A 52,472-nucleotide genomic window follows, 5' to 3' on the forward strand; every position below is an offset into this window, starting at 1 on the left:
CAGGAAAGGTGCTGTGCACCTTTCCTGCACCACACACTAAAAACTGTTTTGAGCACCGCAGGTGCGAAGATTCATCAGATAGACAAGATAGAGAAAGTAGATCAAAATATGTCGATAGAACCACAAACCCCTCCCATGGCACGAGAAGCCGCGCGTGCGGCAGGCTGTCCGATTGATCATCAGGCACAGGCATGGTCTCACCAGAAAACGGCGCAGCACGTCGAGCCAACCGGCATTTCTATCGAATGTGATGCGCAGGGCGTCTGGCACATCTACGGCTTCAATGAGACGCGTGCGGTATTGCGGAGCGGCGAGACGCGGCAGGCGGGCTTTGGTTCCGACACGCTCTCAGCCACCGCCTCTAAGATGACCCCGCCCATCCTCTTCCTGGATGGGAAAGAGCATCAGATACAGCGCAAGCAGACGGCGCGCTTCTTTACGCCGAAAGCCGTAGATGGCAACTATCGCCGTTTGATGGAAGATGTCGCAGACAAGTTAATTGCTGAATTGCGTCGGAGTAAGCAAGCTGATCTCAGCAAATTGAGCCGCTTCATGGCTGTTCGCGTAGCCAGTCAAGTGGTCGGCCTGACAAACAGTACTCTACCCGGTATGGATAAGCGCCTGGACGCCTTCTTTGCGGGAGACCTCTCCCAGCTCACCAAAAAACTGAGCCTGCGTGCCTTGCTGCACACCCTGAGCAATCAATTCGCGCTCAGTTCATTCTTCATGCTCGATGTCAAGCCCGCCATCAAGGCCCGCAAGTGGAAAGAGCAGGACGACGTGATCTCCCATCTTGTTGCGCAGGGGAGCAGCGACGCTGAAATCCTGACCGAATGCGTCACCTATGCTGCCGCTGGCATGGTCACCACGCGAGAATTCATCTGTGTCGCCACCTGGCATCTGCTTGAGCACGAAGGACTGCGCCAGCGCTATCTGATCGCCTCCGAGAAAGAGCGCTACGCCATCCTGGGAGAACTCCTGCGCCTGGAACCCGTCGTAGGAAACCTCTTCCGCCGCGCCAACTCCGAACTCCACATCAGTAGTGGAGAGCAGGACTATACCATCCCCAAAGACGCCCTGATCAACCTGCATCTGCACGGAGCCAACAGTGACGAAAGTGTCACCGGCGAGAAACCCTTGCTCGCCTGTCCGGGGCGTGAAATCCAGGCCAACCAGACCACCGAAGCCCTCATGAGCTTTGGGGATGGAGCGCACCGCTGTCCCGGCTCCTACATCGCCATCCAGGAAACCGACCTCTTCCTTCAGCGCCTGCTCGCCATCGACGGACTCTATATCAAGCAGGCGCCGACCGTCACCTGGAACGAACTCGTCACCGGCTACGAGATCCGCAACTTCCAGCTCGCCATCAAATAGCCCATCCACACCACGAAACAGGAGCGGGAGCGTATAGCGGGTTCTCGTGTTCCTGTCTGGTGGTAAACGCAGGAAAACAACAAATGTGCAATAATGTAGGCATCGACCTGCGCGACGCTTCGTGCGATGCCTACGTTTGCGATCATAAGATGTGAAAGGAACTTCATCGATTATTGGAGAGAGGAAATAGAACATGAAAGATAGCCATTTTGAGACGATGTCGTTGCCAGAAGAGATGCAGGTCTATGCGCCCGACGGCTCCGAGATTCGTTTATTGCTACAAATGAAAGGCGGCAGTATGTGTCACTGCACGCTTCCACCCGACCACATCTCGCTGGCCGGAATGCACCAGAACGTAGAAGAGATCTGGTATATCCTTGAAGGCCGGGGACAGGTCTGGCGCAAGAGCCCCCATGGCGAAGAAGAGACTGTCGATGTTTCCCCTGGCGTCAATCTGAGCATCCCGCCGCACACCCATTTTCAATTCCGCGCCACCGGCCCGGAGCCTTTGCGCTTCATCCTCACCACCATGCCCCCCTGGCCCGGCGAACAGGAATGGATTCAGGTCGCAGCCCACTGGCAGCCATCCGCGTAAGCGCGGCGCCTGTTGGGATCGAAAAAGATGAATGGGAGATCATTGGAACCGATGCTCTATCCCTGGAGCGGGTAGGATTACATAGATTCTACCCGCACTTATGCGCATAAATTGAAACAGGTGAAGCTTCTGTGATACTTGTGTTTCGCGCATCCCCAGGTGCCTGCTGTCCCTCAGCGGTCACTGAACCTATTCCTCATAGGGAGGCAGTTCTTCAGGTGGGGCAATTGTGTCCATTTTATCTAACCTCGTGATTCCACGTTGGATACGTTTTTGTTCTTTCTGCAATTTTTCCCGTTCTGCTCCTAGACTGTTGTTTCGATATCCTAACAAATTTCCTGACCAATTGTTGAGTGTATGGTCAATCGCATCTATTTCCTGCTGATTCTTGTTAAATTGTTCTCGCAGCTCTTGTCGTTCGTCCCCGCTCCATATCTTTTTGATGAGACCATCGATCTTATCGGCCTGGGTCCATTGTTCCGTATCCTGACGATAGGTATCTTTAACTTGATCAATACTCAGCCGTACTAACTGTGAAACATGTTGGCGAGGACTTTCTCGTGCTTCCTTTTCAAATGTCTCATTAATCTTGATCACGATGCGTTCAGCAACTTCATTTTCATTGATCGTGGGGTGATTCATTAAATAATAGTAAAGCCAGGGGGTTGCTTGTGCTTTCACCTGGTGAATTTCTCTTAGTTGTTCCGCTGTGAGCGATGGTCTGTCATTGCTGCCCGAGGGATCTGGAGCCCGATAGAACTCCCTTTGAAATTGAGAGAGGCTTTGCTGTTGATCCTCGTTGTCCATAGAGACATCGCGAGGAGGTAATATTTCCCTATTTCTTTGCATTGTTCTGTTAACCATCCTTCTTTATGCCCTGATCAAGGTGCCACCAGTCTGCGATGTTGAGATGCTACCAGAATCTGCGTCCTGCTACCAGTGGACAAGAGGCCCAGAATCCTTGTAAATTCTATCACTTTCTGTACGCAAAAAAACTTGCCGTCCCCGTATCGTTCTATTTGCAGCAAGAAAGCCGCGTTCTTCTGTCTGAAGTGCGCGGCTTTTCTTATAGAACAGGGCCGAGTTTAGCCTTTGACGGAGCCAGCCAGGATACCTCGGACGAAGTAGCGCTGGAGGGCGAAGAAGACGACGAGCGGCAGAGCCATGGAGAGGAAGGCGGCCGCGGTCAGGACGGGATAGTTTGATCCATAGGAGTCGACGAGGTTGGCGATGCTGAGCGTCATGGGGGCGCGCTGCGGATTGCCTCCCAGGAAGATCAGGGAGGTGAGCAGGTCGTTCCAGACCCACATGAATTGGAAGATGCCCAGCGAGGCCAGCGAGGGCACCGAGAGTGGGATGATGATGCTCCAGAAGATGCGCCAGTGCGATGCGCCGTCAATATGCGCGGATTCCATCAGGTCGGATGGCAGGGCGGCGAAGAAGTTGCGCAAGAGGAAGACGGCGAAGGGCAGTCCAAAGGCGGTATGCGCCAGCCAGACGGCGGCGTATTCTCCGGTCAGACCAATGTCGGTGAAGAGCTTGAGGACCGGGACCAGCGCGATCTGCGTGGGAATGACGAGCAGCGCGACGATACCCATGAAGAAGAAATCGCGCCCCGGAAATTTCATCCAGGCAAAGGCATAGGCTCCGAAGGCCGCGATGATCATGGGCAGGAAGGTGCCGGGAATCGAGATGATCAGGCTATTCACGAAGGCCTGGCCCAGTCCCTGGGCTTGCAGGACATCGATATAGTTTTGCAGAGTGAAGTTCCAGGGCGGGATCAGTCCACTCCACCAGCCAGTGGTGGTGATCAGGCTGGCCGGACGAAATGAACTGACAAAGAGTCCAAAGGTCGGTACCGACCAGATCAGCGCGAGCGCGATCACCACGACTGTGAGGAGTCCACTCCCCAGGGCGCGGCGCAACAGGCGACCCCGGGTCTCGCTATTCTTCCTGGCTTTTGGTTTGTCTGTCTTCGGCGCGCTCGTAAGCTCGCTCGAAGCCTGGCTTTCAGAGATGTTCATCGTTCAGCCTCCTGTGCTCGCAATCTACGAATATTGATATACATCACCGGCGAGATGACGATCAGTAGGAGAATCGCCAGGGCGCTTGCCAGGCCATAGTTGCTAAAGTTGAACAACTGATTATAGAATTCTACAGCTACTACGTCGGTCTTGTAATCACCACCCGTCATGATATAGATGACATCAAAGATCTTCAGGACGTTGATGACCATCGTGGTTGCCACGACGCCCAGGGTGGGCTGGACCATCGGGACTGTAATGCGCCAGAATAGCGTCAGGTTGCTGGCACCATCGATCTTGGCCGCCTCGATCACATCCTCAGGGATACCCTTGAGGGCCGCCGAGATAATCACCATACAGAAGCCGGTCCACATCCAGGTATAGACTGCGATAAGTGCGAGATTATTAAAGCTGGTATTGATCAACCAGGCCTGTGGCTGGACCTTGAAGAGTCCCAAAAACGCGTTCAGCAGACCGATCTGGTTCTCCCCATTGGGACTGTACAGATAGATAAAGCGCCAGATCACGCCCGCAGCCACAAAAGAGATCGCCATCGGGACGAAGAGGGCGGATTTCACGACGCTCTCGACCCTGACTTTATCGACCAGTACTGCGACGATCAGGCCAAGTCCGACCGTCAGTAGTGTCGCCAGCACCAACCAGAGCAAATTATTCTTGATAACTTCGAGCATAGTTGGATTGGTGAAGATAGTCACATAGTTTTTGAAGCCCACATAGCTGCTCGAATCAGCGTTCTGGAAGCTCAAAATGATCGTCTGGATCAAGGGATAGATATAAAAGATCAGTTCCAGGATCAGTGCTGGCGCAACCCACACCCAGGCCCACCAGGTTTGTCCGTGTTCTTTGCGGGCTTTATGCGCTTTGGGCACAATCGACACGGTCTGGTAATCTGTCGTTGTCATAAATGCATCCTTTTACCTCATTGGCGTTTAGATAAAATTCTCGACGAAGAGTGTAGGTGCGTGCCGAGGTCGCAACCGAGGTGCGCTTGCCCGTTCACGTACCCCCCATCTCGCTCCACCGCTCTCCCTGTCGGGATACGGAAGAGCCGACGGGCGAGCAGATCGTACGACGAAGAGTGTAGGTGCGTGCCGAGGTCGCAACCGAGGTGCGCTTACCCGTTCACGTACCCCCATCTCGCTCCACCGCTCTCCCTGTCGGGATACGGAAGAGCCGACGGGCGAGCAGATCGTACGACGAAGAGTGTAGGTGCGTGCCGAGGTCGCAACCCCGAGGTGCGCTTGCCCGTTCACGTACCCCCCATCTCGCTCCACCGCTCCCTCTGTCGGGATACGGAAGAGCCGACGGGCGAGCAGATCGTACGATGGAGAGGAAAGCGCACCTACATTTCTCCATCATGCTTCAAGTGAGCAGCAAGCGCCCGATGGTACTGGTTAGGCGGTATAGGACTGTTGTGCTGTACCTTCGATACCGCTCAGGACGCTATCCAATTGTTTGGGATCGCCGATGTAGGTCAGCAGACCTTTCCAGTAGGCATTCTCAACGGCGGCAGGCATCAGGTCATCCGCGCCGACGCTGAAGAAGCTGGCACTGGTCAACTGTTTGGCAGCCTTGCGTGCGATATCATCTGGATAGAGGCTGGGATCGACGTTCTTGTTGGCGGAAGTCGCACCACCACGTTTGACCCAGATGCTCTGTGCCTCAGCGGAGTACAGGAACTTCATGAACTGGCGTGTGCCATCATTGTCCTTCATCGCAACGACCAGGTCGGCACCACCGGTGACGGCTCCCTTGTATTGAGGATTGATGGTCGGGAACTCGAAGAAGTCATAATCTGTACCGGCCTTCAGGGTTTTGTACTGTGTGGTGATAAAGCCCTGGGTGAAATCTCCCAGATAGTACATGTAAGACTTCGGATTGGGCGCGAATGGCTGGTAGGATGCATCCTGGAAGTTGGTTGCCAGGATGGACTGGGGCGCACCATTGATATAGTGCTTGCCATTGGCGATCTGTCCGAAGGCCTGGAAGGCGGCTTTGACGCTGCTGTGGGTCCAGGGAATCTTGTGGGCGACCCATTGATTATAGAGATCTGGACCATTCTGGCTCAGGAAGATCTGGTCAACCCAGTCTGCGGCGGGCCAGCCACTGGAGGCTGCGCTCTCCACACCCATCGCCCAGGGATATTTGCCCTGTCCCGCGATCTTGTCGGATACGCTGATCAGCTCATCCCAGGTCGTAGGAATGGTGCCGCCAACGGCTTTAAAGGTGGTTGGATTATACCAGATGGTGCCTTTGCTATTCGCTTTTGGCAACACAGCATACAGGTGGCCGTCTACCGAAGAAAGATCAATCCAGGTCTGATTGTACTGGCTCTTGAAATCCGCCATGTCAAAATAGGAGTCCAGTGCGATCAGCTTCTTCTGATGGGCCAGTTGCTGGAAGGTGGACAGGCTGGGCATGCCGCAGACGTCAGGTGGATTATTACCACGGACGCGAGTTGACAGCACGGCGGGCAGGTCACGCGTGGACTCGATATTGACCTTGATACCATTCGATGTCTTCTTGGTGAAGGCATCTGTGATAGCCTTAAATGAGGCTAACTCTTCGCCGCTCCACTCGGTCAGGATGTCGATGGTGCTCACTTTCGTGCTGCCATTCGGGGTTGAGCCGCCACCGCAGGCTGCCAGCAGGGCCGAGGCCGCACTGATACTCAGGCCAGCGCCAAGCGCACGTTTCATAAATGCGCGCCGGGGCATGCTCGTGGTTGCAAACTCTTCGACGAGTTGATCCAGATCTTGACGGTTTCGACGATCAAAAATAGTCATGGATAATCGCTCCTTGTGCTTACTGATAATAATATGGGAAAGAATAGGGGTGCCGATGCAGTTTCCGAGGAAGCTGTCTCGGCAGGTGGTGCCGCCTTCCATTGCCAGCCTACGCCAACGTAAGCCAGCGGCGGCCCGCCATTTATGTACCGGCCTCCCAGATCTGCGCGGTGTGGTCCCAACTCCCGGAGGCAATTTCTTTGCCATTGGGAGACCAGACCAGTGCATCGACCAGATCGGTATGACCCTGGTAGGTTAAGAGAGGGGAGCCTGTACTGGCATCCCAGACCTGTACGGTGTGGTCCCAGCTGCCGGAGGCAATATTCTTGCCATCGGGCGACCAGGCTAACGCATCGACATCTTTCGTATGCCCACGATAGGTAAGCTCAAGCTGACCGCTCTGGGCATTCCAAACCTGTACGGTTGTATTGCTGCCCCCGGTGGCAATCTGCTTGCCATTGGGCGACCAGGCCAGGGCATCGACGGATGTACTCAAGGCATAGTTATAGGTCAGGATAGTGTGTCCTGTCTGTGCGTTCCAGAGCATAACCTTACTATCGAGCCCGCCGGAGACGATTTCCGTGTTATCAGGCGACCAGGCCAGGGTATTAACAAAATCGTGATTGCCAGCGTATGTGAGCAGATGGAGACCAGTGTGGGCCTGCCAGACCTGGACCGTATGATCCCAACTGCCCGATGCGATCTCCTGTCCATTGTGCGACCAGGCCAGCGTACTGACCTCCTCGGTATGTCCGCTGTAGGTCTCAACCGTACGACCGGTAAGCACCTCCCAGACGCGCACCGTGTGATCCCAACTGGCGGAAGCGATATAGGCTCCATCGGGCGACCAGGCCAACGCGCTCACATTTTCTGTATGGTCGGTATAGGTAGTAATCAGCGCGCCTGTTTTCGCGTTCCAGACCTGCACGGTATGATCCCAACTCCCTGTGGCAACCTCTGTGCCATCGGGCGACCAGGCCAGGGCACTCACGAAATCAGTATGTTTGAGATAGGTCAGGCGCGCGGTGCCTGAGGCGCGGCCCGTGCTTGAGAGCATGCTATAGTAGCCACCAGCCAGTCCAAAGCAGAGCAAGAGACAGGCCACGACGAGCAAAGGAATCAGCTCGCGGCTCCGTCGGCGGGACTTCATCTGCTTGTTGCCTTCCCGGCGCGTCTGCTGGTGTCGTCTGGAATTGGTAAAGGACTTCTGAAGCGGCTCATCTTCTTCATGCAAGGAGGTCGTATCGAAATCCTCCAGTAGCAAGGCAATACGTGGGAACGCCCTCATTGTTGGATCTGGCAGGGTACGCAGCGCCGCATCCAGGAAGTGATACTCCTCTTGCGCGGCCTGACAGGCGGAACATTGTCCCACATGGGCATCCAGTGCCACCTGTTCCGCAACTGAGAGATCACTCCGCTTGAGCGCCAGCTTTTCCGCCCACTGGGAGCAAGGAGGGTGATGGCTCATCGACCTTTCCTCCCGCTGGGTGCCTTGTCTTTGCCCTTTTGCAACTGATAGTAAATCTGACGTAACTCTTCTTTTCCACGACTCACGTATTTACTCACACAGTTTTCCTTTATATTGAGCCGCTCAGCAATCTGGCGCTGAGGTAAATCCTCGATTATATACAAAATAAGGCAAGCGCGATAGAGGGGAGAAACCTGAGCCAGGGCCAGTTGTAGCAATTCGGACTGCGCCACCTCGCTCTCCGGCCCCTCCACCTGCAGGTGTTCATCATCGCTATTCGACTCATCGAATGTCACCGTCTGCATCTGCATCTGGCGTTTCTGATAGTCGCGTGCACAATTGAGGGCAATGCGGTAGATCCAGCGTACAAATAATTCGGGATTGCGCAGGCCGGGAAGGGCTGACCAGGCTTTCAGAAACGTCTCTTGCGTCAACTCGCAGCCCACACCATCATTGCCCACCATGCGACTCAAATACGTCGTAATCTGATCATTGAAGCGCGCATAGAGCATCTCAAAGGCTGCTTGATCGCCATCCTGAGCCCGTTTGACGAGTATGTCCACACTGAGTGCCTGCTTACCGTCATCGTAGCGTGATGAAGAACTGCGCCCAGTCCAATATGCCATGTGTTCAGCTCCTTGTAGCAGACCCCGCTGTCTACCACCGTCTTTTTTTTTAGTCGCGACCCCGCGAGTCATCCCGCCGGGGGAGCGCCAGAAGTTGCACTCCAGGCCCCGTGATTCTGACAACCGTATGTACATAAAAGTTATCATGATGGTTCCTGCCCCGCAACCATTGCCATCTCCACCAGAGATAAAGCAGAAGGGACGTGAATGTTCTCTGGACATCCACAAGAACGTTCCTCCCTTTGCGCACACTGTGCTAGAAATATGCATTCACTAATAATGACAGAGGAAAAGACCAGAATCTGACAAATTTGACACCATCTTTTCAAAACTCGTCACCAAAGAGAGAAAATACGTTTTGATTGCCAGGAGTGCGTGGCTTTGCCGGACAGATCGATCCATCGCTATCGTGGATGCCAGTCGCATCAACCTTCCCCATTATACAACGGCTCAGGTTGTAAAATAGATGTGCTATTTGGGTTGGGGTAGAAAAGCAGGCAAACTAAGATGCGAAGATTGTCCTCTTATCCCTCTTGATAAAGGCTTGCAAAGATTCTATGATTCCTGAAATAACTTCATCGATTATAATGAATTTAAATCAGACAACACTCTTGCTTGTATAAAAAAGGAATATATCTGATGCCAAGAAAAATTGCAGACGGGGGGGATAGTGCTGTAATCGAACCCATGGTCTCTCCCCCGGATGGCCTGGCTATGGGCATGTACCAGGCAGATCGTCAGCTTCGTGGGGATGAGGGAGAGAAGGGCCGGGGCTGGGATGAGAATGGTAAAGGCGGTGAGCGTCGCACGTTACTGAAGGATCTCCTGACGGGCCGTGAGTCCAAAATGACGACCTATTCAGGTGATCGTGATACCCGTGATGCCAACCGAGGTGTTCCTGAGCTTAGGCTCTATGACCAGAAAGAGTTTACCGTTCATCATACCTTTGAAAATGGATCTACCAGACCGCAACTCATTGAATTGAAGAATCATGAGGGCGAAAGCCTGAAAGTCCTGAAATTTGGGAATAACGAACGCCAGATCCAGACAGAAGTTCTTGCGAATAATCTTTACCGAGAGCTTGGTGTTCCTGTTCTTAAGTCCCGATTGATTTATGTGCGTGAAAATGAGGGGTCAGAGGCAAAGCTGGCGCAGCTCACCGATCTGATCACGAAACCCGAAGGGGCTACGCTTGTGCCTATGAGCAGTGAATTGCACAATTCCCCGGATTTCTATCGCCATGTGGCGGCTGATATGATCTTCGCGAATTGGGATTTATTCAAAACAGATAACTGGATGGCGGTCGATAAGCGTATGGTGCGTGCTGATCTGGGTGGTGCGCTCGATATTCGTGCTCAGGGGGGAATGAAAGAAAAGTTTGACGGCAGGCAGGTCGAGGAAATTACGTCGATGAGGGCCAAGGATGGCCCCTATCATGGACTCACCGATCACGAGGTTGCGGACTCGATCAGAACGTTCTGTATCAATCTGACCCCCGACAAAATAACGCGAGCTATGGATAAGGCGCACTATCCTGAGAAACTCCAGGCAGAGATGGTAGAGACGCTGAATGCGCGCATGGACCGGGCTCTCGAATGGGCACACCAGCATTATCCAGTGAAGGAAGTAATCCTGGTAGATTATCAATCGCCCGCTACGGAAATTCGTCGTAACTCTGATTCAGGTTCGGGCTCAGATTCAGAAAAAAGCAACCCAGATTCAGAAAAAAGCAACACTGCAAGGTTGGGACGTTCGGGTCATGACGAATTGGCGACTATGAAGAAGTTGTTCACTTCTGAAATTTTCCGCAATCCTGGTGATCCCATTCGGATCCCTGGGGAGAGTAGTAGTGATGGGGATGACTCATCATCACGCAATGGGAGTGAAATCGGGCGGAATTCTGATAGAAGTGATGATGAGCAATCGCGCCCATCATCACGCAATGCTGGATTCGGATATAGTGATAAATGGAAGGATCTCTTCGCCCGTAATTTTTTCGGGACATATTCCCCGTTGGATGCCAGACAACGCCAGGAAGCGAATGCTGATAATCCACTGTGGATGCCACCGCTCGTTGGGCCGGAGGAGATTTTGAATCATCGCCAATTCGATCCTGGGATGCGCACAGCCCTCAGACGCAGCGTGCAGCGTATGAAGACGGGAGTGCTTGTGCGTCGCATGTCTGACGCTGAAAAAGAAGCCTTTACCAGTGCGGCCAAATCTCAGGATATTAACAAGATCGTAAAGTTTCTTTTCGCCGACTCTCCAAGGGGGGAGGGAATCCCAAATGGACGTGGTGAGATGGTTTTTTCTGTCAATGAGCCGTATAAGTTCGAACGAGAAAGCCAGGTAGAACAGAAAATAGCGAAAAATGAAACTTTAACTCGTCAAGAAAGGCAACAGCTTGAGAATGATAAAAAGAATTATAAATGGATCATGGAAATTCCTATTAATGACGATATGCTAGACTTTTTCGCGCAGCGAGCCTACATTAGCAGGCCGAAAGAAGGAAGCAAACTAGAGGCCTTTGCGAGCAATCCCGATGCCAAATTTGAAATGCAGGCGGACGCAAAAAAGAACAGTGACGGCATTGCAAACGTTGTGTTGAAGCCACAGGGCTTTGCCTATCTCTGGAAAAATGTAGACGTGCTCAGATTCTTTGAGAGTGATCAGCATGTCTGGAACCACCGCAGCCTCGATGCGGAGGCGCTGCAAAAGGCGAGAATAGAGCTCATGAAACGAGAGGGAGAAGCCATCGCCAGCGCCAGAAAAGCGGCGGCTGAGAATGCCCGCGCCAGAAAAGCGGCGGCAACGGAAAGTGATGATGTATTGCTCGAAGGCTTCTTCGAATAAGTCATCGTAGATAATTGAAGACGTGAGAAACGCAGGCAGTGCAGCGCAAGCTAATGCACCGTGACGCGTACGGCCAATGGATCCCAACGCTCTGTATGTTGGGGTCCCAACATATTTTCACCTGTGCCATATTTTTAAATTCGATCAATCAATCTCACCGAGAGTGGGCCAGCCCCATCTCATTCCAGGATTTACTGCTTTCTGTTCCTCCTCTTGAAATTCCCCCTCCTGTTTATGTTCAACTTGTACAGTTTCTGAATCCAGAAGAGAAGAGTACTCAGCATGCAAAATAACAAGCATATGCCCATCGCATAATGCCAGGGTGTCAGAGTGCTGAAGAAGTCAGCATTGAGTGTTACAAGGTCAGAGATCGCAGGAGGGAGAGAAGAGATCTTCGGCACTTGAGGTAGCGGCACCACAAAACTTGTGCTGTAATTGAGCTTGTGATTACCCTCGTATGCCAGGTTCAACGTGGCCGTGTATGTTCCAGGATTGAGTGCTGTATGCTGCATAAACACAGGATAGTGGATGCTCGTTTGTGGTAAGAGCGCACCCAGTTTCAGCGGCACATTTTGGAGTTGCTGTCCTGCTGCATTCGTTATCTTCAGGCTTCCAGAAGGATGGAGGAACTGCGTGCCTGTATTCGCCAGCGCAATCAGTACCCTTTGATGGCTGCTCGCCTCGTCATAGGAGACCCCTGCTGCATTCAACTTCTTCACGATGGTACCGGGAAGATTGATAAAGACACTAATTGCCTTTCGTATATGTATCTGTACAATAGCCTGAATGGCACCTTTTGAGGATGACTGTTGCTGAACTGGCGCTTCAGCAATGAGGCCACCAAGATGCTGACCAGGGCGCGCATGATCGGGTATACGCAGACTGAATGGGATATCCTGGCTCTGACCGGGATTAAGCGTTACCTGCTGGCGACTCAGCGTAATCCAGGCCCCTACATCGCGCCGTGGATCAGTACGACGGGGAAATGCCTCTCCACTCCCCTGACTGGTGATTGCGTCTACCGGATAGATATCGATGGTGCCTGGCGCCGATCCATAATTCTTCACATGGATACTATCTTGTATCACAGCACCAGAGCTACTGGCATACATAAAGTTTGCCCTGGGGCGCATATCGCGGTAAGGAACAAAGATTGGCTCTATGTCGAAATGAGCTTTTCCGTCAGTAGCATGGGTAACCCCTGCTCCCAGAGCCTCTAGCACTAAAACCGTGATGATCAACACTCCGACCAGAAGATGGAAAAATCTCCATTGGGAAGCAAAAAAAGATGGAATAGATGTTCTCACGTTGCCACGATCTCCTCATCTGGACTTGCATGCTGCTTTGGAAAAGGAGAGTGCTGTCTTACATAAGCACTCTCCTCCAGTGTATCTGACAGTGATATGCAGATTATGCTCCGGTTGCTGTATTCACCAGTGTGAGTGTTATATCACCCTGGTAGGTACCAGCAGGAGAACCCGCTGAGATGATATATGAGCCGAGGGAAGTGAATGGGTCCGAGCAGTGAAAGGCAGTGGTATTACTAGGCGTCAGGCGAACATATGTGGAAGCCGTCGCAGTTAGCGGCGTCGTTACCGTACCATCAAAAGATGGCCCGGTGTTCCCACAACTAGCGCCGCTTGCTGTGCCAGGAGTAATACCCGTAAGAGACAGAGGAATAGCGGGGCTACCAGTAGCAGGACTTACAAGCCCCGTTGATGCTGCTTGCATTTTCCACCCGCTGGCGCTGCCGCGGTCATCAAACACTGTGGTATCAAACTGGAAGAGATTAGTACCGGCAATTGAACCGTTTGTCGGCATCGTGGCATTTGCATCACTACTGAAAGCAAGCGCACCAGCAGGAAAGTAGGTGCTCAAATGCACGCTACAAGTGGTGTCGAAAGTTGTGCCGAGGCCAGCACAGGGAGCGGCGAAGGCAGATTGCCCGGCAAGAGTAGTGATTGCCATCGTCCCTACAAACAGCAAGCTTATCCCCACTTTCAGGGCACACATCTTCAAAGCATGACACTTCATTTGAAAAAACCTTTCATCTTGACATGTTTCGCGGGAAGTTTTTCAGGGAACACGCACATGCTAACCATACACTCGCAGAGGTCATGTTCGTATATACATAGCTTGCATGAACCCCTTCAGCCTCCAGAATCGCGTTTTGTTTTGTTGTACAGTTATCTCTTTCATAAAAATTGAGGCATGAACTCAAAAAGTTTGCGAGCCTCTTCCCCATATGGATAGTACTCACAACGCATTTATTATGAGGTATTCTAAAAGTAGTGGATAAGTATATAGAAACTTTAGCCTTGTGAGTGATATCATCCTGAAATGACCGCCACTGGCAAATTGATTGGCTCTTTGTGATTCGTGATTGGCTGGTTGAAAAAGGATAGATGGGCTGTTACAGTTCCTGATATACGTATGAATAAACAAAATAGAAGGATGTTTTGCTATGAATATGAAGAGCATTCTGCCAGTTGTAGCCGAACAATTTCAGATCCGTCCTGATATCACGTTTTTGAATCATGGGAGCTTTGGTGCTTGCCCGCGTCCGGTTTTTGCGACCTACCAGGAATGGCAGCGTCGCTTAGAGGCTGATCCGGTTGAGTTTTTGGGACGCCGTCTCGATGGGATGTTGAGCGAGGCGCGTGAGCCTCTGGCCGCCTCTGTGGGGACGCATTCCGATCAGATCGTCTTTGTCCTCAATGCCACGATGGGCGTGAATATTGTGGCCCGCTCGTTGCAGTTGGAGCCCGGGGATGAAGTGCTGACAACCGATCATGAATATGGCGCGGCTGATCGCACCTGGCGCTTCCTCTGTGGACAGCGTGGGGCCAAATATATCAACCAGCCGCTAGCGCAGCCGCTGGAGAGCGATGAAGAGATGATTGAGTCTCTCTGGCAGGGTGTGACGCCACGTACCAAAGTAATCTTCCTCAGCCATATCACCTCGCCCACCGCTGTGATCTTCCCCATTGAGAAGATCTGCCAGCGCGCGCGAGCCGCCGGGATCATCACTGTGATAGATGGTGCGCACGCTCCCGGGCATATCCCTTTGCAGCTCGACACGCTCGGCGCTGATTTTTATGCCGGGAACTGTCATAAATGGCTCTCCGCTCCCAAAGGTGCGGGCTTCCTCTATGCCCGGCCTGAGCGGCAGGCGCTTTTACAGCCACTCATTGTCAGTTGGGGATATGAAAGCCGCACGCCGGGCATCTCAAACTTTCAAGACTATTTCGGTTGGACCGGCACAGCTGATCCCGCCTCCTATCTCAGTGTCCCCGCCGCCATTGCCTTCCAGCGCGAGCACGACTGGGATAGTGTGCGTCTGGCCTGTCATGAGCTAGCCACATCCGCGCGTCAGCAGATCAGTGCTCTCTTCCCTGACCAACAACAACTCACCTCCGACAGCGCGCACTGGTGGGGACAAATGTGCGCCATGCCCCTACCCGCTGGGGATGCACTCGCGCTACAACAGCGTTTACGCGAGGAGTGGCACATCGAGATTCCCGTCAACATCTGGAATGATCGCCGTTTCATCCGCATCTCCCTGCAAGGATACAACAGCCCCACCGATGTCGACCGTCTCGTAACGGCCCTGAAAGCCATTTTCGAGCGCTAAGCAGTATGGGTAATCCTGGGATTTTGAAACAAAAGTTCGAGAAAATGGGAGTGCAGAGGGCGAAGCCTTCTGCCGGGGTTTGGGGTGTCCCCCAATACGGTTCACCTACCTGGAATGATGATGGAAAAACGTAGGTGCGTGCCGAGGTCGTCATTCTCGTTGTTGATGCGGTATTGACCGTAAAGGATGAGTAATAGGGATCTACGATATCTGGTTGATTGGTTTCGTTTTGCGCTGGATGGTCCACCAGAAGATGAGGGTGATGATAAGCAGGACGCCAGTGTAGGGGAGCAGCGACCAGATGCTGGTATATTGAGCCAGCGCACCGGCGAGCCAGGGGAATAGCGCGATGCCGATGATGCTCAGGCCAACAAGGAAGCCCATGGCGTTGGGGAGCATGTGTCCGGGCACCAGCGAGGGCAAGAGGCCGACGATGCCGGGATAGATGGGTCCCAGGAAGATGCCGAGCAGGATAAAGGCGGCTGCACAGGCGATATCGCCGGGGATGAGCCAGATAATTCCTATACTCAGCAGGCAGGCGACCAGGCAGCTATACATGAGACCTGACATGCTCATGTGCAGGCGTTCCGCGATAGGATTGAGCAGAAAACGTCCCAGGGTCAGGCCCAGCCAATAGCCACTCGCGATCCAACCGGCCAGCAGCTCGCTCTGATGCCGATTCTCTAGCAGCAGCGTATACCCCCAGTTTCCCATGCTGACCTCAACGCCGACATAGAAGAGCAAGAATAATGTTGCCAACCAGACTATCGGCAGCTTGAGCACCATACGTAAGCTGCTGGCCCCTTTGTCCCTCTGCTCTTCATGGGCCGGATCAGCAGAGGGATCATGGAAGAGTTTAAAGAGACCGAGGAGCAGGGGGAGCGAGATCAGGGTCCAGATGAAGAATGTGCTGTTCCAGCTCCAACTGAGCGCCAGCATCGTACTGGCAATCAATGGACCAACCAGCGCCCCGGCTCCGTAGAAGGCATGCAGATAGTTAAGGAGCCCGATACTTTTGGGGAGGGAGGTAATGAACATATTCAGCCCGGTCTCGATTATTCCTGTAGCCATGCCCTGAAACAGGAGAATCAGTAGCACAAGGAAAAAGAGCGGCTTGAATACCATCAGCAGACAGCAGAGCAGGAAGATTGTGGCCCCCAGCATAAGATAGTGGCGCTGTCCAATCTTTGAGATCAGCCAGCCGGTACTGATGGCTGAGAGAAAATAGCCGAGAGAGCTGGCGAAAAAGAACAGGCCAGCTATTGCTTTATCGATACCATAATACGCGCTGATACCAGGCAGGAGCACGCCCCATGCGCCTGATGTCACGCCGATCAAAACAAAGCCGAAGAAGGCTGTACTTACCTGGGGTCGAGAAATAGTATGTGTGGTCACAATGATTCTTTCTATCTATAAAATTAACTATAGGACTCCTGTTAATTGTTGTCCGCTACGCGGGCGGGAGGGGGGATGACCAGGGCACAGCCCTGGAACCCAGGCAGGGAAGGTTGCGACCCCATAGGTGCGAACGTAAGCGGGATTGTGAAGGATGCAACCCTTAACCTGGGGTCCGGGGCTGTGCCCCATAGGTGCGAACGTAAGCGGGATTGTTAAGGGTGCAACCCTTGACCTGGGGTCCGGGGCTGTGCCCCGGTCTCTCACCTCCCTCTCGCCGCCGCGCGCGGCGGCGAAGAAAAGAAGAAAAAGGGGTATTTGGGGACACCCCACACCCCGGCAAAGGGCTGGCCGCCCTTTGCAATCCCGCTTGAAAAGCCTTACGTTTGCATCCCGGGCAGGGCAGCTGGATAAGGGGTCAGGCCAGCGGCGCGTTCAGGATGGTATCGTAGAACATCAATTCATATTCGTGGCTGAGACGGATGGCACGTGTGATCTTGATGCGCTCGGCGGGATCACTGTAGCGTTGCAGCAGTTGTTGATCGATGGGTGCCACATTCTCCTCTAAGTCTTTATGGCCCCAGAAGAATTCAACCTGAGCTTCAGTCAAATGATAGTGCTGGATCAGCGCGGGTGCGATACGCAGACAGATCTGGATGAAGATGTCTTCGCTGGCGCTGACTGCGGCCAACCGTTCACCAGGCGTGCCATAAGCCAGCATCCAGTAGAAATAGTTCGGCAAAGCCATACAGCCAGCCAGGGGCTCAATCTGTTCAAAATCAGCACGCTGCAGGCCAACCGCCTCACCAAAGTGGATCAAAATCTCATGTCCACCCACCTTGGGCAGCAACTTCTGGATCAAAAGCACCTGGGCCTGGATATTTTCCTCACCGGCGATAGCCAGCGCATCCAGGCGATACATTTGCAGCACCACCAGAGCATCCTGTAACGCAAATAATCGCAGCCGTTCCACAGGAAGTGTCCCCTGCTCAATCGCAGTCCATAATGGATGGTAGAGCAATTTCTGACGCAAGATATCCAGATTTTCTGTCAGCAGCGCATCCGCAAAACTCATAATAGATAATTATCCTTTGCTATTGATATTATTGATATTATTGATCTTCATCTGTATACTCATCTTCGTCAGCCTGTTGCAGAAATAAGAGACGCTCCTGAAGGACGCGCACATCAGCGGGGGTCAGGCCCGCCTTATGATAGCGCTCCGCCAGCAAGTGATCATAGCGTCCATCGGGACTGGCATGGGCCGCAAGAATCTCCTCAAAAGAGCGCAAGAGCACCTCTTCATTCTGTCCCAACGTCGCATAATAGCCCGCCGCGCCGCCAGCATTGACCGCAAAACGTCGGCAAGCCGCCAGCCTGCGCACGCAACGCGCCTCATCAGCCCGTAACGCAGCCAACTCCTCATCCTCTGCCATACCCCTGGCTCCTTTCTGTTTCGTATCTGCTATACATTGATGCAAATCTCGGCCACTTTGAGCATAGCATAGCCAACGGCCCCTGGCAATCCTGCTTGATAGAACCACGGGGCCCTCCAAAGTTCATGCACAGGGCAGAACACCAGGTCCAACCAATGTGGAAGAGTGCGCAGAGCCAACGTAGCCACCACTACACAAAAGAGAAATGGAAAATCCTGGATGTGACAACAATACTGCCTGCTAGAGGAGAGTAGTACCACCGTGTTATTGATTGGCCGGTTGTTGCGTTCAAAAAAGTGAGAGATTTTGGGAAAGGTTGGGACCCTTATGAATTCATTTGAACAGTTGGCACAGGAGATTTTTCGTCAGAAGCAGGTCATGGATGCGTTGCAGCAAGAGAATACCGAGCTGCACCGGCAGATCTCGGAGCTGCTCGATGGCCGTGGCGTTTTTGTGATGATTGGTGATAAGCGGTACTCGTTGCGCTCGCTGCGCGATGGCTACAATCGTTAGCGCTATTTATCTATAATTAGCGCTATTTATCTATAAATAATACAGCGAACATGATACGTTCTCTGTAGGTGTTCTTTATGCTCGTTCTCGCATGATTGTTTCGCACCTCAGGTGCTCAAAAATGTTTATAGTGTGTATTGTAGGAAAAGAGTTTTTCGGACTTTTCCTACAATACACACTATAAAAGACGCAGGCGAGAACGAGCATCCCAGTAAAACATTTATTTACCGATTTTCTGCCGATTTTCTGCGTTTCACCTCAACCCTTGTTCACCTTTGACCCGGTTTACCAGCGGAAGCGTTTTTTTTGTTTTTAGGCGAATTTGAAGGAGTTGAGAAGCGGCTGGGCATATTTGGTATTGAAGGTTGCGAAGTCTGCTTTCGTCGCCAGAATTTCGATCATATAGACATTCTGCCCATGCTGAATTGCCAGGATGGTAGCTTCGAGAGGTCCTCGAGCCCTGTTATCAACGGTGGCACCGCTTTGCTGCCAGCTCTGACCGCCGACCGTGACCATTTTTTGCATCGAAGGATCGAGCTTATAATTGGTACCGGTAGCCTTCAAGACACTCAACGTGGCACTGGCGACCTGAGTCGTATTGATCTTTTGACCGCCGGTAGGTGTCGCAGTAACTGTGATATCTTCACTGGCTGGTGAGATGAATACGACGGAGGTTAGAGCCTTTTTTACCTGCCAGCCCTGTGGATAGCTGAGCGTGTAGCCATTGCCTTTATAGGCTGTTACGGTTGTCGCCGTGGTTGGAGTAGGGCTGGGCGCGGGTGTCGCGGTTGCCGTTGGCTTTGGTGTGCTTGCCGCTGAAGTGTTATTAGAACTTGAGCCACAGGCAGATACAAATAGGGCCAGTAAGAGCAGGCTGCCAAGCAGGGGAAGCCAGCTTTTCATGCGATTGGATGTTTTCATTCCTTAACCTCAATATCTAGATATATTTAATAGGAAGACCAAAAGTATTTATAATGTACCACTATCACGCTTCATTGACAATTGCACACGGAACACGACGGTCCTGCTGAAAAAGAGGCTCTCTATCCTTCGGGATGGTGGAAGAGGGAAGTTGCGAGGACTCTCATGCCCCCGGCATGCCTGCCATCGCGCTCCGGTCAGGGTCTGCCGCCCCTAACAACCCCGCTTTTTTCCGAACATTAAATAGCCCTGCAAGCATGCAGCGAAAATAGCGTCATCAAGCAAAAATGATATAATAAAGGGGAGGATATGAAAAACTGAGTCAGCTTGAATGGGAGGCAACCATGCAGCCAGCGATGAGCAGGATTCCCCGTGCGGTGCGCGTTGTTGAAGTTGGGCCTCGAGATGGCTTGCAGAACGAGCAGGCGGTCATTCCTACGGCGCAAAAACTTGAATTTCTCCGCTTGCTCTCTGAAGCTGGACTGCCAGTGATCGAGGCCACCTCTTTTGTTAGTCCACGCGCCATCCCGCAACTGAGCGATGCCGAGGCCGTAATGGCAGGATTGGAGCGTTTCCCGCACATCGATTATCCCGTGCTGGTGCCGAACATGAAGGGGATGCAGCGGGCACTCAAGGCAGGTGTGCGCTCAATCGCGGTCTTTACCGCCGCCAGCGAAAGCTTTACGCAGCACAACATCAACGCCACAATTGCCGAGAGCCTGGCGAATTTTCAGCCCGTGCTGGCTCTGGCGCGGCAGGAAGGCATCCCCGTACGCGGTTATATCTCGACAGTCTTTGGCTGTCCTTATGAGGGGAAGATTGCCGTGGAGAAAGTGCTGGAGGTAGCGCAGGCACTGCTTGACATGGGTGTCAGTGAACTATCGCTCGGCGATACCATCGGCGTGGCGAACCCGCAGCAGGTCTATGAGGTGCTGGATGTCTTGTTGGAGACTGGCGGCATTCCTGTCGAGCGGCTGGCGGTCCACTTCCACGATACCCGTGGGACCGCGCTGGCAAACGTCTTGCTGGCCTTACAAATGGGGATCAGCACCATTGACGCCGCCGCCGGTGGTCTGGGTGGATGCCCCTACGCGCCCGGAGCTGCCGGTAATCTCGCCACCGAAGATCTTCTCTGCATGCTCCACGGCATGAGCATCTCCACTGGCGTTGAGCTCGAAAAAGTCATTGCCGCCATTGATTGCATCGCGCCCCGGCTTACCCATCCGCCTACCAGCAAATATTACCTCTCTGCCTGCCAGACGTCAACAATTATTTCATAATACGCCAGCAAACGCTCTATAAAGCTCAAATATCCTATGGAAGAGACCATATGCAAGCAGAAGAGGCGGGGATTTCCAGAATTTAGAACGCTACCGCGAGGCGATACACGCCTATCTCGTCAAATAGGCTTTTCTTGGTAAATGACCTGAAAACTGAGCAGCTTTTGCCCTGAAAGGTAAGCACTTGCCCCGAATGTTGAGCAGTCCTGAGCCATCGTCTGAAAACATGGCTCAGGAAGTGGTTCACGGCACTCGACAACTGTAAATTCGAGGCAGAACAGGCAGGAAAATTTCCCACCCGTAAAACCTGATTTGCCTCCAACTCCTTTGCTTGGTGAGGAGTGGCAAGTATGACCAACGAACTAGAGAATGGAATCGAGCCAGGCCAGCAGGTGCTTTGCCAAGGCTACACGCGCATCTGAGAACGCATGATCCGTGGGCAAAAGGGCAGAGCGCAGCTCACGTGCGGAATGTGCTTCCAGCGCCGCCACCAGGGGCGTATGATGCAGAGGCACAGTGGCGACCGTATCGTAGCTCGCTCCAATCAGGCAGACGCGGCGCTGAGCCAGGATATCTAAATAGCGTTCCATCTCCCAGCCTTCCCCCTCGTCGAGAACCTCCTGGACAAGTTGTTCGGCAGTCGTGCCACGCAAAGCTGCCAGTTCACCGCGCCAATCCTCAATAACAGCTGCTTGGAGTGCTGCATCTTCGCGCAAGAGACGTGCCAGCAGCCCGAACTGAAAGCCCGCCAGCGAAGCCACGCCATACACAGCGGGATCAGTGGCAGCAGTCAACAGTGCCGCAAAGCCTCCCATACTATGGCCGATGAGCACGATTTTGTGCGCATCCGCCTGGTAGCGCTCCTGTGCCTCAGCTGTTCTGAGCCAGCAAAGCGCACTTGCCACATCTTCGCAGGCGTGGGTAAACGAAAACGTGTCTGGACTGCCCCATGCTCCGCGATAATGGAACAACAGCACATTCCAGCCCGCACGCCGAAAAATATGCGCCAGATCTCCATTTTGTTCGTTACCTGGAAAACCATGTAAAAGCACAATCGTCGGATGCGGCCCGGCTCCTTGAGCCACCAACATGCGTCCCAGCAACTGTTCCCCATGGCTCTCAAACGTCAGTGCAAGCAGGGTCGCAGGATATTGCTCATTGCGAGGAAAAAGATCATGATTGAGTACGTCAATAGACATGCAGGACACCTCTTTGTTTTGTTCATGTACCAGGAAAGCTGGCCTATTGCGCCCTGATTGTATCTTTCCCGGACAGATTGTACTTTATGTGATTGTGATATCTCTGTCAATGTATTTGCACATTTGGCATCAGGGCAGCAAAATGTAACAAAAAACGGCACGCTAACTCTCCGAATTTACGCGCAAGATCAAGAAACGAGGAAGGACTTTGGAGAATGACCTTTCAACTTCCAGATGAGAGCACAATTTTTGGGAAAAATGTACGGCGTCGCGTACATGAAGAATATCTTCTGTGGCTGACCACGGTGGATACGCGCGGGATGCCTCAGCCCGCACCCACCTGGTTCTGGTGGGATGAGACGGCATCCAATTTTTTGGTCTATAATCTGACGCATGCCAAACGCCTGGATTTTGTGCGCCGCAATTCCCAGGTGGCGCTGCATTTTAATGGCGACCGGACTGGCTCTGGGATCATCGTGTTTACCGGGCATGCCCAGATCAGCACCGCTGAACCTCCTGCTGATCAACACCCGTTCTATCTGGCGAAATATCGTCACTGGATGACCAGTAAGTTTGGCTCGCCGGAACAGTTTGCTGCGGAGTATTCGGTGGCGTTGCGCATCTCTCCCATCAAGGTGCGAGGCTCATCTTTCTAAGATATGCGTGCCCGAGACAGAGAATGAGCTCTCTACCTTTCTGTTCCTACTGTGGGCAAACCCCAATTTACAAAATTTCGGTGAATGAAGCCAGATGGGAAGCGGCTTTTCCAGGAAATCTTGTACCAATGCTCAAGATTGAGGGCAACTTCCCATGTTTGAGGGCCAGACCTGCTCACTTCATAGGGCATTTACCATTTCTCTATCAAAGTGTTTGATTCCCATGCTCTTCGCCATCCTGGTGCATGATTTTTCGCACCGATGGTGCTCAAAACTGTTTTTAGTGTGTGGTGCAGAAAAGGTGCATGGCACCTTTTCTGCACCACACACTAAAAAGGGTGCAGGCGCGCACGCGCCTGCCAGCAGGTGAGCCACACAATCCCGATGGTAATGGGAATCATACAAAGTGTATGATCAAACAGGGATGTCAGACCGGGTCGTGGCGCTCTGTGGCGTCCAGAGCAGGATGATTCCAGGGGTGAAGCCGAAGGAGAGGTTGTGTCGTGTAACAAAGAGTAAAGGTGTAATGACTCCAATCTCTCTAGTTGTAAAGGACGGAACCCATGTTTCAGCGCTGGTCACATGAGCATCTCTTGCTGATCGTTGCAATAGTTATTTGTATAACGCTTACGCTTGGTTATTCTATCCCTGGCCTGGATGGGTTGTATAGCGTGACTACCCAGTGTGTCTTTGCGCTGGCCGGTTCCTGTGCCCTCTTTCTTGGTTGCGTTGGCCTCTATGCGACCTGGAAACGCGGCTACTAGCAAATCATATTTCTGGAACCACTTCCCTTTTTGCTTCGTGTTGGTATGTGAACGTGTTAGACGTAGCGGTCGTTGTGGGTAGTCACTCTTCAGCGAGGCGTAGATATGAGTAAGCGTAATAGCGTTCCTGCTGTAAAAGATCAGCAATCGTCATCCACTGATCCGGTCAACCCGTCCTCATCCACTGGTATGCCTGACGTTTCAACGCAGACGCAATCGTTATTTGCTGTCTGGGGTGGGATGTTTCAGCAGGCGTGGCAGGGGACCTGGCGTTTTGATCGCTCGAAGATAACCTCGCAGCAAGCGATTCGTGGCCTGGTGGGATTTATTCTGCCGCTGGCATTGGGCGTGGCAACAGGACATGTGGTTGAGGGGGTATCGATTGCGGGTGGTGCGTCTCTGCTGGCGGCGGTGGGTCTGAACCTGTCGAATCGTGTGCGTTTGCGTACGATGGTGCTGTGCAGTATCGGTATCGCGCTGAGTGCATTTGTCGGGACCGTGACCAGCAATAATACGCTGCTGGCAATTCTGGCGACTGGCGTCTGGGGCTTTGGCGCGGGCATGCTCATCGCCGTCAGTACTCCGATGTCGGTGGTCGGCATCCAGTCGATGATTACCCTGATCGTCCTTTCCCATTTCGCGCTTGATCCCTTGCATGCTGCCTTGCAAGCTTCTTTAATGTTTGCTGGCGCGCTCTTTGAACTCATCCTCGAACTCTTCTTCACGCCCTGGCGGCGCACAGATCTTGAGCGCACCGCTCTGGCGACCGTGTATGCTGGCCTGGCAGAACTCGTCACCGTGAAAGATATCTCTAGCAATGAGAAGAACTTACAGAAACTGGATCAGCTTCGCGATGCCCTGACGCAGGCTCAATCGATGTTATTTGAAGGCAGAGATCGCAGTTTACGCGGGAGAGTCTTTTTAGCGCTCTATGGAGATGCCGAGCGCTTGCGCCTCTTTATCCTGACTCTGCACAATCTACGCTATAACCTGAATGAAGAAAAAGAGCCATTGCAGCATTGCGGTCGTGCGCTCGATCAAATCTTTCAAGCGCTCTCCGAAGAGTTTACAGCGATTGCCCGGTATCTGGAGAGCAATCAGCCGAAAGGCAAAAAACGCCTGTCGAACATTGATGCTGCGGAAGCTGAATCCTATCAAAAACTGATGTCGGCCCTGAAGGATTTAAAGCAAGTACAATCTTCCAACGCTGCTGAGGATAAAGATCTTATTGCCGGTATCCTGGCAAGCTGTTATAAGATTATCAATCAGTTACGAGTCAGCAGGAATCTGGCGCGCCACTGGCAGAGTCCCAGGAAGCAAGATCTGGCTAAAGTGCCATCGTATCCGCGTCCCCACTGGTTGCGGTTCTATGGTGTTCGGGGGACGCTCAAGGTCAATTTTACCTTTCGCTCGGCAATCTTTCGGCATGCGATACGACTGGCCGTCACGCTCATGTTTGCCACCGCCCTCTATCGCAATCCTGCTTTCCCCATTGGACGCGGCTACTGGATTGTACTGAGCGCCTTCCTGGTCTTGAAGCCGGATTTGAAGACAACTTTTACGCGGGGCATCGCTCGTACGCTTGGCACCTTGTTTGGTGCCGTCATCACCACGCTCTTAATTTCCCTGCTCAGGCCCTCGCTTGAGGTACTTGTCGTGCTCGAAATCATCTTTGCCTATCTGGCCTTTTCCGCACTCTTTTTCAACTATGCCATTTTCTCGATGTTTACCACCGTCGAAGTCGTCATTTTACTGGCCTTTGTGACACCCCAGCCCTTGATTACCGTCGCAGATCGTGCGATAGACACGCTGCTGGGCGGTGTACTGGCGCTTGTGATCTTTGCCATCTGGCCCACCTGGGAACGCTCGCAGGTCTATCCCAATCTGGCGCGGCGGCTGGACACCATTCGGCGCTACTTTGTCGCCGTGATGGAAGCATTCGTCTATCCAGGGACCTATAATTCCAATTATATCGCGCAACTGCATCGTGAGCTGCGCCTGACCCATTCTAACGCCGATGCCTCGGTTCAGCGAGCGCTCCAGGAGCCAGAGCGTTACCGTGTCAACGTTGACCTGGCGCGTGGCCTGGTGGGAGCCATGGATAATCTGAGCATGAGCATCCTGACCCTGGAGGCCTATCTGGTTGATAATGATTTTCCCACCATCACCGCCCGCTATGAACTGGCCTTGTTCACACGTGAGGTCAACCAGGCCCTCCTCTTGCTCGGTGAAACCCTGCATGAGAAACATCCACTCATCAAGCCAGCGAACGTTCAGGGGGCGTTACGGGCTCTTGAGCAGGCCGAGAAATCCATCACAGCCGGGCACTATATCGCTACCATCGCGCAACATATGATCGTCGAGGAAGCCAGGCAGATCGTCAACACCCTTGACGTCATGCTACAACTCCTCCCTGGACCACCGTCCGCCCAGGACACATCAGCGGATACAAACGTGCCGGAAGCCGTCCCGAATGCCGTCCATTCCTGAGTACCTGTTGACCTCATGCCTTAAAACAATTTAGCCGTCCATCTATCATGTCTATAGTGCATTGCATTGTTTAAACCGCTTAGAGTGTTTGATCCCCATGCTCTTTGTGATCTCTGTGCATGAGTTTTCGCACCAATGGTGCTCAAACTTCTTTTTATTGTGTGGTGTTGGAAAAGTTCGAAGAACTTTTCCAACACCACACAATAAAAAGGGCGCAGGCGCGCAGGCGCCTGCCAGCCAGGGAGCAGCAAGATCCCGCTGGTATTGGGGGGCTGACACTTTGTTAGAGCCACATCCGAGTGGATTTGCTAGAGGAAGAAAGGATAAGAGTTGTGAGATTTTCATCGTGGGTGCCTTTTGCACCCTTGCCGATCCGTATTATCGTCGGGATTATTTTCATCTTCCATGGGATAATGAAATTTATTCAGCCTGGTCAGGCAGTCAGTGTTTTTGGACATCTTGGGATACCTTTTCCGGGTCTGGCGGCCCCTGTGATAGGGCTCCTGGAGGTCATTGGTGGCCTCTGCCTCGTCATTGGCCTGCTGACACGCATCTTCTCTGTCCTGTTGATAATAGAAATGATTGTAGGAATCCTGACAGCTACATTAGCCGCTGGCCTGCTGGGTGGCTCTGATTTAGAACTGGTCGTGATTGCAGGATTGCTCTCCCTGATTCTCAGCGGCCCCGGTCCATTGTCCCTGGCGCACCGGCTACAGCCCAATCCCCTGTTAGAAGGAGAGCGCGAAACGCTGCTGGCCTGAAGATGCGGGGAAAACACGAATGACGGAATAGTAGGTGTGTGCTGAGGTCGCGACCTCAGCACACACCTACATTTTCGTCATGACTGTCATTTGGCCCATATAATAGCCAAAATTGACACATAACCTTGCCTCATGTTTGAGCACAATATGAACACGTTTCTTTTCTGTTTATGTACGTGAGGCGTTAGCTCTTTTTGACGACGAGGGTACGTGCTGCGAGATCACCCAGTCTCTGGTTGCGAGATGTTGACCAGATCAGAATGGCTCCAACGAGATAGGCGGTAGGAAGAACATCGATGATGCGTAGAATATTGCGAATCAACGAGTCGGGCCAACGAATAGGTGTGCCATCAAGCTTTACCACGCGGAGACCAAGTGCCATTTTACCGAGCGTTGCACCAGTTGTTGCCTCTAGAATGATGAAGTACAGGAAGTAAATAATCCCTCCAATACCACCTGTAAGCGCAAGTTGCTTAGACCCCAGTAGCACATTGATGATGGCATAAATGATTCCGAAGACGATACTGTCAATGAGTATGGCTACAAACCGTCTTCCCACACCGGTTCCTTTGGCTTCTAGAGCAGTTTGGGAATAATCCTGATAATCCATATGATAATCCCTCTTATTCTCGATGTACTTACCTGTGTATATACAGGTAGCTTTTAAATATTAAAACATATAAATATAGAAAGTCAATAACAGTTTTACTATAAAAGATAGATAAATAAGGATAAAATGAATGAAATTATATAAAATATAATAGAATGGTATTTTATTCATACCATATTATACTGATTGATGGTGTTTTAAATTGATGGTTCGTGATTCTCGCCACCTTCCCTCTTTATGACAAATTGGCGGCCTAAGTGGCGAAGATATGCGTCAAACTACAATGACGCTCGTTGTTTAAGCGGCGGAGTGGTGAGATTGAGCCCGTGACAGGCACGAATCTCAATCCCATCCGCCTTTGAACAGAGGTGGTCGGGGTGTATAGTAGAGCGCTGTTCAGGCATCCTGACGCTCGGGGCGCTTGATGGCATACAGGCGGAAACGTTGTCCCCATTGATCGACATCACGCACATAGTGCATGCCAATCTTTTCCGCAATATGGATTGACACGCTATTTTCGGCTGGAATCAACGAAATCAGTTGCGGGAAGCCTAATTGTTGCAGTCCATAGTCACGCAGAGCCTGTGTACCCTCAAGTGCCAGGCTATTCTGCCAGTATGGGCGAGCCAGCATATAGGCCAGTTCAACCTCCTGTTGCCCCTCAACCTCTTGATTAAGGAGGCCACAATGCCCGATGAAGCTCTGATCGCTTTTCAGAATCGTAGCAAAAAACGAGTGCCCATAGATCTGATATTCGCGAATATAGCCATTCAAAACGCGCTCAACTTCAGCGCGATTACGTGGGCCACCCAGGTAGCGCATCACCTCCGGGTCCGCATAGAGAGCGGTCATATCATCCAGATCGGAAAGCGTCAACGGTCGGAAAAGCAAATGCTCAGTCTCTAAAATATTCAATTCAATATCCTCACTCTAAATCGCCAAAAATCAACACCGATTTATTATCAGGGCTGCCACTACTATCTATTCATTATATGCCGTTCAGAAGCCGCTGACAAATCCTGGTCGTGAGAAGTTCAGCGTATGCCTGTCAACATCTCCTGTTGTCCACTTCCGCTGTTGGGCGCTTTTCATGCGTTCCAGGAGAAGCCTCTAGATTCAAAGCCAGCTTCGGGCTGGCATTCTGGGAGTGCCTGCACCTCGCAGGGGGTATTGAAGAGCATGGTGTAGCGTTGGATGCCGTCATAGCGGGGCCAGGCGGGCAGCGTGGATATGCCGGGATTACCCGTGCGGACAAATGCGCTCCAGGCGTTGTGCATTTGATCGGCCAGATGGACATCCTCTTCTTCTAGCGTGACGCTTTGCAGTTGAGGGAAGCTCTGGCGCAGGTCGCGCATGTTGTCGGGATTATCGCGGATCGTTTTCCAGACGAAGGCAAGTTCAAGGGCGTGGAAGGCTCCAAAGGGATTTTTGTTCCAGTCGAAGCGGTACATCCAGACCGGGGAGCCTTGCGCGGCCTGGGCCTGCGCGAGCTGAAGGGAGGGGATGTGATAACGGTAGGCGGTGAGGGTCTTTTCCCAGGCTGCTTTGGGCGTTGCGCTTTCCAGGCGCGCTCGCGCATAGGCGGTCTGGATGGCAAGTGCGTTTGTGCCAAAGACCCGATAGAGCAGGGTTTCATCCGGTAATTCCTGTTGCGAGCCGGTGGTGGCAAATAGATTTGACTCGTCATGATTGGTGCCGATCAATATAGGAATATAGGCGGCGTATCCCTGTTTGACAGCATCCAGGGGATAAAAGGGTAAGGACTGACCATCAACAACAGGACCAAAATCGCGCTGTGCGCCCACGCCAGCAATCATTCTGTTCTGGGCGGCACTGATCTCTTCAGTAGGTAAGGTCAACAGGCGATGCGCATCCTGGGGTTGCAGGCGTGCGTGGCGTAACAGGCGTCGGGTTACCAGCGTCGCGCTCCGCATGTCCCGCGTCGTCTGGCTGGCCCCACTCTGCATCGTAGCGCGGGCAAATAATCCCTGCGCCTCAGGCATCGTCAGTAAGGTCGCGATACTCATCGCCCCCGCCGACTCGCCCATCAGAGTCACCTGCTCGGGATCTCCCCCAAAGGCTGCGATATTCTCACGCACCCAGCGCAGGGCGGCGATAATATCAAGCAAGCCATTATTGCCAGAGGTTGTGAAATCCGCGCCCAGGAGTTGTCCCAGATACAGGAAGCCCAGTGCGCCCAGACGATAATTGAGCGTTACCACCACAATATCCCCATGGGTCGCAAAGGCGCTTCCATTGTAGAGTGACTGTGATCCTGAGCCCATCACAAAAGAGCCGCCATAGACATAGACCATCACCGCCCGCCTGGCTGCATCCGCTCGTGGTGTCCACACATTCAGATACAAGCAATCCTCAGAGCGTGGACCCCGTGGGAGGGAAGGATTATCCTCCTGGATAGGACTGGGCCCAAATGTCAGGGCAGGGCGCACGCCGCTCCAGGATGCAGGTGCCTGAGGAGCGCGAAAGCGTTGTGTGCCCACCGGCGGCTGCGCAAAAGGAATACCCTTAAAGATTTGAATCCGCCCCGCCTGTTCACCCTGAATCTTGCCCCGGGTCGTCTCCACAATGACCGTCTCCATCCAATTACCCCCTCATAGCTAGCGTTTAATTCCCATGCTCTTCATGCTCTCTGTGCGTGAGTTTTCGCACCGATGGTGCTCAAAAGAGTTTTTAGTATGTTGTGCAGAATAGGTGCGAAGCACCTATTCTGCACAACATACTAAAAAAGGCGTGGGCGCGTCAGCGCCTACCTGTGGGTGAGCCACAGAATCCCGATAGTGATTCCCAACGCCCTGAATGTTCACAAAATACTCATCAATATATCAATAATACATGGGAGTTGCGCTCTTGTCCAACAACCAGGCAAAAATACAGAGCCTGCCAATGCTCTTTTGTGCAGCCTGATTATCTTTTGGGGCTATTATGATGATCAATCGGTTCGCAGCGGAAAAGAATAAAAGGTGGATAGTCGGGGCATAACCCCCGACTATCCACATGCTTCCTATGGATCGCGAAGTGGAAATTATCGTGTGCTAGCGCACAAATGGATGTGAGAATGGATATGGTGGATATGGATGCGGGAACGGGAATGGGTATGGATGCGGGAACGGGAATGGGTATGGATGCGGGAACGGGAATGGATATGGATGCGGGAACGGGAATGGGTATGGATGCGGGAACGGGTATGGATATCCGCCATATGATCCACCATAGCCGCCGGAGCAGACATAGCTTCCATCGACAAAGACTGGATAGGAAGGATACTCACAGAAGATCTGACGTGGTGCGGCTGTGGCAGGTGCCGCATAGGCATGGCTGTTGCTTGTAGCGGCGTGAGCGGCCTGGGGTGCGAAAACTCCAGCCATACCGAGGACGAGTGCCGCTGTACCAAGCAGTTTTTTGCCTTTGCTGAGGCCAGTTCGTTTGTTTGTCATTTTTTTTCTCTCCTGATAACACTTGAACTGCAATAGTTTTTCTACTGCATCCTATCGTCCGTGTGTAGACTCACAATGCTTATGTCGTGAGTTACATTTACAGTGTACACAGACACCCAAGCAGTAATTTGGACTGTTTTGGGTTGAGCGGTGTTCGCGGTGATTACAGGTAGCGGTGCATAATGCTGCTCCTCTGAGGTGGTAAGCTGCACCGTTTACATCGTTTATTACTAGATATTTGGGGTGAGAGAGGGAAGAAATCGGGACGAAAAGGAGGGTGAAATCGAGCCGTCTGGCCGTTGAGAGAGGGCGAAAAGTCCTATGGATAGTAAATATCTTTACCCATCATCTATCATCTAACTTCTATAGAGAATAAGGATCAGTCCACTCCAAAGGATACGTCGCTTCCCCCTTTTTAGCGCTTGCTTCTTTTCTGCTATGCATAAGAAATCAAAAACATAAAATATTGCTATTTATAGTATAGAGCAGGATGAAGTATTCTTTTGCTTGACATATTGTACACCGTCTCGTATACTACCGATAGCTGATCAGAAAGCTAGCTAAGAAAGATTCGAGATGAGTACCAGACGGCGTCGAGCTCGCGAACAAACAGAGATGAAACAGAATATTCTGCTGGCGGCACGGCGGATCGCACTTGAAGAAGGATGGCAGGCGGTGACAACGCGTAAAGTCGCGGAGCGTATCGAATACAGCCAGCCTACTATTTACGAGTATTTTGCGAATAAAGAGGCGATCTTAGCTGCTCTCAGCGAGCAAGGGTCTGAGCAGATCTTGTCTGCGCTCCGTGAGGCCAGAAAGCAGCGTCGGCTACCAGTGGAGCAGTTGCAGGTGATGTCTCAGGCCTATTGGAGTTTTGCTTTTACCTGTCCTGAGCTCTATCAGGTCATGCATGGCCTGGCAGGTGTGCATTTTACGCGCAGAGCCTTACCTGAAGCCGCGCGTCAGACCATGCTCCTGGTGCGAGAAACCCTCCTGGCCTGTCCACAGCTCAAGCCAGAGATCGTCCGTCAGCCCGATGATGCCATCGATGCGTTCTGGGGGCTGTTGCATGGCTTGATCATCCTGACCATGGAAGGCCATATCACCTCCGGGGAATTGCGTGCCCGCCTGATCATGACGCGCACCCTGGATGAACTCTTCCAGAGCTGGCTCCAATAGCCCGCGTTTTTCGGTGTTACTGATCTTAGATCAGTAAAATAGCTTAGATCAAAAAGCCGTATCGTCTTCACGGATGAGAATTGGAAAGCCCTGGTTGGCTGGCAGGCTCGCTTAAGATCTTCAAGCGATAACACCACCGCCCGTCAATGTTGATGCTGCTTCCAACTCACCTGTTGAGTGACCATTTCGTGTAGTCGTCAGCTATTCTGCATCCTTGAAAGCGCTACCATCTGGTAGGATTTTGTGATGCCCTTTTCTTGCGTACGCATCAACTTCTTCTGCACGAAAATATAGATATGGTTTGATCAACCTCTCTGTAGCATCTCCTCTAGTAGTTGCTATAAATATCTCTATTCAGACGCTTTCTGGTTATTGCTCTATAGAGCATCTTTGAAGGGAAAAATGTGCCTATGTTTTTATTTCGGCTTGTTTCTGCAATGTTCAGGTATGATTGGAATGATCAGCTGTTCGTCAGGGAGGATTGTGTATGATACGAAGTGGAACTTTCTGGGAGCGCATAGGTGATTGGTGTCTGACAACATTTACCGATCCGGCAAAGTTGCGCCTGTATAACGGAATCAAATCATTCATCGCCATCATGCTGAGTGTGCTGGTGCTGGTTGCGCTGGGAATGGCTTTGAAGCTCTCCCTAGGATGTGATCGATGTCTTAAGTGAGGCATTGCACCAAAATACTGTTGATGCCCGTTTATTACGAAAGTTGCGTACGCGCGTCATCTGGCTGGACGATACTGAGCTTATGATTCAGCGCCAGCTTGATCTCCTGGAATCCCAGGCCCTCCCTGATCGCATCAATCACGAGAAGTTTAAGCGCGACCTGTTTGATATTGAGATCGCGGCTGAAGAGCTGGTGAGTGCTGGTATGGCAAGCACCTATGATGAGATGACCCCGCTGAGTTGCGTTATGCTGCTGGGCGCATTGGAAACCCTGCGTAGCGCCTTGCGCAAAGATCACCCTCTCGCGTCGTTGCAGAGCACGGTGGATGCCGCCACAAAGCTGGCTTCGGCCTTGCTCAGGCTCCGCACACAGGCAGAGATTTCTAATGTCTCACTACCCATTTCAAATCCTGATTGGGCACCTGCTCCATTATCCAATCGTCAACCAGTCCTGGCGGGAAGGGCGTCGATGCGTGATGAGCGGCCGCAGCAGCGTCTGCCCTTCTGGGAGCGCATCAGTCCGCCCGCGAAGCAAGCTTTGCAGGTACTGATCGCAGCCAGTATGGCTGCTTTTATCGGAAACCTGTTGTCCACACATCGTTTGTACTGGGCGGTTATGGCCGCGTATGTGGCGATTTCGGGTACAAACTCGCGCATAGAGTCCTTAAACAAGGGCATTCAGCGAGCCTTTGGCGCCCTGCTGGGTATTATCGTCGGCACACTGGTCGCCACGCTGGTGGGCGGCAATCCCATTATCTCAATCATCCTGATGATTGTGTGTCTCTTCATGATGATGTACTGGGCGCCGGTCAACTACAGTATCATGGTGATCTTCATCACAACCCTGCTCTCCTTGCTCTATGGCATGCTGGGCGAGTTCAGTATCCAGTTGCTTACGCTGCGGCTGGAAGAGACGGTATTAGGCGTGTTGATTGGCTCGCTGGCGGCACTCTTCATTCTCCCCGTTTATACAGGACGGACCGTGCGTGCGGGCATGCAGCAGTTTTTGACGGATCTGGAGCAGATTGTGGGCAGTGCCACCGCGCATCTTGTGCATGAGCCTATGCCAGCGTCCTCTCTGATCGCGCAAGTCCAGGGATTAAAGCCGCAACTGCAATTGTTGCGGCAGCGTGCTTTGCCTCTGACGAGTGGCTTGCTGGCCGGTGGTTCTCATGACATCCAGCGTAGCATTCTGGTATTTATGAGCTGTGAACATCATGCCCGAAGTCTGGTGCGCGCGGTGAATCAGATCAATACCATGAGCTTAAATCCTGCCATGCTGACAACCCTCGCGCAACTGGTAGAGCAGATCAGCACCAATATCGATGAGCTCAAGGCCACCCTGGATAATCATCGTCCTGCCTCCATCGAGAGCGTTGAGCGCCAGCTTGAGACGTTTGAAGATACAGTATTGCATAGCACGGATCGCTCAAATCAACAACTTCTGCAGGCTATTCATGCCTTGCGTCAGATTGATCAAGCGGTTGTCCGCCTTACCTGTGATAATCTCGGCGTACCGCGTGCCGCTGACGATCCACTCAACAAACTGGTCCGGGTATAGCTCAGGATTTTCTAATTCTCATGCGCGGGGTGCAGAGGGTTGGGTTGCGACCTCGGCTCCACTTATCGAAGGGATGACTGGCAAATACTTCTTTGACAAAATGGAGAAACAATCATCCAAAGAATCCTATGATGAGGGGATAGCTCGAAAGTTGTGGAAAGTCAGCACCCACCTCACACATGCACCACTGATGACGACACTATAATACGCTCCGCTTGCTCTTCCTCTTCTCTGTTTCTCTTTGAGGGTCTTCTCTCAATGGGAACAGAGAGAGTTGTGCCATTCCCTGATTCCTGATACTCTCCCATTGAGGCAAGGCTAAGAGAGTAGCACTTGTTTATGGTCTCTAAAAAATGCGTGAAAAACTCCTTCTTGATCTTGCGCTCCCGCCTTCTTCACCAAGCACGTCGCAAGAAACGAACGCTTTTGAGACACCTCATCAGAACTGCTCGCTCAACTTGGCCCGATGATGAGATTCTCAGGGGCTGTTTCCACCACTTCCTGTGTCACAACAGTCATAGTGTTGGCAGCTAAAATATGTTCAACTTGCATCATGAGACGATCGATCAGCCGTAGATTGCCTCTAGTGATGCGAAGAATCGCTCCAACGGCTTCCTGGTCCGTAAAAATCATCAGAAGAAGCAGACACCGAGCGTCTAGCATGGGTCAAGCCTGCCAACCCTTTTTCCCGCTAAGCCTACAGTTGTAGATGGCTCGTGAGAGTGCTTCGGCGTTTGTAATGACAGAGCCGCGCGAGAGCTTGGTGCGCACGTCGCCAGAAAGACCAGGCCAGGTGATAGGCAAAAGAGTGAGATGGAAAGCGTCCGAGACGAAAGAAAAGCCGCCGGATTTCGGCAACGCTCAGGGGAACCATGACGGGGAGATCAGAAGACTCGTGAGCTTGAACAGGATCGGTTACTGCTGGCTCTGGCATCTGAGGCATCTGCTCAGACTTTTTTTAAGCGTGTCTTCTTCCTCATTGGCGCGCAAAGCCGCTAAAAAGGCTATGGCCAGCATTGAAAGAGTTACGTGCCGGTACCAACCGTGCCAGGAACGGACTTCATACTCATCCAAACCTACTTCTGCTACCTTTCTCAAAACACTGCTCCACTGTCCAGCGCGCGCCGAAAGCCTCCACCATCTTCTCCAAAGAGGTGCCAGTGGGAGCAAAGACCAGCACATAAGCCATCTCCGCAGGTTTGACGCCTTCGTTCTGGCTTTGTCGCACCAGCAGCCAACGCTGCCACCCGCTCGTCTCTGGTGCCGCGAGTTCGATGCGCGCCCACGCGAAGAGGCGAGGTCCTTTGCTCCCCATGCCTGCACTCAGCTCCCGCCAGTCCTCCGTTGCCAAGTCACGCGCTACCTGATCCACTCGCCTGCGAGTTCCCTGCACCTCCACGTGCTCTTTGCAGGCCACAGCCAGTGCATACGTTTGTTTACGGGCCTCCAGATCGGCTCGCAGCAGTTGTGCGCTCCCATACACCGTATCCCCGGTCACCCATGCGACAGGAAGGCCGGCATCCAAGGTTCGTTGCAGCATACGCCTCGCCAATTCTGGTTTGGTGGCGAAGGTCACCTCTGCTGGCACATGAGCTTCTCGGCAGCGCTCCTCGTCGTCGGTCCAACTTTTGGGCACATACAATTCACGATCTAGCAATGTGTGTCCGCGCGAACTGGCGTAGGAGAGGAAAACGCCTATCTGACAGTTTTCGATGCGCCCGGCCGTGCTACTGTACTGTCGTTGAACCCCCACCGATTTGCGTCCTTTTTTGAGAAAGCCTGTCTCATCAATTACCAACACAGCATTGGGTTCCGCAAGCGTTTCCCAGACGTACATACACACTGCATCTCGCACCCCGTCGCAATCCCACCTGGCGCGGTCTAACAGATGTTGCATGGCATACGGCGTAGCTTCTCCTACCTCTTCAGCCACTTGCCACCCGTTTTTTCGTTCTACTGGACTCATTAATCCCCGCACATAGGCAAGCGCTTGGTGATAAGGCTCTGGCCGTACGAAACGCTGCCTGATTCGTTGGCTCAGCTCATTGAAGGCCGTTTTCCACACTTCTTCCGCCGTTGAAAGGGGATGAGTTGTAGGAGCAAAAAGGGACATAGATGGTTCTCCTTTGTTGCCAGACGACAGATAAGGCGCACAAACAGAGACGCGAATATCGGGAGAGAAGATCTGTCTCTCCCGGGGGTGAATGGATCACCCGGCTCGCATTTGCTCGCACACCTCCACTGCTGATGTTGGGAAATGGATTTAATCCTCTTGCGAGGCGAGCGCACTTCCCAACCCGGTCAGTTGTTCACTGATCTGTCGGAGTCGGCGGCGTGCAGCCGTGTCATACGCTTGAGGATGCGCGCGTGCCTCCTGCAACTGATCAAAGTATTTCCCTGTCACATTGTCTAACGTCGGCGATGTTGCCAGGTACATCACGGAACGAAGACCTTCTTCGACCGTGGTCTGAGTAAAAGGGATCGTTTCGCGCACCATTTTAGTGTTCATCAGCGAGGCAGGATGCACACAGTTGACAGTAACCTGTTCGCCTTTCAACAGGTCTGCCAGATCAAGGGTAAACATCACCAGCGCGAGCTTACTACGGCGATAGGCATCATAGCCATTGTAGCGGCGCTCCAGCATGAGATTGTCAAAATCAAGCGGAAGTTGCCCGACTGACCCCACGTGGATAATGCGAGATGGCGGGCTTACACGCAGACTGGGTAACAACAGATGTGTGAGTAGGAAAGGCGCGAGATAGTTCACTGCAAAACGAAGCTCATACCCATCTCGACTGAGTTCGCGCCTGCCTCCGAGAAGTTTTCCACTCCCCACACCGGCGTTATTAATGAGCATGTCAAGCTGAGGATGTTGGGTTTGCACATGCTCAGCCAGACTGCGGACCTCTGAAAGATCAGCCAGATCAGCCAGGTAGGTTTCCAGGTGCGCGTTTCCCGTCGCGTTTTGAATTTCTCGCTGTGTTTTCTCCAATCGTTGCTGATTCCGCCCATGAAGCAGTACTGTTGCACCCTGCCTGGCCAGGGCAAGCGCGGTCTGTTTTCCGAGTCCATCGGTTGATCCGGTCACGAGAATGACTTGTTGAGCAATTGGTTTCATACTTTCTTCTCTTTTCAGGCAGAAAGGTGGTCAGGTAAAGATTTGAGCGGAAACGCGAGGGAGCGGATACTCGACTGCATGTCATTTCAACATCTTTACCTGACTTTCCTTTCACATTTACCAGGACGATCTGATCCGTGCGCCTCCGTCACAATCAATGATCGTACTGGTCATAAAATCATTGTCGATCAGCATCGTAATAACCCTGGCTACATCCTCCGCGCGTCCCATACGCTTGGCTGGCGTGACGGCTGCGCTTTGCGCGAAGAGGGCCTCACGCATGTCATCTGGCAGGTCACCCCAAAACGGCGTATCGATTCCTCCTGGAGCAACGGCATTGACCCGCAGAGGCTGCAATTCCAGCGCCAGCGTCGGAATCATCGCTTCCAGCGCCCCGTTGACTGCGGCAAATCCGGAGGCTCCAGCGAAAGCGACGTGGGCCGTCACCGCGCTCACGATGGTCAGGGAACCATCCTTGCGTATGAAATCGAGGCTGGTCTGTGCCGCATTCAGGTGCGGCCAGAACTTGGCCTCGAAGACCTGGTGAAGCATGTCAAAATCAAGCGTGCGGAACTCGCCTGCCCCTTTGTTACTTGCGAGTGTCAGGACGAGGTGATCGAAGGGACCAATGCGACGAAAGAAGGTCTGGGCCTCCTCGCGCGAGGTCACGTCAACTACCTCGCCGGTGACCGCTCCTTCCAGGGTTGCCAGGGCTTGTTGCACTTTCTCCGGCGACCGCCCGGCTATCACGACGTTCGCCCCGGCTTCGGCCAGCACGCGAGCGGTGGCCAGCCCAATACCGGAAGATCCGCCGATAATCACGACGCGCTGATTGGTAAGATTCATCTATTTCCTCTCTCTCTTATGATGGCTGGTTTCTTTCACCAGCTTCTGGTATACTAATCGATACGTGGCGTGTCATATCTGACAGATATAAATATATACGATCCGGATCGTATATGTCAAGGGCCTTTATCGCAGTTGAAAAGAGAGAGACGGAGATGACTGAACAGGAGAAAAAGCAGGAGCCTGGCGCACCAGGTCGCCGGCGCAGCGACCAGTCTCACCAGGCAATTTTGCAAGCGGCCAGGGAGGAACTGGAGCAGGTGGGGTATCGTGCCCTGACGATTGAAGGGATTGCGGCGCGAGCCGGGGTGGGGAAAAAGACCATTTATCGCTGGTGGTCTTCCAAAGCAGCCGTGGTACTTGAAGCGCTGACCTCGAATGCCGAGGTGCAGGTGCCTTTTTCCGACACAGGTTCTCTGGCGGGGGATTTGACTGCCTACTTTGAGCTTTCGTTTCCCGGCTTGCGGGGAAAATCAGGAACGGTGTTGAGCGGGCTGGCTGCGGAAGCGCAGCTGGACCCGGACTTTGCGCGGGAATTTCAACAGACGTTCATTGTACCACGCAAGCAAGAACTGGTTGCGCTCTTGCTTGCGTGGTACAACGAGGGGAACTGGCTCCTGATACCAATCTGGAGGTCCTGGCGGACTTGATTTATGGAGCGAAATGGTACCGCTTTCTCTTGTATCCTGCACCATTGGATGAGGCGTTCGCCAGAGAAATTGTCAAGCTGATTCTCCGCTTGCGATCAGAGGTGTAACGTTCGTCTTTGCCGATGAGAAACGTTTGCCTCCGTTTGCATCTTTGCCAAAAAGGCACCAATCAGAGGAGAGGTTTTAGTTCTCAACAATATCTACAACTGTAGGAAAGCCTTCTCGCAGCGAAAATGAGCCAGGATGTTTCCCGCTAAGCCGAAAACGTGCGTTTCATTTACAGTTCTGAATGTTTCTGCTTCATTTCTCGCACATAGCGATATAATGTTGGGATCACGCGCTCACAGCGGGCGAAACATACAGTAGTCTCTGAAGGGTCTTCTCAAGATTTTTCATCTGATGTGCTCGTCGTGGCATTGGAAAGTCTTCTCTGGCAGGCTCAGTTGCTTCTTTTCTCGATTTCCACAGCAAATGTAGTAACAAGAAAAAAGTACAAGACTTTAAAGTATGTTTCGCTCGCTGTGATCTAGTGACCCCTATAGCACTCCTTCAGATCCACAATCAGTCCAGGGAAATTCGGCCGCCACTCAAGAATTGAGTCAAACAGCACGAATGGGCCTGAGATGCCAGCTACATGCTATGGACCTGACAGATCAAAAATCGTATCTGGGTTTTCTCTGCTAGCTTCTCCCATTTAGGCCCAAGCTCCGAGTCGAACGGATTCAATCATCGCCTGTCGCCGTCCGATCTGAACCGCCTCGGCCATCAAGTTGATGTCCATAAGACGGCTGCTGTTGCCGCTGAGACGTAAGAATTCCAGTCCTGGCTCAATGATTTCCAGTGATCCGCCAGCCGCTCTAATGGTGTCAAGCTCTTGAGAGAAATCTTCATACCTCTGCCGCAGGTTCGCGTTGACGCCATCGGGTGGAGTGAGGGAGACGCACGACACCACAAGAACGGAACGAGCTCCGGCAGCCAGGTCTGCGTTCAGCGAACTGCGCACGCCCCCGTCCATGTAGCGGTCTCCGTTCAGCGTCACTGGTGGAGTGACTCCTGGGACGGAGGAACTCGCTGCGAGCGCCCTTGCGAGGTCAACGTTGGAGTCCTTGGACCATACGACCGGTTGACCAGTGGTTGTGCTGACCGCTGTGGCGCGAAACGTTGGTGGCCATTCCCGTCCTGCGAGCACGGAGAACCCTGACATTGCCACGAAGGCGTCTTCACCGATGGTCGCTGCCGCCAATGCTTTGCGGCCGATTGCTGCTCGCGCCTCGTCGGGGTTCGCGGCGTGGGCGGAGTTGATCCATTCGACGAGCTGGTTTCCGAGTCCGGGGCCAGCGGACGAGTAGATGTTTAGCTCGGATTGCCGGTTCGTTTCGGCCACGAGGGCCGCGACATCCATGCCGAGAGCAAGTTGGGCACCGACAATAGAACCTGCGGAGGTTCCAACGATGAGCTCGGCACGGCCAAGGTCAACATCATGAGCGACCAGACCCGCGACCAGACCCGCCATCCAGGCGTATCCGACCGGACCGCCGCCGCTGAGAACGAGAGCACGCTCGACCTGTGAATTGCCGATCGTTTCTATCAGATGTTGCTGCTGTTTCATAACACTTTCCCTTCGAAGTAGCGGCCCTCATCAAGGCCAACAATAAGCACATGTCCGGTAGCCCCAGTAACAAAGATACGCATAGAAAAATCTCCTCTAAGAGCTCTCTTGGAAAGAGAGGCAAGACGAAGTAATGATGTCATTTTTTGACATCACTATGATACAGCGAAGAAAGTTTGAGCAGCCTTTCGGCGTTGCTGTGGGCGATTTTTTCTTTGTCAGCAGGACTAATTGGGGCATTCTCTAGAAATGCTCTGGCTTGTCCTCCCTCCTGAAAGTGAAAGGGATAATCAACGGAATACAGAATGCGCTCAGCTCCCACTACCTGCATGGCCAGCAAGAATGAGGGGAGCGTAAACATCCCGCTGGGAGTGATATACATCTGCTGAACGAAGTAGTCCGCCACAGGCCGCTGTAACTGGCTGGCTGCCGGGGTTAGTGCTTCGGCAAAGCGAGCCAGGTAGAAGGGTATCATTTCTCCCCAGTGACCGAGCAGCACTTGTAAGTTGGGATAGCGGTCGAAAACCCCACCCAGAATCATGCGCAGCGCGTGAATGCCTGTGTCCAGGTGCCATCCCCATCCGAAAGTGGCAAAGCTTGCGCTGACAGCAGGATCAAAGCCCGCATAATAGGCATCCTGTATGACGTGCGATGGAGGGGCGGGATGTAAATAGAGAGGAACGTCGAGCGCAGCAGCCGTTTCGAGAATGGGTCGAAACGAAGGATCATCCAGAAAGCGATTATTGGTTTGTCCATGAATCATTGCTCCTTTGAAACCAAGGACAGTGACCGAGCGTTCCAATTCGTGAGCCGCTGCCTCTGGATCAGATGTGGGCAAGGTCGCAAAGCCGACGAAACGATCGGGATGGTTCTGAACGGTCTCCGCGAGTTGATCATTGATGGCTCGCGCCAACGCGATCGCCTCTGCTGCAGGGATCAGCGAAAGACCCGCCGAGGTATGAGAGAGGACCTGGACATCGATGCCCATGGCATCCATCTCCGCCAGACGATGACCCCCTAGATCTTCAAGTTGCCTGGTGGGTGGTTGATAGAATTGTTCACGGGAAGCAGGAAGAAACCTGGCCACCGCTTTTTTGATTTCAGCTATTTCAAAATGCTCTTCCAGCGTAATGATCTTCATCTATTTTTTCCTTCCTTGATGAAAGCAAGTGTCACTTGCTTTCAGAGTGTAGCAGATACTCTGCAAGAATGCAAGTGACACTTGCTTCCTTAAAGAACTTATGGCATACTTATGGAGATGAAAAAAAGAAGAGATGAATCATCAGCCAGAGAAAAGCTCCCATCCCCTCGTTCCGGGGCAACTCTCGGGAAACGAGGGAATGGCGTGCGAGCGGCAGTGCTCGCGGCCACGCTTGATCTGTTGAGCCAGCGCGGCTATGAGGCGATGACGACGAAAGAGATTGCATCTGTGGCTGGCGTCAACGAAGTCACGTTGTTTCGTCGGTGGGGAACCAAAGCGGCCCTCGTGGCAGAGGCGCTGCAAGACTACAGCGCCTCCGAGACGCCCACGCCAGATACCGGAACCTTGCAAACCGACGTGCTGGAGGTGCTCCGTGGGATTATCACGCGCATCCAGACTCCCATAGGAAAAGCCATTGACCAGATTATCGTGGCCCACCATACACAACCGGAACTGGAAGAGGTGCGTCGAGCCTATTGGAGGATCGAATTCAGCAGGGCCGACACAATCATCCGGCGAGCCAAAGACCGTGGTGAACTTCCCGAGGAAGCCGATGCGCAATTCCTGATGGAAGCTGCGATTGGGCCCATCATGGTTCGCGCGAATGCAACAGGTCAGCCATTAGATGATCAGCTGCCTGAGAGGATTGTTATGTTGCTTTTCTATGGAGTAAAGAACAAAGAAATGCAATGATCAGACATGAGGTACGTCGTCCGTAAAATCATCAGAAGAAGCAGGCTGCGAAGAGGGTCATCACTTCTTTTTGACCTGCTGGCAGGCGCAGGCGCGCCTGCGCCCTTTTTAGTGTGTGGTGCAGGAAAGGTGCTATACAGAACCTTTCCTGCACCACACACTAAAACTGTTTTGAGCACCATCGGTACGAAAACTCATGCACAGAGATTATGAAGAGCATGGGAATCAAACACTGTCTGAAAAAATGGACAAACTCAAGCTGAGCAAGCATCCGAGTAAAGCATTGCTAAAATGCTCTACTCGGATGCTTTGTTGTCTGTTCTGAAGTTGATACTCTATGGCTATGCTGATAGCATAGATATTCCCTTTCTTTCTGCGCTCACAGCCTGTATGATGCAAGTAAAGCATTTTTGTTGTGAGTATAAATTGAAGGAGCGATATGTTATGCAGTTATTAGTATTGGGTGGAACTGGCTTTTTGAGCCGTCATGTGGTCGATGCGGCGTTGCAGGCTGGTCACCAGGTCACACTCTTTCATCGCGGTCGTACAAATCCTGAGCTTTTCCCGGAGATTGAGCATGTGCTGGGTGATCGGGAGCACGATCTGGGATTGCTTAAGGGACGGCATTGGGATGCTGTGGTTGATGTCTGCGGCTATTATCCACGCATCGTAGGTGCGAACGCGGCGGAGCTGGCCCCACTGGTTGGGAACTATGTCTTTATCTCTTCCCTGAATGCCTATGCGGAGGAAAACGCGGAGGTGTTGGATGAGGATTCTCCCCTGGCAGTATTGCCGGAGGGGGCGCAGGAGGAGTTCACGCCAGAGACCTATGGAGCCTTTAAAGTGCTCTGCGAGCAGGCGGTTGAGCGTGCCTTTCCTGGTCGTACCCTGATCATTCGCCCTGGCTTGCTGGTCGGTCCAGCTGATTCTTCTGGGCGTTTTACCTACTGGCCCCGCCGGTTAGCGCGTGGTGGAGAGGTGCTGGCACCGGATCATAAGGATCAATTGATTGGCTTTATTGATGTACGTGATACGGCGGCCTGGATCATTGCGCTGCTGGAACGCGGTCAGACCGGGATTTATAATGCTGACGGGCCAGCCGAGCATCTGACGCTGGAGTATTTTCTCCAGGCTGCCGCATCCATCATCGGTTCCGACACCCACTATACCTGGGTCAGCGAGGAGTTTTTGACTGAAAAAGGCATCCAGCCATGGACCGAATTGCCACTCTGGACCTTGAGAGAATGGGGCAACAGCCTGAACGCGGCCAGTAGCCAAAAAGCTATTGCCGCCGGTCTGACCTTTCGTCCCCTGGCTCAAACGCTGCTCGACACCCTGGCCTGGGATACGGCCAATCCAGCTTTTCCTGTGAAAAATAAGACGCTGACACCAGAAAAAGAGGCAGCTCTCTTGCAAGAATGGCACGCACGTAGCGCCCAGTAGTTCAGGCTATCTCTACGCTTGCTGCAGGTCATTGTCAGGAGGTTTTGAGTGGCGCTTCTTGCGCCATCGGAAGCCCAATCGTGATGCGTTCGTACTCCGCTTGCGGTGTAATTTCCAGCGAGCCGTCAATTTCTTGCAGCAAGCTCTTAATCAAAGATTGGGAGAAAGTCAGGCGGGGAGCACTTTTTTCTTGCGCGCCCGAGCAGTCAATATGGATAAAGACATGTGTAAATGAATGTGAGGCGCGCAGGCAGACGGTATATTCCTGCTGGCTGGTGATGCGTTTCAGGATCGAGGTACAGATTTGCCGCAGCAGGAAAACATCCGTCGAGACTTGCATGTGCTCTGGAATTTCATGGGAAACTTTATGCTGTGTGGTATGCAAAGAGCTGATAATAGTATCAACAAAGGTGGAGAGTGCCACGGTACGTAACGCAATTTCCTGGCGTGGTTGGGAAACGTTGAAGAGGGTATCCAGCATGATCGAGAGATCACCACTGGTTTTATAGGCCTGTCGAATCAACTTGCCACGCTCGGCGGCCGGGAGTGTGGTATGGTAGTGTTCAATTGTTTCCACATATTCATCCAGTCTCTTCAATGGAATACGCAGTTGTTGGGTTACCGTATCAATGAAGCGATCCTTCAGATGGTCCAATTCCTGTTGTTTCTTATAGGCTTGCTGTAAATCATTGACCATGCGCACATTATCGAGTGCAGCTTGCAGTGAGCGGGCAAACATCTGTAAGGCATGGCGTTCCTCCGGCACGAAGGAATGAGGCTGGATGTAGGTGAGCAACAGGATACCAGCGCGTTGCGCGCCATAGTGTAATGGTAGCCAGGCGAAGGACGTTTCGGGTGGGAAGATGAAAAAAGAAGGAAGGTGTGTAACGTCAGAGCCAGCCTCAAAGAAATAGGTCTGCCAATCCTCTGCTTGTAGTGGGGGCATTTCCATTGTTTCGATCAGGCGTGGCGCATGACCCTCGCTGACAAAACAGTGATAGCCCTGATCCTGAGGGAGCCAGACTTCTGCGCGACCCGCAATCGCTGCGGCGACCGACTGCGCATAGCGGCGCGCAGTCTGCTCAATGGTACTGACAGTATAGCTCTTGCCGGAGGCTGAGCTGGCACTATAGAGATTATTGAGCAGGGCTTTCTGTTGATTGGCACGTGCGGTGAGCAAGGCCGTCTCAAGCAAGGGGGAAATGCGCTTGAGCAGGAGTGCGATAATATCAAAATCTTCACTGGCATAAGAGCGCTCGCCATCGCGTTCCCCCAACACCAGAATCCCAACCAGCCGTTTCTGAATAAAGATCGGCGCCAGTAAAATGTGATCGCCTTCTCGATCTCCATCTGGCGTGATATAACGGCTAATACCGGCCGGGCGGTTGGCTGAATCGGTGGTGATTTCCTGTAAAAGCAAGGGGCGTATCGCGACCGCCAGTTGTTTGAAAATAGGATGCGCAATATCAATTTCCTGGCCGGTAGTGGCTGTACTGGCGGCTTCTATTGATCCCAGCCGTTGCATGAGTAGCTGCGCGAGTTGCTCACGATTAAAGGCGCGCTTCTCATCCAGGAGGTCCGGGGTTAAACGATAGACGGACCGGGTCTCCTCCAGCAGATAGAGGCAGACCTGTGGTATCTCAAACGCCTCGACCGCCATGGTTGTCATAATGCGTGCAATATCATCGACGCTGATCTGTGAGCTATACAAGGATTGATCAAAGATCTGGCGATAGCGTCGGCGTTCACGGAAGAAGAAGAAATCCACACAGGGCTCCGCCAGCCGCCAGATTGCCAGGCTACAGACCAGGGTTATTGAGAGCACCAGGCCATACTTAAGCAGCACATGTGGGTCATTCTTCTGCACACTATTGCTACTGATCAGGAGACAGCAATAGATCACCGCCATATAGCCCAGCGCACGCACCGCAAAGATCAAGCTTTTACGGATATAAATGGTGAAGATCAGTAACTGGTAGCGGAGCACCGCGACACCGAGCGTGAACAAGAAGATAATGATTGGTAAGGTCGTAAGTTCTCCAGGAAGTGGGGCGTAAGGCATCGGCACAAGCTGGGGAAGGAGCGTGAAAATCCAGAACAGGGAAGATCCGAGGATAAAGCCGCTGGCAATCCAGCGTAGCTGCTGCAATTGTTGCCGCAGTTCGTGCTGCATGCAATAGAACCAGCTATGGCTGATACGCAGCACAATATTCATGGTCATAATAGTGACATTGACAATAATAGTAGAACGGAGTATTTCATACGTTTGCCCGGTCAGGCTAAAAGCCAGTGAAGTGAAGATGGTGGCTGTGCCGACGATATGGGAGCAAAAAAGGATAATTCCGCGCCAGGGAATGCGCTGGCGCTGCCTGACAGCACTTTGTGCTGGCAGTGTGAGGTCAGGGAAATGGTAGAAGAAAATGACGAGAGCGGCAATTGAACTGCAACTGCCAAATGATGTAATATCTGAAAAAAAGATATTGCTATTATTAGTAGCAGCTGCCTCAGCCGCAAAAGTCAGTGAAATTGAGTAGCATACGCAAAAAAAGTAAAAAGTAATTTTCTTTTGTTTGTGCGATGTGTAGAGCCATGTTAATGATCCCAGGATGAGGAACATAATTGATATAATAGAGGCAAAAATGAACAATAAAGGACTGATTAGTGAGGTGTTGCCCCTGCTGTCGGTAAAGTAGGTGATACTATTGGCAATAATAATGGCGACAATGACTATGCTCGCAATACCAACGAAGATCCAGCGCCGTATCTGTTGGGGGGATGTTTTCTTTCTCTGTCGATCTCGGGTAAAACTGGCTTGCACGTTTTTACTTCTTTCTGCCTTGTGCTTGCACGAGCGGCATTGAGATGCTCAAGCGAAAGGGTAGATATATCGCTCTTCTGTTTTTCTAATTATAGAACATGGAGGACTATTGAAAAAAGGCGTGTATGACTAATGGATATTGCTGATGGATCAATTATTCTTCAGAGGCACCCCCAGCAGGAGCCTGAGAGCAGATGAGAACTGTTTGCCAGTGCTATCTTCAATGTTTTGGATGCTGGTGTAGACCTGCTGCTGGAAGTAATGCTCACGTGTCTGGCAACGCCGGAGGACATGTTGCGTCAATTCTGCCGCCGGGAGATCTGAGGAGGTCAGCTGATGGGCAATAATGACTGGTAATGTCTTTTTGCCACGCAGAATATCGCTCTTTTGCGCTGGTTGTTGGTAATCTCTGCTGTCATTGCGGATCTGCTGCCAGATACCAAGCAATGTTCCCAATCTTGCCACCAACTGAAGCTGTTCTTCCTGCTCTATACCGCTACTCAGTGCTGCCAGGGAGCAGGCACATGAGGCTAACGCCCCCGATTTTGCAGCGACCATCTGGATATAGAAGGACTCACTGGTTTCGGTGAATGTCTGACGTTCAGAAAGGAGGTCGAGATGTTGTCCGCCAGCCGCACTCAGGACGCTCATGCTGACTTGTTGCTGTAAACGAAAAATCATGCTTTCAGGGACAAAAAGTTCTTGCAGCGAGTGCAAGAGCGCGGGACAGACCACCATCTGGAGCCTGAGCGCAATATCCAGGGCCCCCTGGCGTCCAAACAGTTGTATAATCTCAGACTCATCCCCATCCTCGATATCATCCATAATATCCAGGGCACACAGTAGACTCTCGACGGCCAGGGCCATACGAGCATACACCATCGTCACTGTCGCCAGGGGAGCTAATGCGCTTAAATCACAGGCCAGCAGGTAGGGCAGGAGTGACCAGATGCCCGAGACATTTTTGTCTGACTGTTCATAGAAGAGTTTTCCAGGAGCAGAAAGCGCTATTTCAATTGCTCGCTGCTCCCTCTCTGTGGCAAAAATATGAGGGAGGACATTTCTGAACTCCTGGCGCAAGAAAGTCTGCACCTCCTGGAAGGGCGAAATGTGAGAACGCATCGTCCCTTCACTGCTCATACGTTAGACCCAGAATGCTGCGGAGGGGACTTCTTCGGTATCGTCTGATGTGTCTGATGTCTCATTTGCAGCCATGGCGTCAATATTGGCGCAGGTGGATGTATAATCGTTCAACATTTCATCGCTTAAAGCAGCGGATGTAGCAAGTGTTGATTGCATATCTTTCTTTCTCCTTGTGAAGATTCAGTGTTTACCTCTCTTTTTATAGAGAGGCCATGCTGATAATTGACAGACTCAATACCTTTGTCTTCTGGATGGAAGTATCTTTATGATCTTTTCTCCAGTGTTAAGTCAATTATAAAGTATAAATGCATCGATATACAAGGCTTTTTTCCCATCCATCCTTCTTCTTCTCCGAAAATCTGAACAATGACCGTTTTCTTGGACATTGACTGTATGCGCACTATCCCTCGTACTGGTTGGCAAGCGCGCCGAGCTTATTGCTGTGGAAGAGAGCAGGGAGAGAGTGCAGCGCTAGAGAAAAGGATCGTTGAAAGATGTTGCGCCGTTTTTTTATGCTTAATCGTCGTTTTCCACTCTTAAAGTATATTTTTTATGGTTGTGCGATATTGATTGTATCTGGAATGGTTTTGTGGCCTGCTTCTGCTTCTGCTTCTTTACATGCTCAGGCCCCACTTCAGGTAATTCCTACCCCTACCCCTACATCTACACCCACGTCCACACCCATTGCGAAGCGTGCTGTTGGGCCAAAGCTGACCCATGAACAGGCGAAAGCGTGGCCCTTGCTCCCCCATGTGCTGTACCGGGGAACGAGCATTGTGCTGGTGCATGGTCTGAATGGAGGTGATAGTCTCTTTGGGTCTGCCAGCAATGGTAGCGCCTCGATGTCCGATTGTGGAACGTATTGGAGCGATGCGCGTCTCTTTCTGGCGTCGCGCTGGTCGGGCGATGTGCGGCAAGTGAGCTATTATCGTAATGAGGTCAATCGTGATGGTTCAGCGTGCGCCGAAAATGGCAATGCACAGGATAGCTATTCTGCGAATCTTCAGGACTCACTCTATCAAGCTCGCTGTGCTGGTTTTTCAAGCGCGAACGCAGGCACGAATAATGAAAATATTGATCATCTTAGTTGTTTGCTTGCCTGGTATCTTTACTATAATTTTGGACAAAATCATTGGGATGAAGTGCTGGTGGGACATAGCATGGGCGGTTTGATTATTCGGCGGGCGATGGAACTGGTGGAATTACATACTGTCTCGTTCCCGGCGACGATTGGACATGTTACTGACGCGATTACCTTTGACACCCCCCAGGGAGGCGTTTTTGGGGCCAATCTGGCATGCGGTAATTGTCTGCAGGGCCAGGAGATGCGGTTGGGGAGCGCTCTGCTTGAGGATCTTGCCCGCAATGCGCGACATCCCGATAGCGGCGGGAACACGGATTGGACGCTTATTGGCAGTGCTTGTGATCTGTTGATCGGCGGGAGTGCTTTGATGATGGATGCCAATCATAAGGTCTGGTACGATGGCTTGACGAGAGGAACCTGTTATAACCATGGTGGGGCGATTCATGATGTATCCAGCGCGCTGGATGGCGGTGCCAGCCATTGCGACACAGCTCAATCCTTCAATGGGACCTGTGCATTCTGGTTTGAGTTCCCCCAGGGCTCCGGTTGGTCCTATCAGCTCACTGGCTATCCCCATGGATTACTGGAAATGTGGTATGCCATTGAAAGTTCTTCCTGGTAGCCCGTTGTTGTCAGGCTTCGCTCATGGATGGGCGACATGCCCATCAGCAATCTGACCATCCATGACGATGATTATGGATTCTCCACGCGCCTGCATCCAGTCTCCAGTGCCATTTTTGCTGTGGATTGGATGCAGTAGTGCGCAGGACAATTCTGTCCTATATATAGGTATAAATAGGTGTTTTTGCCCGTGTGGATGCATTTATCTTGACAATTGCAAGCTTTAAATGTATAGTTCTCACAGAACAAGTTTTCCAGTGTTGCGGGAACGAAAGCGACATTGGAGCAGGGCGTTTGATAGCGCTTCGAAGATTGCTGGCAGTCTTCTTGATCCCCTGATAAGAGGAGTGGTGTTGTATGTGTGGTTGGTAGACGTATCCACAATTGGATTGAGTGCAGTGGTAGAAGAGAGGTGGAAAGATGAGGAGACGAGGTACCAGGACGAGCGCGCCGGTCATCCCCACGCGGTCAGAGCAGCGCATTCTGGAGCAGGATTGTGCGCTGGAGCTGTCCCAGGAGTGTTTACCTGTGGATATGTCCACGCTGACGGAGGAGGATTACTATTGGCGGCGCCTCAGCGATGATTTGTCCCTCAAGGATGTGATGCCTGCGACCTATCTGGATTTGCATTATCAATGCTATGAGGCCTGGCATGCGAATCCGCTGGCGGCGGCGATTATCGAAATGACATTGAGCTTTGTGCTGGGGCGCGGTGTGATCGTTGAGGCCAGCAATAAGAAGGTGCAGCGTCTCCTGCGCAGCTTCTGGGATGATCCCGCCAATCGTATGGATGAACGGGTCTACACGCTCTGTCAGGAATTAGCGCTCTATGGCGAGATATTTGTACGCTTCTTTGTGAATGCCTATGACGGATCGGTGAAGATCCGCATGATTGATCCCTCGCTGATCGATGTGATTGAGACCGATCCTGAGGATGTCGAAACTCCCTTGCGTTTTCATCGCCGTCCGGTTGGACAGGTGGCTGATACGGCAACCATTCTCTCTGATCCTCAACTGCTGGCTGAGCCATTGAATATGGATGGGGTGTGGTTTACCGCTGGCTCTGAGGTGATGCAGTTTGCGATCAATAAGGTATCGAATGCCAAGCGTGGCCGTTCGGATCTGGCGACGCTGCTGCCCTGGCTGCGCCGTTATAAGGACTGGCTTACGGATCGTGTGCGCATAAATAAATATAAAGCTGCCTTTTTGTGGGATGTCCAACTGACCGGAGCAGATAAGAAGACCATCGACCGCAAGCGTATGGAATATAGCTATCCGCCTGAACCTGGCAGCGTGCTTCTACATAACGAGGCGGAGAAGTGGACGGCGGTGCAACCGGCGATCAATGCCAATGATGCCAGCGAGGATGGGCGGGCGCTGAAGCTGATGATTGCGGTTGGCGCGGGCCTGCCGGAACACTATCTGAGCGATTCTTCGCAGGGGAATCGTGCGACCGCCGCAGAAATGGGACTGCCAGCACTGTTACGCTTCCAACGACGTCAGAATGTCATGAAAACTATTCTGCGTACCATTCTGGATCGTGTCATCATGGAAGCACAGCGGGCCGGGACACTCGGTCGCTCTCTGGATACCAGCTATCAGGTGGATTTTCCAGAGATTGATGTCACGGACCATCAAATTATTGCCAGCGCCACCCAATCCCTGGTGACGGCGCTCACGCAGGCGAAAGCGCAGGGATGGATCTGTGATGAGACGGCTATGCGGCTCCTGTTTCAAACGCTGGGAGTGGAGGTAGATGTGTGTGTTGAACGTCATGAACCCCGGTTTTAAAACCGGGGCTTGCAGAAAGGTTTCCTTTGTGTAAGCCCTCATGAGCAGACTCAGTTTTGAAAGAGAAACGACGTTCGGGAAGAAATAGGTACCAATGCGTGCGAGGCCAGCGTGTTGCTCTACGATTACAGGTTAAATAGGCTGAGGGGTAAAGCCAGTGCTTGGAATGTCAAACCTTCCCAGAACCTTGTCGAGGCCAACATCACCCTAGCGATAGGAGGCTCATTTTGAGCAAAGTATTCATCGTAGATACGTCTGGAAACCCATTAGATCCGGTGCATCCAGGCTATGCACGTCGATTACTCAAACAGGGGAGAGCCGCCATCTGGAAGCGATTTCCATTCACCATTATCTTGAAAATCGAGATTGCGCAGCCGGTGGTACAACCATTGCGCATCAAGCTCGATCCTGGTTCTCGTACGACAGGGATCGCCATTGTCAACGACGCCACAGGCGAAGTGGTCTTTGCCGCCGAGTTGGCTCATCGGGGACATCAGATCAAAGAGCGCCTGGATAGCCGTCGTGCCGTTCGTCGTTCCCGTCGGGCCAGAAAAACCAGATATCGCCAACCCCGCTGGAGCAATCGGAAAAACAAGAAGAAGGGGTGGTTGCCACCCTCCCTTGAGAGTCGCATCTCGAATGTGCTGACCTGGGTGCACCGCTTCTCACGATACTGTCCAATCACCGCAATCAGTATGGAACTGGTGCGCTTTGACATGCAGCTCATGGAGAATGCTGAAATATCTGGCGTGGGCTACCAGCAGGGGACAGTGGCAGGATACGAGATCAGGGAGCACCTCTTGGAGAAGTGGAACCGACAATGTGCGTATTGTGAGAAGGAGGGTGTTCCATTGCAGCTCGAGCATATTCACCCTCGCGCGAAAGGTGGCAGTAATCGGATCAGTAATTTGTGTTTGGCCTGTGAGAAGTGCAATCGTGCGAAGGGAACGCAAGATATTGCTGTGTTTCTCAAGAAGAAGCCCGATGTCCTCAAGCGTATTCAGGCTCAGGTCAAGCACCCATTGAAGGATGCAGCCGCCGTCAACACGACGCGGTGGCTGCGATTCGTTTGATCCAAAACCGTGAAAACGGGGGAGGAACAGCAGCAGGATATATACCCTGCTGACAACTGATAGTTCGATGATGGGCGAAATTCCCATCCCTCTAGGTGAAAAGAG

42 protein-coding genes and 3 pseudogenes are annotated in these 52,472 nt (G+C 52.3%); 19 read left to right on the forward strand and 26 right to left on the reverse strand.

Going from position 1 to position 52,472, the window contains the following annotated elements; genetic code table 11:
• The first annotated feature begins 108 nt into the window (after positions 1-108).
• A complete protein-coding gene (locus tag F1593_RS15395) occupies positions 109-1,374 on the forward strand; it encodes a cytochrome P450 (protein WP_235932596.1) in 1,266 nt (421 codons plus the stop codon).
• A gap of 193 nt (positions 1,375-1,567) precedes the next feature.
• Complete coding sequence (locus tag F1593_RS15400) at positions 1,568-1,969, forward strand: cupin domain-containing protein (RefSeq protein WP_216368875.1); 402 nt, start codon at positions 1,568-1,570, stop codon at positions 1,967-1,969.
• A gap of 189 nt (positions 1,970-2,158) precedes the next feature.
• Here F1593_RS15400 and F1593_RS15405 read toward each other — a convergent pair whose 3' ends face one another.
• The 6 genes from F1593_RS15405 to F1593_RS15430 all read right to left on the reverse strand — a co-directional run bounded on the left by F1593_RS15405 (position 2,159) and on the right by F1593_RS15430 (position 8,894).
• Positions 2,159-2,776, reverse strand: a complete 618-nt coding sequence (locus tag F1593_RS15405) for a hypothetical protein (protein ID WP_149402453.1) — start codon at positions 2,774-2,776, stop codon at positions 2,159-2,161.
• Between the two features lie 278 nt (positions 2,777-3,054).
• Positions 3,055-3,993 (reverse strand): carbohydrate ABC transporter permease, encoded by a 939-nt coding sequence (locus F1593_RS15410; RefSeq protein ID WP_149402454.1) that lies wholly within the window; start codon positions 3,991-3,993, stop codon positions 3,055-3,057.
• Positions 3,990-4,916 carry a carbohydrate ABC transporter permease gene (locus F1593_RS15415; RefSeq protein ID WP_216368876.1) on the reverse strand — a complete coding sequence of 309 codons (927 nt, stop codon included), beginning with the start codon at positions 4,914-4,916 and terminating at the stop codon, positions 3,990-3,992. The genes F1593_RS15410 and F1593_RS15415 overlap by 4 nt, the downstream gene beginning before the upstream one ends.
• A gap of 492 nt (positions 4,917-5,408) precedes the next feature.
• Positions 5,409-6,800: an ABC transporter substrate-binding protein gene (locus tag F1593_RS15420; protein WP_172632140.1), complete on the reverse strand. Its 1,392-nt coding sequence runs from the start codon at positions 6,798-6,800 to the stop codon at positions 5,409-5,411.
• Positions 6,801-6,942: 142 nt separating this feature from the next.
• Positions 6,943-8,268, reverse strand: coding sequence for a WD40 repeat domain-containing protein (locus F1593_RS15425; RefSeq protein ID WP_149402456.1), 1,326 nt, complete (start codon positions 8,266-8,268; stop codon positions 6,943-6,945).
• Positions 8,265-8,894 carry an RNA polymerase sigma factor gene (locus F1593_RS15430; RefSeq protein WP_172632141.1) on the reverse strand — a complete coding sequence of 210 codons (630 nt, stop codon included), beginning with the start codon at positions 8,892-8,894 and terminating at the stop codon, positions 8,265-8,267. The genes F1593_RS15425 and F1593_RS15430 overlap by 4 nt, the downstream gene beginning before the upstream one ends.
• 639 nt (positions 8,895-9,533) lie before the next feature.
• Here F1593_RS15430 and F1593_RS15435 point away from each other — a divergent pair.
• A complete protein-coding gene (locus F1593_RS15435; RefSeq protein ID WP_149402458.1) occupies positions 9,534-11,747 on the forward strand; it encodes a hypothetical protein in 2,214 nt (737 codons plus the stop codon).
• A 191-nt stretch (positions 11,748-11,938) separates the two neighbouring features.
• Here F1593_RS15435 and F1593_RS15440 read toward each other — a convergent pair whose 3' ends face one another.
• Both F1593_RS15440 and F1593_RS15445 read right to left on the reverse strand, forming a co-directional pair.
• Positions 11,939-13,054: a WxL protein peptidoglycan domain-containing protein gene (locus F1593_RS15440; RefSeq protein ID WP_149402459.1), complete on the reverse strand. Its 1,116-nt coding sequence runs from the start codon at positions 13,052-13,054 to the stop codon at positions 11,939-11,941.
• 103 nt (positions 13,055-13,157) lie between these two features.
• The gene (locus F1593_RS15445) at positions 13,158-13,781 is read right to left on the reverse strand and encodes a hypothetical protein (protein WP_149402460.1); all 624 of its coding nucleotides are present in this window, start codon (positions 13,779-13,781) and stop codon (positions 13,158-13,160) included.
• A 430-nt stretch (positions 13,782-14,211) separates the two neighbouring features.
• On the opposite strand from F1593_RS15445, the gene F1593_RS15450 reads away from it, so the two are divergent.
• Positions 14,212-15,381, forward strand: coding sequence for an aminotransferase class V-fold PLP-dependent enzyme (locus F1593_RS15450; RefSeq protein ID WP_149402461.1), 1,170 nt, complete (start codon positions 14,212-14,214; stop codon positions 15,379-15,381).
• Between the two features lie 201 nt (positions 15,382-15,582).
• Here F1593_RS15450 and F1593_RS15455 read toward each other — a convergent pair whose 3' ends face one another.
• From F1593_RS15455 to F1593_RS15465, 3 genes are all read right to left on the reverse strand, one after another.
• Positions 15,583-16,776 (reverse strand): MFS transporter, encoded by a 1,194-nt coding sequence (locus tag F1593_RS15455; protein WP_149402462.1) that lies wholly within the window; start codon positions 16,774-16,776, stop codon positions 15,583-15,585.
• 418 nt (positions 16,777-17,194) lie between these two features.
• Positions 17,195-17,851 carry a thiaminase II/PqqC family protein gene (locus tag F1593_RS15460; protein WP_149402463.1) on the reverse strand — a complete coding sequence of 219 codons (657 nt, stop codon included), beginning with the start codon at positions 17,849-17,851 and terminating at the stop codon, positions 17,195-17,197.
• Between the two features lie 37 nt (positions 17,852-17,888).
• Positions 17,889-18,212: a hypothetical protein gene (locus tag F1593_RS15465; RefSeq protein ID WP_149402464.1), complete on the reverse strand. Its 324-nt coding sequence runs from the start codon at positions 18,210-18,212 to the stop codon at positions 17,889-17,891.
• A gap of 327 nt (positions 18,213-18,539) precedes the next feature.
• Here F1593_RS15465 and F1593_RS15470 point away from each other — a divergent pair, with 327 nt between their 5' ends.
• Positions 18,540-18,725, forward strand: a complete 186-nt coding sequence (locus F1593_RS15470; RefSeq protein WP_149402465.1) for a hypothetical protein — start codon at positions 18,540-18,542, stop codon at positions 18,723-18,725.
• Between the two features lie 312 nt (positions 18,726-19,037).
• Here F1593_RS15470 and F1593_RS15475 read toward each other — a convergent pair whose 3' ends face one another.
• Positions 19,038-19,646, reverse strand: a complete 609-nt coding sequence (locus tag F1593_RS15475) for a hypothetical protein (RefSeq protein ID WP_149402466.1) — start codon at positions 19,644-19,646, stop codon at positions 19,038-19,040.
• A gap of 356 nt (positions 19,647-20,002) precedes the next feature.
• Between F1593_RS15475 and F1593_RS15480 the strand changes: the two genes are divergently transcribed.
• Positions 20,003-20,926, forward strand: coding sequence for a hydroxymethylglutaryl-CoA lyase (locus F1593_RS15480; RefSeq protein WP_149402495.1), 924 nt, complete (start codon positions 20,003-20,005; stop codon positions 20,924-20,926).
• 362 nt (positions 20,927-21,288) lie between these two features.
• On the opposite strand, the gene F1593_RS15485 is transcribed toward F1593_RS15480, so the two are convergent.
• Positions 21,289-22,125 carry an alpha/beta hydrolase family protein gene (locus F1593_RS15485; RefSeq protein ID WP_149402467.1) on the reverse strand — a complete coding sequence of 279 codons (837 nt, stop codon included), beginning with the start codon at positions 22,123-22,125 and terminating at the stop codon, positions 21,289-21,291.
• A 215-nt stretch (positions 22,126-22,340) separates the two neighbouring features.
• On the opposite strand from F1593_RS15485, the gene F1593_RS15490 reads away from it, so the two are divergent.
• From F1593_RS15490 to F1593_RS15505, 4 genes are all read left to right on the forward strand, one after another.
• A complete protein-coding gene (locus tag F1593_RS15490; protein ID WP_149402468.1) occupies positions 22,341-22,781 on the forward strand; it encodes a TIGR03667 family PPOX class F420-dependent oxidoreductase in 441 nt (146 codons plus the stop codon).
• A gap of 563 nt (positions 22,782-23,344) precedes the next feature.
• Positions 23,345-23,545 carry a hypothetical protein gene (locus F1593_RS15495; protein ID WP_149402469.1) on the forward strand — a complete coding sequence of 67 codons (201 nt, stop codon included), beginning with the start codon at positions 23,345-23,347 and terminating at the stop codon, positions 23,543-23,545.
• A gap of 105 nt (positions 23,546-23,650) precedes the next feature.
• Positions 23,651-26,035 carry an FUSC family protein gene (locus F1593_RS15500; RefSeq protein ID WP_149402470.1) on the forward strand — a complete coding sequence of 795 codons (2,385 nt, stop codon included), beginning with the start codon at positions 23,651-23,653 and terminating at the stop codon, positions 26,033-26,035.
• Between the two features lie 332 nt (positions 26,036-26,367).
• Entirely contained in the window at positions 26,368-26,796 is a 429-nt protein-coding gene (locus tag F1593_RS15505) for a DoxX family protein (protein WP_172632142.1), read from the forward strand.
• Between the two features lie 184 nt (positions 26,797-26,980).
• Here the strand turns inward: F1593_RS15505 and F1593_RS15510 are convergent, their stop codons facing one another.
• The 4 genes from F1593_RS15510 to F1593_RS15525 form a co-directional block, all read right to left on the reverse strand.
• Entirely contained in the window at positions 26,981-27,406 is a 426-nt protein-coding gene (locus F1593_RS15510) for an RDD family protein (protein WP_149402472.1), read from the reverse strand.
• Between the two features lie 396 nt (positions 27,407-27,802).
• Positions 27,803-28,321, reverse strand: coding sequence for a GNAT family N-acetyltransferase (locus F1593_RS15515; RefSeq protein WP_149402473.1), 519 nt, complete (start codon positions 28,319-28,321; stop codon positions 27,803-27,805).
• Between the two features lie 173 nt (positions 28,322-28,494).
• A complete protein-coding gene (locus F1593_RS15520; RefSeq protein ID WP_149402474.1) occupies positions 28,495-30,006 on the reverse strand; it encodes a carboxylesterase/lipase family protein in 1,512 nt (503 codons plus the stop codon).
• A 453-nt stretch (positions 30,007-30,459) separates the two neighbouring features.
• On the reverse strand, positions 30,460-30,861 hold the full coding sequence (locus F1593_RS15525) for a hypothetical protein (RefSeq protein ID WP_149402475.1): 402 nt from the start codon (positions 30,859-30,861) through the stop codon (positions 30,460-30,462).
• A 576-nt stretch (positions 30,862-31,437) separates the two neighbouring features.
• Here F1593_RS15525 and F1593_RS15530 point away from each other — a divergent pair.
• The 3 genes from F1593_RS15530 (at position 31,438) to F1593_RS15540 (ending at position 34,277) form a co-directional block, all read left to right on the forward strand.
• Positions 31,438-32,040 (forward strand): TetR/AcrR family transcriptional regulator, encoded by a 603-nt coding sequence (locus F1593_RS15530; protein ID WP_149402476.1) that lies wholly within the window; start codon positions 31,438-31,440, stop codon positions 32,038-32,040.
• A 487-nt stretch (positions 32,041-32,527) separates the two neighbouring features.
• The gene (locus F1593_RS15535) at positions 32,528-32,716 is read left to right on the forward strand and encodes a hypothetical protein (RefSeq protein ID WP_149402477.1); all 189 of its coding nucleotides are present in this window, start codon (positions 32,528-32,530) and stop codon (positions 32,714-32,716) included.
• On the forward strand, positions 32,697-34,277 hold the full coding sequence (locus tag F1593_RS15540) for an FUSC family protein (RefSeq protein ID WP_149402478.1): 1,581 nt from the start codon (positions 32,697-32,699) through the stop codon (positions 34,275-34,277). Before F1593_RS15535 ends, F1593_RS15540 begins: the two co-directional genes overlap by 20 nt.
• A 697-nt stretch (positions 34,278-34,974) precedes the next feature.
• Here the strand turns inward: F1593_RS15540 and F1593_RS15550 are convergent.
• The 4 genes and pseudogenes from F1593_RS15550 to F1593_RS15565 all read right to left on the reverse strand — a co-directional run bounded on the left by F1593_RS15550 (position 34,975) and on the right by F1593_RS15565 (position 38,241).
• Positions 34,975-35,211 (reverse strand): hypothetical protein, encoded by a 237-nt coding sequence (locus tag F1593_RS15550; RefSeq protein ID WP_149402480.1) that lies wholly within the window; start codon positions 35,209-35,211, stop codon positions 34,975-34,977.
• Positions 35,193-36,390 (reverse strand): annotated as a pseudogene (locus F1593_RS15555) (IS701 family transposase). Before F1593_RS15555 ends, F1593_RS15550 begins: the two are co-directional and overlap by 19 nt.
• A gap of 150 nt (positions 36,391-36,540) precedes the next feature.
• Positions 36,541-37,395 carry an SDR family NAD(P)-dependent oxidoreductase gene (locus tag F1593_RS15560; RefSeq protein WP_149402481.1) on the reverse strand — a complete coding sequence of 285 codons (855 nt, stop codon included), beginning with the start codon at positions 37,393-37,395 and terminating at the stop codon, positions 36,541-36,543.
• A 117-nt stretch (positions 37,396-37,512) separates the two neighbouring features.
• Positions 37,513-38,241, reverse strand: coding sequence for an SDR family oxidoreductase (locus tag F1593_RS15565; RefSeq protein WP_149402482.1), 729 nt, complete (start codon positions 38,239-38,241; stop codon positions 37,513-37,515).
• A 155-nt stretch (positions 38,242-38,396) separates the two neighbouring features.
• On the opposite strand from F1593_RS15565, the pseudogene F1593_RS15570 reads away from it, so the two are divergent.
• A pseudogene (locus F1593_RS15570) lies at positions 38,397-38,998 on the forward strand (TetR/AcrR family transcriptional regulator).
• Positions 38,999-39,585: 587 nt separating this feature from the next.
• On the opposite strand, the gene F1593_RS15575 reads toward F1593_RS15570, so the two are convergent.
• Both F1593_RS15575 and F1593_RS15580 read right to left on the reverse strand, forming a co-directional pair.
• Complete coding sequence (locus F1593_RS15575) at positions 39,586-40,500, reverse strand: patatin-like phospholipase family protein (protein ID WP_149402483.1); 915 nt, start codon at positions 40,498-40,500, stop codon at positions 39,586-39,588.
• Positions 40,501-40,639: 139 nt separating this feature from the next.
• Positions 40,640-41,641, reverse strand: coding sequence for an amidohydrolase family protein (locus F1593_RS15580; protein ID WP_149402484.1), 1,002 nt, complete (start codon positions 41,639-41,641; stop codon positions 40,640-40,642).
• Between the two features lie 117 nt (positions 41,642-41,758).
• Here F1593_RS15580 and F1593_RS15585 point away from each other — a divergent pair, with 117 nt between their 5' ends.
• Positions 41,759-42,394 carry a TetR/AcrR family transcriptional regulator gene (locus tag F1593_RS15585; protein WP_172632143.1) on the forward strand — a complete coding sequence of 212 codons (636 nt, stop codon included), beginning with the start codon at positions 41,759-41,761 and terminating at the stop codon, positions 42,392-42,394.
• 444 nt (positions 42,395-42,838) lie between these two features.
• Positions 42,839-43,837, forward strand: coding sequence for an NAD-dependent epimerase/dehydratase family protein (locus F1593_RS15590; protein ID WP_149402486.1), 999 nt, complete (start codon positions 42,839-42,841; stop codon positions 43,835-43,837).
• A gap of 34 nt (positions 43,838-43,871) precedes the next feature.
• On the opposite strand, the gene F1593_RS15595 is transcribed toward F1593_RS15590, so the two are convergent.
• The 3 genes from F1593_RS15595 to F1593_RS28365 form a co-directional block, all read right to left on the reverse strand.
• Positions 43,872-46,655, reverse strand: coding sequence for a hypothetical protein (locus tag F1593_RS15595; RefSeq protein WP_149402487.1), 2,784 nt, complete (start codon positions 46,653-46,655; stop codon positions 43,872-43,874).
• A gap of 150 nt (positions 46,656-46,805) precedes the next feature.
• Positions 46,806-47,777 (reverse strand): polyprenyl synthetase family protein, encoded by a 972-nt coding sequence (locus F1593_RS15600; RefSeq protein ID WP_172632144.1) that lies wholly within the window; start codon positions 47,775-47,777, stop codon positions 46,806-46,808.
• A 21-nt stretch (positions 47,778-47,798) separates the two neighbouring features.
• The gene (locus F1593_RS28365) at positions 47,799-47,954 is read right to left on the reverse strand and encodes a hypothetical protein (protein WP_172632145.1); all 156 of its coding nucleotides are present in this window, start codon (positions 47,952-47,954) and stop codon (positions 47,799-47,801) included.
• Positions 47,955-48,292: 338 nt separating this feature from the next.
• Here F1593_RS28365 and F1593_RS15605 point away from each other — a divergent pair, with 338 nt between their 5' ends.
• The 3 genes and pseudogenes from F1593_RS15605 to iscB form a co-directional block, all read left to right on the forward strand.
• On the forward strand, positions 48,293-49,504 hold the full coding sequence (locus tag F1593_RS15605) for a lipase family protein (RefSeq protein WP_149402489.1): 1,212 nt from the start codon (positions 48,293-48,295) through the stop codon (positions 49,502-49,504).
• A gap of 419 nt (positions 49,505-49,923) precedes the next feature.
• Positions 49,924-51,294, forward strand: coding sequence for a hypothetical protein (locus F1593_RS15610; RefSeq protein ID WP_149402490.1), 1,371 nt, complete (start codon positions 49,924-49,926; stop codon positions 51,292-51,294).
• A 227-nt stretch (positions 51,295-51,521) separates the two neighbouring features.
• Positions 51,522-52,349: pseudogene (iscB, locus tag F1593_RS15615) on the forward strand (RNA-guided endonuclease IscB); the annotation flags it as partial.
• Between the last annotated feature and the right edge of the window lie 123 nt (positions 52,350-52,472).

Origin of the sequence: Dictyobacter arantiisoli, from assembly GCF_008326305.1 — a bacterium.
Classification (GTDB): domain Bacteria; phylum Chloroflexota; class Ktedonobacteria; order Ktedonobacterales; family Ktedonobacteraceae; genus Dictyobacter; species Dictyobacter arantiisoli.

What these genes read in the sequence shown, in the direction of transcription:
- F1593_RS15395 (WP_235932596.1), top strand. Translation starts at nt 109, where the DNA reads ATGTCGATAGAACCACAAACCCCTCCCATGGCACGAGAAGCCGCGCGT.
- F1593_RS15400 (WP_216368875.1), top strand. Translation starts at nt 1,568, where the DNA reads ATGAAAGATAGCCATTTTGAGACGATGTCGTTGCCAGAAGAGATGCAG.
- F1593_RS15405 (WP_149402453.1), bottom strand. Translation starts at nt 2,776, where the DNA reads ATGGACAACGAGGATCAACAGCAAAGCCTCTCTCAATTTCAAAGGGAG.
- F1593_RS15410 (WP_149402454.1), bottom strand. Translation starts at nt 3,993, where the DNA reads ATGAACATCTCTGAAAGCCAGGCTTCGAGCGAGCTTACGAGCGCGCCG.
- F1593_RS15415 (WP_216368876.1), bottom strand. Translation starts at nt 4,916, where the DNA reads ATGACAACGACAGATTACCAGACCGTGTCGATTGTGCCCAAAGCGCAT.
- F1593_RS15420 (WP_172632140.1), bottom strand. Translation starts at nt 6,800, where the DNA reads ATGACTATTTTTGATCGTCGAAACCGTCAAGATCTGGATCAACTCGTC.
- F1593_RS15425 (WP_149402456.1), bottom strand. Translation starts at nt 8,268, where the DNA reads ATGAGCCATCACCCTCCTTGCTCCCAGTGGGCGGAAAAGCTGGCGCTC.
- F1593_RS15430 (WP_172632141.1), bottom strand. Translation starts at nt 8,894, where the DNA reads ATGGCATATTGGACTGGGCGCAGTTCTTCATCACGCTACGATGACGGT.
- F1593_RS15435 (WP_149402458.1), top strand. Translation starts at nt 9,534, where the DNA reads ATGCCAAGAAAAATTGCAGACGGGGGGGATAGTGCTGTAATCGAACCC.
- F1593_RS15445 (WP_149402460.1), bottom strand. Translation starts at nt 13,781, where the DNA reads ATGAAGTGTCATGCTTTGAAGATGTGTGCCCTGAAAGTGGGGATAAGC.
- F1593_RS15450 (WP_149402461.1), top strand. Translation starts at nt 14,212, where the DNA reads ATGAATATGAAGAGCATTCTGCCAGTTGTAGCCGAACAATTTCAGATC.
- F1593_RS15460 (WP_149402463.1), bottom strand. Translation starts at nt 17,851, where the DNA reads ATGAGTTTTGCGGATGCGCTGCTGACAGAAAATCTGGATATCTTGCGT.
- F1593_RS15465 (WP_149402464.1), bottom strand. Translation starts at nt 18,212, where the DNA reads ATGGCAGAGGATGAGGAGTTGGCTGCGTTACGGGCTGATGAGGCGCGT.
- F1593_RS15470 (WP_149402465.1), top strand. Translation starts at nt 18,540, where the DNA reads ATGAATTCATTTGAACAGTTGGCACAGGAGATTTTTCGTCAGAAGCAG.
- F1593_RS15475 (WP_149402466.1), bottom strand. Translation starts at nt 19,646, where the DNA reads ATGAAAACATCCAATCGCATGAAAAGCTGGCTTCCCCTGCTTGGCAGC.
- F1593_RS15480 (WP_149402495.1), top strand. Translation starts at nt 20,003, where the DNA reads ATGAGCAGGATTCCCCGTGCGGTGCGCGTTGTTGAAGTTGGGCCTCGA.
- F1593_RS15485 (WP_149402467.1), bottom strand. Translation starts at nt 22,125, where the DNA reads ATGTCTATTGACGTACTCAATCATGATCTTTTTCCTCGCAATGAGCAA.
- F1593_RS15490 (WP_149402468.1), top strand. Translation starts at nt 22,341, where the DNA reads ATGACCTTTCAACTTCCAGATGAGAGCACAATTTTTGGGAAAAATGTA.
- F1593_RS15495 (WP_149402469.1), top strand. Translation starts at nt 23,345, where the DNA reads ATGTTTCAGCGCTGGTCACATGAGCATCTCTTGCTGATCGTTGCAATA.
- F1593_RS15500 (WP_149402470.1), top strand. Translation starts at nt 23,651, where the DNA reads ATGAGTAAGCGTAATAGCGTTCCTGCTGTAAAAGATCAGCAATCGTCA.
- F1593_RS15510 (WP_149402472.1), bottom strand. Translation starts at nt 27,406, where the DNA reads ATGGATTATCAGGATTATTCCCAAACTGCTCTAGAAGCCAAAGGAACC.
- F1593_RS15520 (WP_149402474.1), bottom strand. Translation starts at nt 30,006, where the DNA reads ATGGAGACGGTCATTGTGGAGACGACCCGGGGCAAGATTCAGGGTGAA.
- F1593_RS15525 (WP_149402475.1), bottom strand. Translation starts at nt 30,861, where the DNA reads ATGACAAACAAACGAACTGGCCTCAGCAAAGGCAAAAAACTGCTTGGT.
- F1593_RS15530 (WP_149402476.1), top strand. Translation starts at nt 31,438, where the DNA reads ATGAGTACCAGACGGCGTCGAGCTCGCGAACAAACAGAGATGAAACAG.
- F1593_RS15535 (WP_149402477.1), top strand. Translation starts at nt 32,528, where the DNA reads ATGATACGAAGTGGAACTTTCTGGGAGCGCATAGGTGATTGGTGTCTG.
- F1593_RS15550 (WP_149402480.1), bottom strand. Translation starts at nt 35,211, where the DNA reads ATGCCAGAGCCAGCAGTAACCGATCCTGTTCAAGCTCACGAGTCTTCT.
- F1593_RS15560 (WP_149402481.1), bottom strand. Translation starts at nt 37,395, where the DNA reads ATGAAACCAATTGCTCAACAAGTCATTCTCGTGACCGGATCAACCGAT.
- F1593_RS15565 (WP_149402482.1), bottom strand. Translation starts at nt 38,241, where the DNA reads ATGAATCTTACCAATCAGCGCGTCGTGATTATCGGCGGATCTTCCGGT.
- F1593_RS15575 (WP_149402483.1), bottom strand. Translation starts at nt 40,500, where the DNA reads ATGAAACAGCAGCAACATCTGATAGAAACGATCGGCAATTCACAGGTC.
- F1593_RS15580 (WP_149402484.1), bottom strand. Translation starts at nt 41,641, where the DNA reads ATGAAGATCATTACGCTGGAAGAGCATTTTGAAATAGCTGAAATCAAA.
- F1593_RS15585 (WP_172632143.1), top strand. Translation starts at nt 41,759, where the DNA reads ATGAAAAAAAGAAGAGATGAATCATCAGCCAGAGAAAAGCTCCCATCC.
- F1593_RS15590 (WP_149402486.1), top strand. Translation starts at nt 42,839, where the DNA reads ATGCAGTTATTAGTATTGGGTGGAACTGGCTTTTTGAGCCGTCATGTG.
- F1593_RS15600 (WP_172632144.1), bottom strand. Translation starts at nt 47,777, where the DNA reads ATGCGTTCTCACATTTCGCCCTTCCAGGAGGTGCAGACTTTCTTGCGC.
- F1593_RS28365 (WP_172632145.1), bottom strand. Translation starts at nt 47,954, where the DNA reads ATGCAATCAACACTTGCTACATCCGCTGCTTTAAGCGATGAAATGTTG.
- F1593_RS15605 (WP_149402489.1), top strand. Translation starts at nt 48,293, where the DNA reads ATGTTGCGCCGTTTTTTTATGCTTAATCGTCGTTTTCCACTCTTAAAG.
- F1593_RS15610 (WP_149402490.1), top strand. Translation starts at nt 49,924, where the DNA reads ATGAGGAGACGAGGTACCAGGACGAGCGCGCCGGTCATCCCCACGCGG.